Here is a 56,883-nt window from a genome sequence, read left to right on the forward strand (position 1 = left end):
AAAGAACACAAAAGACCAAGCAAGCCGAAGCTCAAGATCTCTCGAAATAAACCCCAGATCAAAACCAGATCAACCAGCCAGACCCAAAGCGGAGGCGCTGATTAATGCGCCGCCAAAATCGTGTCAAGTAGGAAAATTCGAAGTCAGAATTCTCCGTCTCAACTAAAGATCCAGACCAATCCGGTTTCCCGAGATAGAGCCTAGATCCCTTCCAGTAGACCCTCGAAACCGAAGCCATGTTGGCTGCCAGTCTCGAAGCTAAGGAGCCGTCTAAAGATCCTCGAAGCCCCTGTCAACTCGAAAATTCAGCGGACCGAAGTTTTCAGAAGACCGGAAGATCGTAACGTCTCGGTTTCCCAGATAAAGCCACAATCCTTACTGGTAGATCTTCGAAACAAGAGCCTGTCGGCCGCCAATCTCGAAGTGGAGGCGCCGTTTAGAGCGCCTCGAAAACCCTGTCAACTCGAAAATCCGGCGAACCGCATTTTCGGAACCGACATCTCTGCCCCAAAAGATCGACGGATCGCCGCCCGGCGTAAGCCGGGGCAAGCTCTCCGATAATCTCTCGGAAGAAACGGACCGAAGATCCGCATCCAGAGCACGCACTCCACAACCAACAAAACAGAAAGCATCGCCCGGATCGCTCCAAGTTCTGCTTTCAGATCTGATCGAGAAGTCCGTCGGTGCAGCCAGCCTTACGAGGCGCCGCACCGGGAGGAGCCCTATAGAAAGCGTCGATCGGCCTGTCAATCGGAACGCTGCACCGCTTCGTCCGACCTCCGCCGGAGATCGCCCCTCGGCGCAGGACTGCGCGGGTGGCCATTCGGCAGCGGACGGCGACCGATGAATGCCCCCCATGCGTTCGCCGACGGCATCCCCCCGATCTCCGACCGAAGCGGCTCGGTGTCGGCCGCCGTGTTCGAGCGCGTTTCGAGCGGGATCGGGGCCGACTCTAACCCGGCGCGAGTCCGAGGATCGAGCCCAGCGGCACGATCAGCGTGGCGCCGACGTAAAAGCCGTCCTTCGAGCGGTTGGGCGTGTAGGGGTTCCAGAACGAATTGCCGTTCACGAGGTACTGAACCACCGGTTCGAAGAAGATGCCCTTGCCGAGCGCCAGATGCGCGTTCGCCTCGAAGACCAGCTTGTCGCGGGAATAGGCGCCGCCCGGACCGCCGGAGACGAGGTTGGCGTCGCCGAGGAACTGCGCGTAATCGGCCGCGATGCGCTGCCAGTTGACCTTGACGCCGTAGCGATCGAGGGGCCGGGACTGGTCAGGCGATTGCAGGGTGAGGCCGGCGAAGGCGTTCCAGCGGATCGGGATGGTCGGGTCCGGGGCGTAGGCCAGGCTGGTATAGGCCTGGATCGAGGTGGGGTTCAGGTTGGCCGCGTCGGCCCCGTCGTCGGCCCTCCAGACCACCTGGGAGGCGGTGAGGATCACGCCCGAGGTCCCCGAACGCTGCAGCACAGGATCCGCCGGATTGAGGGCCTTCGAGCGGCCGAAGACCGTCTTGAAGTTATCCTCGTGGTCGGCCGTGTTGTAGAAGCCTGTCAGCGCGACGCGGCCGGGATAGGCTTGGCTTGCGAAGGTGGTGGAGCGGCCGATCTCGGCGAGCACCAGGGCGCCGTTCAGCGGCTCGTGGCCGAAATCGTAGCCGGAGGAGAAGTTGGCGCGCCCCGTCACCGCGAAGGCGCCAGCCTGGATGTAGTCCTCGGGCGAGATCTTGTAGGCGGCGTTGGCCCCCCAGACGCCGTAGAGCGGCGAGGTCACGCCGGCATTGATCTGCAGGATGTCCTGGAAGCAGCTGACGCTCGATTGGCAGGGCGGCAGGGCATAGTAGCGGTTCGGATGGGTGCGCCCGACCTCGATGGCGAGCCGGTCGTCGAGCAGGCGCTGCTCGTAGGTCAGGATCGAGAGCCGGGCGAAGTCGCGGTTGAAGGTCGGCTGGTAGCCCACCGTGGTATCGCCCACGTCGCCGTCCATATTGCGGTTGTTCCAGCGCAGGCTGAAGAAGGTCTGCGCGAAGTGGAAGTAGCCGCCCTTGATGCCGGCGATGGTGTTCAGGTCGGCATCGAGGCTGAGCACGTTGTAGGTCGAGTTCGAGAGCTGCCCAGGCCGCAGGCCGGCGCTCGGGTTCGAGAAGAAGTACTCGTAGACGTTGACGTCGAAGCTCAGGCCCGCCGTCGCGAGAGACGCCGCGTAGGGGGCAAGCGGCCCGTGCCACTTCGCCGTGCCGTCCGGCGCGACGCCGATCGCCCCCGCATCGGTGCGCGGGCCGGCCTCTCCGGTGAAGGTCTCGACGGCGCTCGGCGCCTGAGCCTGGGCGGCGTCGATCGCCGGCGGCAGCGTGCAGGCGAGGCAGCTGCCCATCAGCGCGGCCAGCAGGCGGCGCATGCTCGTCCCTGTCGAAGCTTCGGTCGGGGTCGCGGGGTCGATCATGACGTCTGGTCTCGTCTCGGCTGGTCGTTCGGGCATGCGGCGGCGTTCGACCGGCGCGGGCGCATGGTCGTGGAATTTCGAGAACATCATCGGGCGCGCAGGTTGCGACACGCCAGGCAATCAAGTCTGGGGCGTGTACAATTCTGAGATCTAAACGCGATGTCCGCCTCTCTGCGTGAACAGATCAGCTCGGCCGTCTTGTATTTATTCGATCAAAGTCGAACCGCGTCAATGAATTGCAATCCTGTATTTGCCGCGGAATCCGGAAGATGCTTTCGCAAGGTCTACCGGCCGGAGAAGAGCGCCGTCCGGGGCGGTCACGCCGCCGTGAGGGCGGGCGCCGCCCCGAGGCCGAGATAGAACGCCCTGACGTCGTCCCGCGCGCGCAGCTCCGCCGCCGTCCCCTCCAGCACGCTGCGGCCGTTCTCCAGCACCACGGCGCGGTCGGCATGGCGTAGCGCCACGGTGACGTTCTGCTCGGCGAGCAACAGGGTCAGGCGCTCGTCGCGGTTGAGCCGGGCGAGGGTCGAAAAGATCTCGGCCACGATCTTCGGGGCGAGCCCCATCGAGGGCTCGTCGAGGACGAGCAGACGCGGGCGGCCCATCAGCGCGCGGCCGATGGCGACCATCTGTTGCTCGCCTCCCGAGATCAGCCCGGCCAGCGCCCGCCGCTTCTCGACGAGGCGCGGAAAGACCGAAAAGATCCGGTCCAGGTCGGCGCGGATCGCGGCACGGCCCGAGCCTCGCCCGAGGCCGCCGGTGACGAGGTTTTCCTCGACGCTCAGCGCGCGGAAACAGTGCCGCCCCTCCAGCACGCCGACGAGCCCAGCCCGCACCAGGGCGTCGGTGGGCGTGCGGGCGACATCGAGGCCGTCGTAGACGATGCGCCCGGCGGTGACCTGCCCACGCTCGGCGGGCAGGAGGTTCGAGACGGCTTTGAGCACCGTGGTCTTGCCGGCACCGTTGGAGCCGACGAGCGCCACGATCTCCCCCGCGCCGACCGTCAGGTCGACGCCCACGAGCGCGCGCACGGCACCGCCGTAGCGCGCCTCGAGCCCCTCGACGCGCAGAAGCGGTGTCGCGGTCACTGGCCGACGGCCGGAGCCTGGCTCGCAGCCTCCTCCTTGGCGCAGTCGCGCGGGGTGAGGCCGTGCTCCTTGGCGTAGGTCGCCGAGGACGCCTCGATGATCGGGCGCAGGGTCGCCCAGTCGGGCGCGATCCAGTCGGAGACGACGCTCCACTTCGCCCCGTCCCATTGCTGGAAAGTGACGCGGCCCTCGCCCTCGTGGTTGGCGCAGGTGACGTTGATCGAGTGGAACAGCCCCTTGGCGCCGAGCGCGGCGACGCGGGCCTCGTCGAGGCGCAGATGCTCGAAGCCCCAGCGCACCTCGTCGCCGGTGAGCGTGCGCTTGCCGAATTTCTCCTGCGCCGCCCGCACCGCCTCGACGTTGAGAATGCCGTTCACGATGCCGAGGTTGTGATAGACGCTGCCGATGCGTTTCCGGTCGGCGAGGTTACCGGTGCCGGCACCGTAGACGGTCTTCGTCACCTCCTGCAGCACCGGATACTCGGCGCCGGAGGCCTGGGTCGTGATCGCGACGTAGCCTTTGGCGGCCTCGCCCGCCGGAATCACGTCCTCCTCGGAATTCGACCAGACGTTGCCGACGATGCGGTTGGCCGGAAACCCCGTTTTTTGCGCGGTCTTCAGCGCCACCGGGTTCATCACGCCCCAGCCGCGCAGCACGACGTAGTCGGGCTTCAGGCGGCGGATGGTGAGCCACTGCGATTGCTGCTCGTTGCCGGGATGCGGCACCTCGATCTGCTCGACCTTGAAGCCGTACTTCTTGGCGAGCAGCTCGTAGATCGGGATCGTCTCCTTGCCGTAGGGCGAGCCGTGAAAAAGTACCGCGATGGTCTTGCCCTTGAGTTTTTCGAGGCCGCCTTCGCGGGAGGCCAAGTATTCGACGATCCCGGACGTCTCGCTGTAGGGGTTGAGCAGCAGCGGGAAGACGTAGGGAAAGACCCGGCCGTCGGTGGAATCGGTGCGGCCGTGGTTGATCGTGATCAGCGGGACCTTGTCCTTGGTGATCCGGTCGATCATCGCGTAGGCGATGCCCACCGAGAGCGGATTCCAGGCTGCGATCCCGGGCCGGGACTTCAGCCGCTCGTAGACCTCGACGCCGCGCTCGACCTCGTACTGGGTCTCGCCCTCGCTCCAGGTGAGCTTCACGCCGTTCACGCCGCCGTCGCGGGTGTTGATCAGGTTCAGGTAGTCGATGAAGCCGCCGAAGAAGCCGGTGCCGCCGGCCGCGTAGGGCCCGACGCGATAGCTCTGCAGCGGGAAGTGCTGCTCGTCGGCATTCGCCGCGCCAGTGAGGGCGAGGAGCGCCGTGCCTGCGACGAGCGCGGAGCGCAGGCGGATCTTGAGCGTGGGCATGGGGTGTCCTTCGGTTCGTCGTTCGGGAAATACGAAACGGTCAGTCGGCGCGGCGCAGGCAGCGCACGGCGCGGTCGAGGAGCGCGGCTAGGCCGGCGGGCTCGCGGATCAGGAAGGCGACGATCAGGGTGCCGAGCGCGATGCGCTGACACATCTCCAGCGTGCCGGAATCGAAGCCGTCGCCGAGGACAGCCGCGCCGAACCGCGACAGCAGCAGCGGCAGGACGACGATCAGCCCCGCGCCGAGGAAGGCGCCCCGCAGGGTACCGAGGCCGCCGATGATGACGATGAACAGGATCTGGAAGGAGCGATCGAGGTTGAACCCCGCCGGCTCCACCGTGCGCAGGTAGGCGAAGGCCCAGAGCACGCCTGCGACGCCGACCACGAAGGAGGACAGCGCGAAGGCCAGGAGCTTCGTGCGCGCCACCTTCACGCCGATGACGCGGGCGGCGGTCTCGTTGTCGCGCACGGCGACGAAGCTGCGGCCGGTGGGCGAGGTGACGAGGCGCCAGGCCAGGAACGTCAGCAGCGCGACCACGGTGAGCGAGAACAGGTAGCGTCCGCGGGCATCCTCGAAGGAGAGGCCGGCGATGACGAGGGGCGGCGCGGAGATCACGCCGGACGGGCTGTCGTTGGAGATCCAGGCGAAGCGGTTCAGCACCCAGCCGACGAAGAACTGCACCGCCAGCGTCGAGACCGCAAGGTAGAAGCCGCGCAGCCGCAGGGCCGGCAATCCGGCTGCCAGCCCGGCAGTGGCCGCGACGAGGCCGGCCAGCACGATCGTCACCGGCAGCGGCAGGAAGGGCAGCCGCAGCGACAGGTTGAAGGCGGCGTAAGCCCCCAGAGCCATGAAGGCGGAGGATCCGAGGGAGAGTTGGCCGGCATAGCCGGTGAGCAGGTTGAGCCCGAGGGCCGCGAGCGACAGCGCCAGGAACGGCGTGAGGATCGCCTCGTAGAGGTAGCTGGTGCCGACGAGGGGCACGATGCCGTAGGCGAGGACGAGCAGGAGCGCGATGCCGACGGCGTTCGCGGAAGGCCGCAAAACGGTTTTGGCGAGGGGGGCGGAGGTCGCGGCCATGGCGCTCAGACCCGCTCGACGCTGCGCACGCCGAACAGCCCGGACGGCCTCACGAGCAGAAAGCCCAGCGCCGCGACATAGGCGATCCAGCCCTCGATACCGCCGCCGATGAACGGCCCGAGATAGACCTCGGATAGCTTTTCGACCGCGCCGACGATCAGCCCGGCGACGATGGCGCCGAGGATCGAATCGAAGCCGCCGAGCACGAGCACCGGCAGCGCCTTCAGCACCACCAAAGACAGCGAGAACTGCACACCGAGGCGCGCGCCCCAGAGCAGCCCGGCGACCAGGGCGACGATGCCCGAGGCGATCCAGACCGCGGCCCAGATCCGGGGCAGGCGTAGGCCCGTGTTGAGCGCGGCCAGCGGATCGTCGGCCACCGCGCGGAAGGCGAGGCCGGTGCGGGTGTAGCGGAAGAACAGACTGAGCACCGCCACCATCAGGCCGGCGACGGCCGCCGCGAACAGGTCGAAACGGCTGACGAACACCCCGGCGATGTCGATCGGCGTGTCGTCGATGCCGAGATCGAGCCCGTGCACCTGCGTGCCCCAGGCGAGTTGGGCCGCGCCCTCGATGACGTAGGCGACACCCAGCGTCGCCATGAACAGGGTGATCGGCGGCTGGTTGACCAGCGGGCGCAGCACCGCCCGCTCGATGGTGAGCCCGAGCAGCACCATCACGCCGAGGGTCGCCACGAAGGCGCCGGCGAAGGGCACGCCCCGTTCGGTCAGGCTGACGAAGGTCAGCGCTGCGAAGAGCAGCATCGCCCCTTGGGCGAAGTTGAGAACGCCGGAGGTCTTGTAGATCAGCACGAAGCCGATCGCGACGAGGGCGTACATCACCCCCGAGAGCAGGCCGCCGACGAGCACCTCGACGAGAAAGGCGAGATCCGGGCTCACGCGGCCTCCTCATCGAAGGCGAGGCCGAGATAGGCGGCGATGACGGCCGGGTCGGCCTGGATTTCGGCCGGCGTGCCGGAGGCGATGCGGCGGCCGTGGTCGAGCACGGTGATGCGGTCCGACAGGCTCATCACCACGCCGATATCGTGCTCGATCAGCACGATGGTGGCGCCGGAGGCCCGCGCCGCACGGATGGTGCCGCTCATCCGCTGCTTCTCGGTGGCCGTCATCCCGGCCATGGGCTCGTCGAGCAGGAGGAGCCGCGGGCTCGCCACCAGGGCGCGGGCGAGCTCGACCCGCTTCTGCACGCCGTAGGGCAGCGTGCCGGCGAGGCGGTCGCGAACATCCGAGAGATCGAGGAAGCCGATCACCGCCTCCGCCCGCTCCCGTTGCGCACGCGCCTCGCGCCGCGCCGTCGGCAGGCCGAGGATCTGCGCCGCCAGCCCGGCAGATTGGCTGTCGACCAGTCCGGCCGTCACCGTGTCGAGGACGGTCAGCCCCTTGAACAAGGCGAGGTTCTGGAAAGTGCGCGCCACGCCGAGCCGGGCCAGCCGTTTCGTGGGCACACGGGTGAAGCGGTCGTCACCGATCCGGATCGCCCCGGAATCCAGGGTGTAGAGGCCGCTGATCGCATTGATGAGCGAAGACTTGCCCGCCCCGTTCGGCCCGATGACGGCGTGGATCTCACCTACGCCCACCGACAGGTCCACGCGGTCGAGGGCGACCGTGCCGCCGAAGCTGAGCGACAGAGCCTCGACGGCAAGCAACGGAGCCCCTCGCCCGGCGATCCGGGCCTGCGCCTGTCGAGGCGATGCCACGCGAGCGGAGCGAGACCGATCCGACGGGGACGGCCGAACGGCGATATTCATGATCGGAGCGGCACTTCTCAGGCCAAGTCTTCACGATCACGCCGCAGCAGGACGACACGGCAGCTCAAGACTTGGATTCTACTCGGACAAGACGCACAACAAGAACGCGCCAACATCGATAGATTTATAACTGTAAGAACTCGCGTGTCAAAAGAACGCCAAACTATATTTCCAGCAACCGAGCAATTTTCGTTTCCTGGCACGGATGATCGGCAGCGTCATTCTGCCAAGCTTGCATCGGCGCCGAGCGAGGGCGCTTTCCGGAGCCGCGTCGCCCGCAAGCCCGTAAGGCCGGCGCTTGCGGGCCCAGATGCTCGGCAGACCCTCTGGGTCGAGGCCGCATGAACGAAGATCTCTCGAAGGCGACAGGGCTTCGTTCTCGTCGATGCCGACAGGCGGCGCGACGTGCTCGGCAACCTCTCCGGCCCGCCGGCAGCGACAACAGGGATCGGGAGTCGCCGGCATTTGCCGCTGTTCAGGCCGCACGTCTTGGGCAGCCTCGATCAGGAGACCGAACGCATCGCCGAGCGCACGCCGCCCGATACGACAGCAGGACGCAATATCCCGCGGCGGCCCGCGTAACTTCTTGATTTTTCTGGAAAATTGATGGCGGAGACGGAGGGATTCGAACCCTCGATACCCTTATTAGGGGTATGCTCATTTAGCAAACGAGTGCCTTCAGCCTCTCGGCCACGTCTCCGTTGATACCGGCTCTAGAAGCTCGCATTGGGCGGGTCAACCCGCTTCGCGGAGGTCGGAGCGCTGCGGGCGGTCACGCGGCGCTCGTAGTGCTTGGCGACGCGCAGGTGCCGGGAGATCGCGTAGTTCATCGCGGTCAGGAAACCGTAGACGCCGCGGACGCAATGGCGCCGGCCGAAATACGCCTTGAGGAAGTTGCCCGGCAGCTCGACGAAGACCCGCCAGGCCGGGATTTCGATGCCGCGCGCGGCGAGGTCGTCCGCCTGCTGGTCGGAATAGCGGTTGAGCTTGTCGAGCTGGTCGCCGAGGGAGCGCACCGAGAAATGGTGGATCACCCCCGCGAGCCGGCCTTCGGAGGCGCCGGGCTGCATCTCGACGCGGTCGTGCACCGTGGACGGCGAGTAGCGGCCGCGATCCTTGCGGTAGAGCCGGACGGGGGTCAGCGTGTAGGCCCACGGATGCGGCCGGGACTCGCCCGGAAAGATCTCGGCGATGCCGATCCTCCAGGCCGGATGAACGGGTTCGCCGCCGGCAAACAGGGCGCGGATCCTCTCGGCGAGATCCGGCGGCACGACCTCGTCGGCGTCGAGGTTCAACAGCCAGACGTGGCGGCTCTGTTCTTCGGCGAAGCGCTTCTGGGGGCCGTAACCCGGCCAGGCATTGTGGATCACCCGGGCGCCGAGGGATGCGGCGAGTTCCTGCGTGCCGTCGGTGGAGCCGGAATCGACCACGACGAGGTCGTCGGTCAGGTCCCGCACCGCACGGATCGTCGCGCCGATGCGGTCGGCCTCGTTCCGGGCGATGATGAAGACGGAGAGCGGGAGCGCGGACATTCTTCTTCAAGCTGCTGCGCCGCCTGCTCTATCCGCCGGGCGTCCCGCGAACAAGCTGGTGGCCTCCGCCCTGCCGGCAGCCGTGACAGGGGAGTCTTTCAGCGATCGCCCCGGCACGCGCGCATGCGCTTCGCCGCTCGTGCAGCGCACGGCCTTCGGAGCGTCGGCTTCGGAGGCCGGTCACGATTGGGTCTCGGCGAGGCGCTTGCGCTGAACCTTGCCGTTGGCGGTGCGCGGCAGCGCGTCGAGGAAGCGGATTTCGCGCGGGGTCTTGTAGGCGGCGAGCCGCTCGCCGCACCATGCGATCAGCGCGGGGGCGTCCGGTACGGCGCCGGGCCGCGGCACGACGAAGGCCGCGATCACCCTGACGTCGGCGCGCACCGCAAGCTCGGTGACGCCGACCTCGGCGATGTCGGGATGCTCGGCCAGCACCGCCTCGACCTCGTTCGGCGAGACCCGGTAGCCCATGGCGTTCATCAGGTCGTCGTTGCGGCCGTGAAACCAGAGGTAGCCGTCGGCATCGAGGCTGGCGAGATCACCGCCGGTGAACCAGTCGCCGCGTAGAACCGTGGCCTCCTCGTCGGGGCGGTTCCAGTAGCCGAGCATCAGGCCGGGCTCGGAGCGGTGGATGGCGAGCAGGCCTGTCTCGCCCTGCGGCAGCGGCTCGGGATCGCCCTCGGCGGGCAGGATCGCGACGCGGCGGCCGGGCTGCGGCCGGCCCGGCGAGCCGGGGCGCACGGGAATCGTCGGGCCGCTCGACACGTAGGTCGAGATCTCGCTCATCCCGAGCGCCTCGTAGAGCGGTGTCCGGGTGGTTGCCGTCCAGGCTTCGAGCAGGTCCGGCGGCAGGGCCTCCCCGGCGGTGACGCCGTGGCGCAACCGCGAAAGATCATGCTGCGACAGGTCGGCGTATTTGAGGATCTGGCGGTAGACGCTCGGCACGGCGGCGAAGATCGTGGCGCCGTGGGCCGCGATCAGGCCGGGCCAGATCCCCCGCTCGCGCGGACCGTTGTAGATCACGGCGGTCGCACCGCAGGCCCAGGGGTCGGTGATGCCGACGCCGAGCGTGTAGGTCCAGTTCATGGCGCCGGCATGCAGCATCACGTCGCCCTCGTTCAAGCCGAGCCAGTGCGCGTGCATCGGCCGGCGGCCCCAGATCGCGCGATGCGCGTGCAGCACGCCCTTCGGCGAGCCGGAGGTGCCGGAGGTGTAGACCAGCGTCGCGGGATCGTCGGCGGCGGTGTCGGCATACTCGGCCACCGGCTCTCCGGACTTCATCTCGGCGATTTTTTCGGAGTCGAGAACGATGCGGTCGCCGAGGCGGTCACGGTCGAGAGCGGCGTCGCGGCCGGCCACGACGACGGAGGCGCCGGAATCCTCCATCAGGAAGGCCGCCTCCGCGGGCGTCAGCTGGGATGAGGACGGCAGCGCCACGAGCCCGGCGGCGAGCGCCCCGAAATAGACCAGGACGTAATCGGCCTCGTTCCCCATGCGGATCATGACCCGTGCGCCGGGCTCCAGGCCGAGACGAGCGAAGCCGGCGGCGATGCCGCGGATTGCACGGTCGGCCTCGGCGTAGGTGATCCGGGTGACGTCGTCGCCGGCACCAACCATCACCAGCGCGGTCTTGCCGGGCCGGAGCCGGGCGTTGTCCGCAAGGCAGTGGCGGCCGGCATTGAAGCGCCGTGGCGGCGTGCGGTCGTCGGCGGCGGACACGGGGGGCATGGCTCCGTTGGCTCGGGCGGATCGCTGCTGGTGTCAGACGCGTCGCGGCGAGCGTCAAGCCGTCGGCGGCGAGGCTCGGCGTCACGATCGCCGGGCGCGTCTTCGCCGCCGGGGTAGCGCTTGCCTTGCCCGTTGCGCTTGCGGTGATTGCGGCATCGCCCGAGGACGCGTTCGCGCGGATCGAGGCATCGCTCGGCGGCCGTGGAGAGCGCCGGAGCAGCGCAACACGGCTATCCTCGATACGGCTCGGACGATCGCTGGCGCGCTAACAGGATCGCGGACCCCGATTCGCTGAGCCCATCGCCATGCGTCGGGCTCGACCGGGACCGCAACCGTCTCATCGAACAATCTCGAGATCAATGAGACGGTGCAACCTTCGATTTACAGCGTGGTTCTTATCACGGGTTAAATCGCGCGCCGCTGGGCAACGCTATGAGGCGCACCGAGATGAACGGACGGCCGTCAGCATGGACAACCCCCTAGTCCGAAAGCTTCAGCGCTTTGCACGGCTGTCGTCCGAAGACAGGCAGGCTCTCAACGAAGCCGCGCGACTGAACGTCCGCAGGATCGGGTCTCGCGAAGACATCATCCGAGAAGGCGAGAGTCCGGATCAAGTGAACCTGATCCTGTCGGGCTGGGCCTGCCGCTACAAGCAGCTCGAGGATGGCCGCCGGCAGATCATCGCGTTCTTTCTCCCCGGCGACCTTTGCGACACCCATGTCTTCGTCATGCGGGAGATGGATCACTCGATCGGTACGCTCAGCGCCGTGACTGTCGCCGAAATCAATCGGGACGCACTCACGGCGATCACCGAACTGCATCCGCGCATCACACAGGCGCTGTGGTGGGAAATGCTGGTGGCCACCGCCGTCCAGCGGGAATGGACCGTCAATATCGGCCAGCGCACGGCGACGGAGCGGCTCGGCCACCTTTTCTGCGAACTGTTCCTCCGCATGCGGGCCGTCGACCTCACGGACGGTAACTCCTGCGAATTGCCGGTGACGCAGGTCGATCTCGCCGACGCCCTCGGGCTGTCGAACGTCCACGTGAACCGGGTGCTGCAGGAGTTGCGAGCGAACGGCCTCCTCACCCTGCGCGGACGCCAGCTGACGATTCCCGATCTCGCGGCACTTAAGGCTGCATCGCTGTTTAATCCGAATTATCTTCATCTCGATCACGTCGGCCGGCATCTGGACGCCAACGAGGATTAACCGCCGGGTCTGGACGTCGATGTCGAAGTTGGTTCAGGGGGCGCTGAAGGGAATCGTGCTCACCGCTCACCGCGACGACGACAGGCCGGCTTCATGGCCGTTCTGCACCGGAGCGATGGCCGACGGCATTCGCGACCACGACTGGTCCGCGACGCCGCTCGGTACGATCGCCCAGTGGCCTGCGGCCCTGACCTTCGCAGCTGCGGACATCCTCGAATCCCGCTTCGCGAGTCTCGTCGCCTGGGGACCGGAGCGCATCGGTCTCTACAACGATGCCTTCATCCCAATCATCGGCGACCGTCCGAACCCGCTCGGGCTGCCCTTCGATACCGCTTGGGCGGATATCTGGAGTTCCATCGGCGACGTCTACGAAAGCGCCTTCGCGGGGACGTCGAGCTACTTCGAGGACCTGCCGCTCCACGTGCCGCGGCCGGGCCTGCCGGACCTGTCCTGGTGGACCTTTTCCTACGCGCCGATCCGCGACGAGACCGGCCGGATCGGCGGCGTCCGGGCGACCATCCTGGAGACGACGGCGCGGGTGCAGCTCGAACGCCGGCGGGCACTCCTGATCCGGCTCGGCGATGCCCTGCGCGGACTGAACGATGTCGTCGAGATCGCAGCCGCCACCTGCGCGGAACTCGGCCGCCACCTCGGCGCCGACCGGGTCGGCTATGCCGAGATCGACGCGGATGCCGGTATCGCACGGGTCGGCCGCGGCTGGACGTCGGACGAAGTCCCGGGTCGAGCCGGCAGCTATGCGCTCGACGCGTTCGGACCTGCCCTGATCCGCCACCTTTCGTCGGGGAAGACCGGCAGCGTCGCCGACGTCGCCAGGGATCCACTGACCGCCGGCAGCACCATCTATACTCGCCTGGAGATCGGTGCGTTCCTCGTCGTGCCGCTGGTCCGCAACGGACGTTGGGTCACCGCCTTGAGCGTCGCGACGGCGGGGCCGCACGCCTGGGCGCCGGACGAAGCGGCGATCGTCGCCGCCGTCGCCGAGAGAACCTGGGAGGCGCTGGAACGGGCGCGGGTGGAAGCGTCGCTGCGCGAGAGCGGCCGGCGCCTCGACGCCGCGCTGGCGGCCGCACGCATGGTCGCCTGGGACTGGGATCCCGCCGCCGACAAGATCACCCTTTCGGGCACCATCGAGGACCTGTTCGGCTTGGAGCGGGGCGACGAAGTCGGCAGCAGCCTCGACGGCTTCGGCCACATCCATCCGGACGACCGGGACCGCCACCGTGCGACGGTCTCGGCAGCCGGAGCGCGCCGCGAGAGCTACGAGAGCGAATTTCGCATCGTCCGTCCGTGCGACGGCAAGACGGCATGGCTCGAGGAACGCGCCCAGCCGCGAACCGATCCGGTGACCGGCGAGACTCGGCTGACCGGGCTCGTCTGGGACGTCACGGAACGCAAGAGCGCCGAGATCGCCAGCGAAACGGCGCGGCGGGAGGTCGCCGACGAACTCGCAGTGCTGACGCGGCTGCACGACTGGGCCGTGCGCGTCGCGCAGCCATCGGAATGGCAATCCCTCCTCGACGAGATGCTGGCCGCCACGGTGCACCTGCTGCATGCGGATTTCGGGACGATCCGGATCTACGATCCGGGCGAGGAGACCCTGACCATCACCGCGCAGACCGGCTGCGCCGCGGACTATCTCGACCGGTTCGGCGTGGCGTCGGCCCGTGACCGGAGCTCGATCTGGCATCGGCCGATGACGCTCGGCATACGGGTGATCTACGACGAGATGGACAGCGACCCCGCGCAGCGTGACCTGCGCGCGGCGGCGTCCGAGTTCCGCTTCCGGGCGGTCCAGGTCACGCCGCTGTTCGATCGGAACGGCGCGCCCATCGGCGCCCTGTCGACCGGCTTCTTCAGGCTGCACCGGCCGACGGACCGGGAATGGCGTCTCGTCGATCTCTACGGGGCCCAGATCGCCGACGCGCTCGGCGCGAAGCTGGCGCGCGATGCCGTCGCTGCCAGCGAGCAGCGGCAGCGACGGCTGATCGAGAACGTGCCGCAACTCGTCTGGCGCTCGGCCTGGGACGGCCACGCCACGTGGCACAGCCCGCAATGGTTCGCCTATACCGGCCACAGCCGCGAGGACAGCCTCGACCGCGGCTGGCTCAACGCCATGCATCCCGACGACCGCCCGGCGATCTTGAAGGCGTGGGCGCAGGCCAGGAAGCGCGGCGCCTACGAAGTCGAATGCCGGATCTGGAACGCGCAGGAGGGGCGTTACCGCTGGTTCCAGGAGAGGGCCGTCCCGGAGCAGCTCGGGGACACCGCCGACGTCGAGTGGATCGGCACCTCGACCGACATCGATGCGCTACGCACGCTCCACGAGCACCAGCGCACCCTGCTCACCGAGCTGCAGCACCGGGTGCGCCATACCCTGTCGCAGCTGCGCGCCATCGTCCGCCGAACCGCCGAGACCCGGGACGACTTCGACGGATACGTGCTCAGGCTCGACAGCCGGCTCGGCGCCCTCGCCCGAGCCCAGGGTCCGGCGCTCCGCGATCCCAACGCCGGCGTCGAGCTGTCCGAACTCGTCGCCAACGAGCTCACCGCCCACCATGCACGGGAGGGCGACCGGGCATCGGTCTCCGGTCCGCCGCTGCGCCTGCGTCCGGGCGCCGCCGACATCCTGGCGCTGGCGCTGCACGAACTCGCGATCAACGCCGTCGAGCACGGCGCGCTCTCCCGCCAGCGCGGGCGGATCCGGGTATCCTGGCAGATCGAGGACGGCACCGTCGATCCGTGCCTGCACTTCGCCTGGACGGAAACCGGCTGCGCCCTGCCGGAGGATCGAGGACCGGTGCGCGAGGGTTTCGGCTTCTCCTTCCTGAAGCGCACGCTCGCGGACGAGTTCAAGGCAACCACCGTCATCGCCCTCGCGCCGCGCGGCCTCGCCTGCACCATCGTCTTGCCGCTCACCGGGCGGGTCGTGCTGCCCTGACGCCAGCGCAGGGCTCGCAAGCCTCGACGGCCGGCGGGAGCGCCACAGGTTCAGCGCATCCGGCGGCCGCGCTCCGACCATGATGGCCGCTCCCAACCGGAGACCACCATGACCGATGCCAACGGCGTGCCCCGCCTCTCGCTGAACGACGGCCATACGATCCCGCAGCTCGGCTTCGGCGTCTACCAACTGCCGGATGCCGAGGCGCCGAGGATCGTCGGGGCGGCGCTCGACGCCGGCTACCGCTCGATCGATACGGCGGCGATCTACGGCAACGAGGCCGGCGTCGGCCGGGCGCTACGCGAAACCGCCATCCCCCGCGACGCGGTCTTCGTGACGACGAAACTCTGGAACGACCGCCAGGGCTACGAAAGCACGCTGACTGCCTTCGACGAGAGCCTCGAACGGCTCGGCCTGGAGAGCGTCGACCTCTACCTGATCCACTGGCCATGCCCGCAGAAGGATCTCTACATCGACACCTGGCGGGCGCTGGCACGGCTGAAGCAGGAAGGCCGCGCCCGTTCGGTCGGCGTTTCGAACTTCACTGCCGCGCATCTGGAGCGTGCCATCGGCGAGACCGGCGTGACGCCGGCCGTGAACCAGATCGAGTTGCACCCGCATTTCCAGCAACGGGCGCTCCGTGAAGTCCATGCGCGCCTCGGCATCGTCACCGAGTCCTGGAGCCCGCTCGGGCAGGCCAAGGCCCTGAACGACCCGGTGCTCACCGGGATCGCCGAGCGTCACGGGCGCAGCCCCGCCCAGATCGTGTTGCGCTGGCACGTCGAGAACGGCCTCGTGGCCATTCCGAAATCGGCGACGCCCTCCCGCATCGCGGAGAACCTGTCCGTGTTCGACTTTTCGTTGAGCGCAGAGGACCGGGCGGCGATCGACGCACTCGACCGGCAGGATGGACGGATCGGCCCCGATCCGGCGAGCTTCAGCTGACGCCGGATCCCGGTGACGGCAGCGCCTCGGGCGGGCGCGGCAGGGCCGTGCCGCCCTTGCGTTCGAGCAGGCCGGGGGGCGGCACCGGCGCATCGATGGTGCAGACCACGCCGCCGGGCTCGTAGAGCAGCGCGACCTCGCCCTCCAGTTCGCGGGCGAGGCTGCGCTCGATCAGGCGCGAACCGAAGCCGGTGCGGGTCGGACGCTTCACCGGAGGACCGCCGCTCTCGCTCCAGCGCAGGCCGAGGCGCAGCTCGGCGCCCCGCGTCACGGTCCAGGAGATGCGGACCCTGCCGCCTTCGTTGGACAGGGCGCCGTACTTCACGGCGTTGGTGCCGAGTTCGTGAAGAGCCATGGCGATCGAGAGAGCGAGGCGCGGCGGCAGCCGCAGGGGCGGACCCGAGACGGAGAAGCGCGAGGTCTTCGCCCCGCCGTCCAGGGGCCGGATCGCGTCGGCGACCACGGCTCCCATCTCGGCGCCCTCCCAGTTCTCGCGGGTGAGGACGTCGTGGACGCGGGCGAGGGCCAGCAGGCGATTCTCGAACCCGGCGCGGGCGGCTTCCGCCTCCTCGCCTTCGAGGCCGCGCAGGGATTGCAACGCGATCGACTGGACCGTGGCGAGCGTGTTCTTCACGCGGTGGTTCAGCTCGTTGATGAGCAGCATGAGATGCTCCTCGGCGCGCTTGGCATCGGTGATGTCGATGTTGCAGCCCGTGAACCCGAGGAAGCCGCCGGTCTCGTCGAGACGCGGCACCCCCTCGCAGCGCAGCCAGCGCACGCCACCGCCGCGGTCGATCACGCGCATCTCGGCCTTGAACGGCTGGCGGTGCTCGACGGCCTCCTCGAACAGCGCGGAGAAGCCGGGCAGATCCGGCGGGTGGATGATCTTGTGCCAGCCGTCGCCCGACATTTCCGCATAGGGCCGCCCGAAGAGCTGGTCGAAATGCATGTTGGCGAAGACGATCTCGCCGTTCTCGTCGGTCATCCAGATCAGCGCCGGCGCGGAATCAGCGACGAGCCGGAAGCGCGCCTCGCTCTCGCGCAGGGCCGAGAGGCCGCGCTGGGTGTCGGCGAGCGCCCGGTCGCGCTCGTCGCTGCGCGTACGCAGGCGCAGGGAGGCGTCGGCCAGCACGTCGCCGAGGCGGCGGATCTCATGGATCGGCGAGGAGATGCGCGGGATCGCCTGGCCTCGCGACAGGGCCGGCCCCGTCGCGGCGAGCTGGCGCAGCGGCCGCGAGACCCGCGACCAGAGATGCACCGCCAGTGCCGACGAGGTCGCCAGGACGAGCAGCCCGAACCCGCCGAAGGCCCAGATCCAGCGGCGCAGGCGCGCTTCGACGAGATGCTGGGGGATGCTGGCCGCCACCGTCCAGCCGCTGAAGCGCGAGCGTTCCTCGACCACGGTGACCGGCTTGAAGGCCCGGTCCTTGCCCTCCCAGACGCCACCGGTCTCGGTGGTGCGCTGGCGCAGGGTCGCGAGCCGTGGGCGGCCGACGACGCCCGCGAGCTCCGGCACCCGCGACATCACGATGCCGTCGCGGTCGGACACGCCGGTCGCCCAGCCGTGGACGTGGTCGCGACTGAGGATCGCGTCGAGCCGGCTCACCGGCACCGAATAGCTCAGGATGAACTTCACCCCGGTGTCGAGCTTGACCGCCACGGCGATGGCGTAGTTCGCGGCCGAGGGGTCCGCGGCTCCGAGATAGCCGGTGACGACGGAGCGCTGCACGCCGCCGGCGATCTCCTCGTCGAAGGGCATCGGGGTGACCGGCAGGGGCGAGCCGGGCTTCAGGGCCGTGTTGACGACCTGCTGGCCGTCGGGCCGGCGCAGGACGATATCGAGGCCGATCGTATCCCGCACGAGGCGCGCCTGCGCGTCGAAGCTGTCGAACTCGCCGTTGCGCAGCCGCGGCGACGTCGCGAGCGTCTGGAGCCCGGCGACGAGTCCGGCGGTGTCGCGCTCGATCGCGAGGGAGATGCCGCGCACGTTCTCGCGGGCATCCTGTTCGAAGCGCGCGCGCTCGGTCGCGGCGTAGCGGGCCAGGAGGATCGCTGTGAAGATCAGGCCCGGCCCGATCAGCGCGATCACGAACATGATCAGGTAGAACTGCGTGGAGAAGCCGCGCTCGTCGAGGCGGGCGAGAACGCGCCTGACCACCGACCGCCGCCTGTCGCGGGACCGCTGGCCGCTCGCCGGTGCCCCGGTTTCAGGTCGCATGCCGTGCATCACCGCCGACTCTCATCGCCGAGCGCGCCTTCACGCCCGATCCTGCCCGTCGCTTGCCGCCCCGGCCGCGCTCGCGCCGTCGACATGACCGAGGTCGCGGCCCGGATCGATGCGGTCGCGCACACGCTGCTTGAGTGCCTTGACGTCCGGAAAGCCGCCATCGCGCACCCGCTCCCAGACCGTCTCGCCGTCCACAACGATGGCGAAGGCGCCCCCTCGCCCCGGGACGAGGGCCACCTCGCCGAGGCTGTCGCCGAAGGTCGACAACAGCTCCTGCGCCATCCAGCCTGCCCGCAGGAGCCAGCGGCACTGCGTACAGTAGGTGATCGCGACCCGAGGCTTCGCGATGCCGGAGGAAGGCTCTTCCATGCCGGCACAGCGCTACCAACCGGCCCGGCTTGTCAACCGGGACGGAAGGCGAAGGAACCGCATCCGCGCCCTTTCCCCGGAAGGGGTGCGTTCCCATGTCATGCTTGACTATTCGATCGTCGTGCCGGTTCGGCCGGCGGCGTCCGTGACCAGCCTTCAGGGAGATCGTCGATGCATCAGGGTTCGGTGTTCGCAAGCCCGCCGCGGTCCACCGTGGCCGCGCGCGTCGTCGGTGCGCTGCTGGCGATGCTCTTCGCCACCTGCCTTTCGGGTTGCGGCGCGATCAACCGGGTGCCGACCCTGGAGGAGCAGGCCAAGTCCTCCTGGAGCCAGGTCCAGAACCAGTACCAGCGCCGGGCCGACCTGATCCCGAACCTCGTCGAGACGGTGAAGGGCTACGCCAAGCAGGAACAGGACACCCTGACCAAGGTCGTCGAGGCGCGGGCCAAGGCGACGAGCGTTCAGGTCGACGCCTCCACCGTCAGCGACCCCGAGAAGTTCAAGCAGTTCCAGGACTCGCAGAACCAGCTTTCGGGCGCGCTCGGCCGCCTGCTCGCCACCGTCGAGGCCTATCCCGATCTGAAGTCGAACCAGAACTTCCTGGCGCTTCAATCGCAGCTCGAAGGCACCGAGAACCGCATCACCGTGGCGCGGCAGGACTATATCGGCGCGGTCCGAGCCTACAACACCGAGATCCGCACCATTCCGGGCCGCTGGATCGCGTCGTTCTTCTATCCCGATGCGAAGCCGATGGAGACCTTCACTGCGACGCCGAATTCCGAAAAGCCGCCGAACGTGAAGTTCTAGGCCGGCCCGGTTCGTGCGCATGCGCCGGATCGCGGTCCAGGGGTTGCGGCGCGTCCTCATCGCTCCGCTCGCCCTACTGCTGTTCGTCCTCTGCGCCGGCCTCGTCCAGGCGGCCGAGCCGGAGTTTCCGCCGCTCGACGGGCGGGTGACGGACGCGGCGGGCGTGCTCCCGCCTGAAATCCGCGAGCGGATCACCGGAAAGCTCAAGGCGCACGAGGATAAGAGCGGCGACCAGCTCGTCGTGGCCACCGTGCCGAGCCTGCAGGGGCTCACCGTCGAGGAGTACGCCAACCGGCTGTTCCGGGCGTGGAAGCTCGGCGAGACCAAGCGCAACAACGGCGCGCTGCTCCTCGTCGCCCCGACCAACCGCAAGGTCCGCATCGAGGTCGGCTACGGATTGGAAGGCGCGATCACCGACGCGGTCTCCAAGGCCATCATCACGACAGCGATCATCCCGAAGTTCAAGCAGGGCGACATCCCCGGCGGCATTGAGGCCGGAGCCGATGCGATCCTCTCGATCATGGCGGGCGATGCCGAGCAGTGGCAGCGGCGCGCGCCCGTACGAAGCGACTCGGTGAACGGCATCGAGGTCGTGTTCTGGATCGTGCTGATCCTGTTCCTCATCGTCATCGTCTGGCGCATGAACGGCGGCGGCGGCCCAGGCGGGCGCAGGCGGGGACGCGGAGGCATGGTCGTTTTTCCGATGCCCTCCTCCGGTGGCTGGAGCGGCGGATTCTCGGGCGGCGGAGGCGGGTTCTCGGATGGCGGGTTCTCGGGCGGCGGCGGGTCGTCCGGCGGTGGAGGTGCTTCCGGTGACTGGTAGCCCCTGCCCTCCCCTTACCCGCGACGAGCGCGCTGCCATCGCGGTCGCCATCGCGCGGGCGGAATCCGCCACGAGCGGCGAGATCGTGGTCATCGTCGCCGCCCGCTCCGGTCTCTACCGCTCGGCGGCGCCCGTCCTCGCGCTGTTCGCCGGGCTCGCTGCGCCCTGGCCGCTGATCGGGTTCACGACGCTGTCCGCCGCGACGATCGCCGCGATCCAGGCGGCGGTGGCGCTGGCGGCGCTGCTCGTCGGGCTCGACCCGCGCCTGCGCATCCGACTGGTGCCGCCCGCGATCCGCCGGGACCGTGTGCGGGAGGCCGCCTGCCGCGAGTTCGGCGCCCGCGGCCTCATCGGAACGCAGGCACGCACCGGCGTGCTGATCTATCTGGCTCTCGCCGAACACCACGCCGAGATCGTCGCCGACGCGGCCGTTCGCGCGCGCGTCTCGGACGCGACCTGGACCGCCATCCTCAGCGATCTCGCGACGGCGGCGGGGCGGGGCGAGCTCGGCCCCGGCCTCGTCGCCGCCGTCGCGCGCGTCGGCGCCGTGCTGGCCGTAGAACTGCCCGCCGGGCCGAACCGGAACGAGCTGCCAAACCGCGTCATCGTGCTGGATTGAATCGGCTGTTCGCATCTGTGCCCGTGAGGCGCACGGGCAACTGGAATTCTTTTGCAGACCGGTTAGAACGACAGTGGAGGCCGACTGAATCAAGAATTCGGCCCAACTGGGAGAGGCGTCGATGGACGCGGTACGGAAGCACGGGCCCTGGGCCCTGGTCGGAGCCTTGGGCGCCGCAGCGCTCGCCATCGTGGCCACGCAGAGGGGCGAGTCGATCAACGCCCTCTGGATCGTGGTCGCCGCGGTCTGCGTCTATCTGATCGCCTACCGCTACTATTCGCTGTTCATCGCCGAGAAGGTGATGCAGCTCGATCCGAGCCGCCGGACGCCCGCGCACGTCCACAACGACGGGCTCGATTACGTCCCCACCAACAAGACCGTGCTGTTCGGCCACCACTTCGCGGCCATCGCCGGCGCGGGTCCCCTGGTCGGCCCGGTGCTCGCGGCGCAGATGGGCTACCTGCCGGGCATGCTCTGGATCCTGGCCGGCGTGGTCCTCGCCGGCGCGGTGCAGGACTTCATGATCCTGTTCATCTCGATGCGTCGCGACGGGCGCTCGCTCGGCGAGCTGATCCGGGCCGAACTCGGGGTGATCCCCGGCGTGATCGCGCTGTTCGGCACCTTCATGATCATGATCATCCTGCTCGCCGTTCTGGCACTGATCGTGGTCAAGGCACTCGCCGACAGCCCCTGGGGCTTTTTCACAGTCGCCTCCACCATCCCGATCGCCATGCTGATGGGCGTCTACGCGCGCTATATCCGGCCCGGTAAGGTCGGCGAGGTCTCGATCGTCGGCTTCGTGCTGCTGATGGCAGCCATCGTCTATGGCGGCCACATCGCAGAGGATCCGTACTGGCAGCCGTTCTTCACCTTCACCGGCACGCAGCTGACCTGGATGCTGATCGGCTACGGCTTCGTCGCCTCGATCCTGCCGGTCTGGCTGCTGCTCGCCCCGCGCGACTACCTCTCGACCTTCCTCAAGATCGGCACCATCGTCGGCCTTGCACTCGGCATCGCCGTGGTCGCGCCGCACATGAAGATGCCGGCGGTGACGAAGTTCGTCGACGGCACCGGCCCGGTCTGGGCGGGGACGCTGTTCCCGTTCCTGTTCATCACCATTGCCTGCGGCGCGGTCTCGGGCTTCCACGCCCTTATCTCGTCGGGCACGACGCCGAAGCTGATCGACAACGAGAGCCACGCCCGCTTCATCGGCTACGGCGGCATGCTCATGGAGAGCTTCGTCGCGATCATGGCCCTCGTCGCGGCGACCGTCATCGAGCCCGGCATCTACTTCACCATGAACTCCCCCGCCGCCCTCGTCGGCACCACGGCCGAGAGCGCGGCCGCCGCCGTGACCAAGTTCGATCCGGCCTTCGCGATCACGCCGGAGGCCATCACGCAGACCGCCAAGGACGTCGGCGAGACCACGATCATCTCGCGGGCCGGCGGCGCGCCGACCCTGGCCGTCGGCATGGCGCACATCATCTCCTCCGCCATCGGCGGCAAGGCGATGATGGCGTTCTGGTACCACTTCGCGATCCTATTCGAGGCGCTGTTCATCCTCACCGCGGTCGATGCCGGCACGCGGGCCGGGCGGTTCATGCTGCAGGATCTGCTCGGGCTGGTCGCACCCAGCTTCAAGAACACCAGCGCCTGGGCGCCGAGCATCCTGGCGACCGCACTCTGCGTCTCGGCCTGGGGCTACTTCCTCTACCAGGGCGTCACCGACCCGCTCGGCGGCATCAACACGCTTTGGCCGCTCTTCGGCATCTCGAACCAGATGCTCGCGGCGGTGGCGCTGACGCTCGCCACCGTGGTGATCTTCAAGATGAAGCGCCAGCGCTACGCCTTCGTCACGGTCATCCCGACCGTCTGGCTCTGCATCTGCACCCTGACGGCCGGCTGGCAGAAGATCTTCTCCGCCGACCCGAAGATCGGCTTCCTCGCCCAGGCGGACCGGTTCTCGAACGCCATCGCCGAGGGGAAGGTGCTGGGGCCGGCCAAGACCATCGACCAGATGCACCAGATCGTATTGAACAACCGCATCGACGCGGCGCTCGCCGTCCTGTTCGTCGGCCTCGTCGTCGCCATCGCCGTGTTCGGCATCATGGCTTGCGTCAAGGCCTACCGCGCCGACCGCTGGACGGCTCTCGAATCCGATCCGACGCTCGTCCCGGCGGAGTGAGAGGACGACCATGACGCCGTCGCAGGACCTCCGCACCCGGCTCAAGACCTTCGGGAAATGCGTCTGCGACGGCGCGCGCCTCATGGTGGGACAGGGCGATTACGGCGCCTACGTCGCCCACATCGCCAAGACCCATCCCGACCTGCCGCCGATGACCGAGCGCGAGTTTTTTCGCAACCGCGAGAACGCCCGCTTCGGCGTCGGCAACAAGAGCGGGTTTCGCTGCTGCTGACGGCTGCGGTCATGCAACCCCGAACGGCCCTCATGCCGGGGCTCGAGCGCCGCGAGCCTCCAAGCGCTGCCGGCCTTCTTCGGAAGGCGGCGTCACGCAGGGCGCCGATGTCTTATACCGTTTCCGCTTGAATCATTCGGCATGGCTCGCGCGTCTGCTCCACCTTTGGGGGAGGTGGCCGCGAAGCGGACGGAGAGGGCGGCGGTGTCGTTGCCGGCATGGAACCGGTGCAGCCCAAGCCACCACGCTCGGCGCGTTCCACCTCGCCCAGCGGGCCAGGAGACGCGAAAAGATCGCTTCGATCAACCGTAAGCGGTGTTAGTCGGCTCTTCATCGATCCCGCTACGCCGATCGACAGGAACGGAGCGACGCGACATTGACTTTATGCGTGCATCCCGGCCCGCTCCGTCTGTCGTGACGGCAGAAACCGGGGGCTTCGGGATATGGATTCAGTGAGTGCGGTGCCGGCACGGCCGGGCGCGATCGTGTTCGACCGGCAGGCCAAGGGCCTGACCAGCATCGCGGTGAAGGGCTTCCTGCTCTCGCTCGTGACCTTCGGCATCTATCGCTTCTGGTACATCACCAACCTGCGACGCTACTTCTGGAGCCGCACGATCGTGGCGGGCTCGCCGGGCGAATATACCGGCCGCGGCAAGGAGCTGTTCCTCGGCTTCTTGGTGGCGCTCGCGATCCTGGTGCCGGTCTACATCGTGCTGTTCGCGCTCGGCTTCGCCTATCCGCCGCTCGCGCCCTTCGCTGGCCCGATCACCTTCGTGTTCCTGTTCCTGCTCGGCCAGTACGCGATCTTTCGCGGGCGCCGCTACCGGGCCTCGCGGACCCTCTGGCGCGGCATCCGCCTCGGGCAGGACGGCTCGGCGCTGACCTATGTCGGCCTCGCGACGGGCTGGTGGTTCCTCACGCTCGTCACCCTCGGCATCGCCTTCCCCTGGATGCGCGCGAGCCTGGAGCGCTACCGCATCGGCCACACCCTCGTCGGCGAGAGCCGGATGACCTCGACGGCGCGGGGCAGCATGATCCTGAAGCCGTGGCTGCTGTTCTACCTGGTCGCCCTGGGGCCGCTCTTCGTCAGCATCCTCGCCCTGCTCGTCGCCAACGATTTCTCGTTTCCCGCGGACCTGATGATCGCCGACCCGGACAAGCCGGGGAAGTTCGTCTTCAACCCGATCTATGCCGGCACCCCGCTCGCCACCTACGGTGGCGCCGTCGCCATCGTCGCCTCGATTTTCATCCCGCTCGCCCTGTTCCTGATCCCCTATTACCGGGCCCGCGAGACCCGCGCCTTCATGAACGCCGCAGCCCTCGGCGCGGCGCGGCTGAACTCGACGCTGAAGGCGCGCCAGTTCTACTGGCCCTACATCGTCTACATGCTGTCGATCCTCGGCTACCTCGCCGCGATCGGCATCGTGATCGGCGGCAGCGCATTCCTTCTCCAGACGAGCGGGCTGGGGAGCGGCGCACAGGTGCTGCTCGTGATCGGGATGACCGTCGCCTATCTCGGGAGCCTGCTGCTCTTCGCAGTGCTCTATGTCCGGGTGATCACCGTGCGCCTGTGGCGGGCGGTCGCCGACAGCACCACGATCGAGAACGTCGAGGCCCTCGACGCGGTGCTAGCTTCCTCCCGCCGCACCGCCAGCGGGCTCAACGAAGGCTTGGCCGACGCCCTCGACGTCGGCGGCGCCCTCGAAATCGGGTTCTAGGCGATTGCTCGGCCGCACATGCCCGACCGAGATTGTACGTTGCCGATGACCGTGCCGGCCGAGACCGTCACCGCGACGGGCACGCTCTTCGACGGGCGCAGTGCCCGGCCGAATCCGGTCACGCTGCGCCTCGGCGAGCGGCTGGAGATCACGGGCGCCGGCCTCCGCGAGGACTGGAACCCGTTCGACATCCGTGCCGGCGAGACCGAGCCGCCGACGATGCGGATCGGTCTCGCCGGCAATCCGGTCCGGGTCGAGTTCACCGATCGGGCGCTCGCGGAGGCGCTCGTGGCGCGCTGCCCCGACCTTCGCCTCGACGACGAGGCGCGCGGCGGGGTGCTGCGCCTCGTGCTCTGGTCGATCGCCGCGGGCGTGTCGGTGCTGCTCGTCGCGATCTACGGCGTGCCGGTCGCCGCCGGAATCCTCGCACCCCTGGTGCCGCAGCCGGTCGAGTCGCGCTTCGGCCTCGCCGTCGACGGACAGGTGGTAAGCCTGCTCGGCGATCCGCCGCTCTGCGCCGAGCCCGCCGCGAAGGCGGTGCTCGACCGCCTCGTCGCGCGCATGACCGAGGGCGCCGGTCTGCCGGGCGATCCCGTCGTCAGCGTGCGCCGGCACAAGGTCGCCAACGCGCTGACCCTACCGGGCGCGCGGGTGATCGTGCTGTCGGACATCCTCGCCAAGGCCGAGACGCCGGACGAATTCGGCGGCATCCTGGCGCACGAATTCGGCCACGTGGCGGCGCGCGATCCGACCCGCGCGGTGATCACGGCAGGCGGGGTCTCGTTCCTGCTGAGCCTCGTCCTCGGCGACCTCACCGGGTCGACGGTGATCGTCAGCGTCGGCCAGGCGGCAATCTCGGCGGGCTATTCGCGCGATGCCGAGCGCGCGGCCGACGCCTACGGCGTCGCGATGCTGATCCGGGCAGGCGGCGACGGCGCAGCCCTCGCCTCCATCCTGGAGCGGATCGATGCCGAGGCGGATGCGGAAGGCTCGCTCACCGGCTTCCTGCACAGCCACCCCTACACCAAGGAGCGTGCCGCGAAGATCCGGAGCCTTGCCGGAGGGACCAGACCGGACAAGCCGCTCCTCTCGAAGGAGGACTGGCAAACCCTGCGCGGCATCTGCCCGGCCGAGCCAAGGACACCCGCAAAACCCGCCACGACGCCGCTTTGAGGTCGCATCCGACCCAATGGCATCGTGCCGGCGGCTTGCCGAGGCTTCCATCGCGGGGCGTCGTCTCCCGGGGAAGCGGTGGCCACGTCGTCGGACGGCACCCGGCCATATCCCGCGGAGCTCTCGCTGCGCCGGCGCAGTCGAAGGATTGATCCCGACGACCGGATGGTTGGTGACGTACGCTTGCGACACCGTCGAACGAAACGGGCGCCAATTTCTTCCAAACAAAATCCGTTCAATCAAAAGTCTACATACACAAGCCCAATTCAATCAGGCCGGATGCAACTCTAGATCCGCAGAAGCTACGCTCATCGTCCAAAAAGGATCGAAGCTCTTGTGCCGGCCCACGATCTCGCACCAGATCAGCTCATGTCGACGGAGGACATTTTAGTGATCGCTCTAGAAGCGCGACAATCGGGCACGACTCTAAGATCATGTCCCGCCGCACTTTCTGACGACGAACCGGACGCCACTTAATCGACGGCCGTCCTATTCGGAACGGCGCCGGATCATAAATCAGCTTTAACCTGTCGCGGCGTACGATCCGATCGGAAGAGCAGTGATCCCGGCCCATCGATGATGCAGGCGACAGAACCGACACGGCCGATCGCGACCGAAACCCGGCGCAGCGCCCACGCATGGTGGAAACGGATCGGCATGCCGATCGCGCTTGCCGCTGCGTGTCTCGGCCTCGTCCTGCTCGTCGGACACGCGGTTGGCCGTCTGCGCGAGGCGGAACGGCTCGTCGCCCGAAACTACGCGGAGTCGCTGACGGCGCTCGATGGGATCCGCAACGCGGCATCCGAACTGAGCCACCTGCGCGTCGACCACATCCGGGCGCGGATCACGGCCGACCCGGTCGAGCGCGCGAAGCTCTCGGACAGGATCGCCGAGCGGTATCAATCCCTTTCCGCCAATGTCGGCGCCATCGCCGCACGCTCCCGGCCTGCGCTCATCAGTCAGGCGGCGGTCTCAGCGCGGGATTCGATGAGCATCTGGCACGAGGCCATGCGGACGGCATCCGGCCGGCAGGAGGAAGCTGCCGACCTGGACGAGCTCGCGGACGGGGCACAGACGCAGATCACGCATCTCGCCGCTGCGACGGAAAGATATGGCTTCAGCGTGCACAAGACGGCAGAGGCCGCCATCGCCGACCGGATCCTGGTGATCGAGGGCATCGTCGGCGCCATGGTGGCGTTGGTGCCGCTCGTCGCGTGGCTGCTCATCCTTCGCATCCAGCGCGCCGCTGCGGCAGACGCCGTCGCGCCCCCTTCCTCACGCGCCGGCATGGAGGCGAGGGCGGAGGCCACGGACCAAACCTCCCACGGCCCCGTCGCGCGGGCAGACGACCCTGAATGGACCCCATCGCCGCCCGATATGACGGAACTCGTCGACGCGGCACAGGAGGGACTCATCTTTACCGACGGGGATCGCCGCATCGTCTACGCCAACGCGTCCGCCGCCGCGCTGACCGGCATCGGTCCCGATGCTCTCCGGCCGGGCGAACCGGCATCCGCGACTCTGGCGGATCTCCTGCCCGGCGGCCCCATGGAGAGCAAAGACAAGGTCCGCCTCACGGACGGGCGCTGGCTGCGCGTCGGCCGCCGCCCGGCGCCGGACGGCGGAACCCTGCTCGTCCTCGCAGACGTCACGGATCGCAAACGCAGTGACGACCGTGCGGAGGCGACCGCCGTCAGCCTGCGCACCGCCCTCGATTCGATGTCGCAGGGCCTCTGTCTGTATGATGCCGCCCATCGCCTCGTGGTGGCCAACCGGCGCTACGAGGAGATCTATGGCCAGGAAGCCGGTTCGCTGACGACCGGCATGACCTCCACGGAAGTGCTCGAACGCAGCATGAGCGCCGGCAACCATCCGGGCAGCACGCTCTCGGAACTGCTCGGCGAGGCCACGCGCATCCTCACCAAAAGCGACAGGGACCACAACTTCCAGGAGCTTGCCGGAGGCCGGATCATCCAGATCGATGTCAGCCCGACGGCGGAGGGCGGCTTCGTCGCCACCTACGACGACGTGACCGAACGTTGGCACGCCGAGTCGCGCATCGCCTACATGGCGCGCCACGACGCGCTGACCGACCTGCCGAACCGGCTGCTGCTGGCCGAGCGGATCGAGGGCGCGATCACCCAGGCGAGCCGCGAGGCGGGCTTCGCCGTCCACTGCCTCGACCTCGACAACTTCAAGCAGATCAACGACACCCTCGGCCACGCCGTCGGCGACGAGTTGCTGTGCGCCGTCGCCCACCGCCTCACCGCCTGCCTGCGGGAGGTCGACACCGTGGCCCGGCTCGGCGGCGACGAATTCGCGATCGTGCAGGCCGGCGTCGAAACGGCCGAGGATGCGGCGGTGCTCGCCCAGCGCATCGTCGAAGTCGTCAGCACCCCCTACGAACTGGCCGAGCATTCCGTCACGATCGGGGTGAGCATCGGCATCGCGCTGGCCCCTGCCGACGGCATGGCGCCCGACCGGCTGCTCAAGAGCGCCGACGTCGCGCTCTACAAGTCCAAGGGCGACGGACGCGGGGTCTTCCGTTTCTTCGAGGCGGAGATGGACGACCGGCTGCAGGCTCGCCGGCTGCTCGAGATCGACCTGCGCGCCGCCTTCGCGGCCGAGGTCTTCGAACTCTACTACCAGCCGATCTACGACCTGTCGCAGGACCGGATCAGCGGCTTCGAGGCCCTGCTGCGCTGGACGCATCCGACGCGCGGCCGGGTCTCGCCGGCCGAGTTCGTGCCGCTCGCCGAGGAGATCGGGCTGATCGTGCCGCTCGGCGAATGGGTCCTGCGCAAGGCCTGCGCCGAGGCCGCCCGCTGGCCCGGTACTCTCAAGGTCGCGGTCAACGTCTCGGCCGCCCAGTTCCGCTCGGCGCAACTGATCAGCACCGTGCGCGAGGCTCTGGCGGAGACCGGGCTCGCCGCCCAGAGGCTCGAACTGGAAATCACGGAGACGGTGCTTCTCGCCGACCGCGGATCGACGGTCGCCATCCTGCACGCCCTGCGCGCCATGGGCCCGCGCATCTCGATGGACGATTTCGGAACCGGCTACTCGTCCCTGAGCTACCTGCGCAGCTTCCCCTTCGACAAGATGAAGATCGACCAGTCCTTCATCCGCGACCTCACCGTGGAGAACGGTTCCGGCTTCATCGTGCAGGCGGTGATCAGCCTCGGCACGAATCTCGGCATGACCATGACCGCCGAGGGCGTCGAGACGGAAGCCCAGCTCGCCCGGCTGCGCGAGGAGGGCTGCGACGAAGTCCAGGGCTACCTGTTCAGCCCACCGGTCCCGGTCTCGCAGATCGCAGGGCTTCTCGAAAAGTGGAACGGCGCCGAAGAGGCCGCGCAAGCCGCCTGATCCGGATCGCCCGGACGAAACTCAGGAACGAAGGCTCGCGCCAGGTCAGCGCCGGCGGACCCGGCGCGGACCTCTGAAAAGATCCGCGCCGAAAACCCCAAAAAACTATTCGGCGGCGTCGAGGTGCGGCCGTTCGATCTCGGCGCGCTCGCGCTTGACCAGTTCGGCCGTGAGGAAGGCCACTTCCAGCGCCTGCTCCGCGTTGAGGCGCGGGTCGCAATAGGTGTGGTAGCGGTCCTGCAGGTCGTCGGCCGTGAGCGCGCGGGCGCCGCCCGTGCATTCGGTGACGTCCTTGCCGGTCATCTCCAGGTGGATGCCGCCGGCGATGGTGCCCTCGGCGCGGTGGACGCCGAAGAAGCCCTCGATCTCCTGCATCACCCGCTCGAACGGCCGCGTCTTGTAGCGGCCGGCGGAGATGGTGTTGCCGTGCATCGGATCGCAGACCCAGACCACGTTGCGGCCCTCACGCTCCACCGTCCGGATCAGGCCGGGGAGATGGTCGCCGACCTTGTCCGCGCCGAAGCGGCAGATCAGGCTGAGGCGGCCGGGCTCGTTCTCGGGATTGAGCTGGTCGATCAGGCCGATCAGGCCCTCGGAGGTCATCGACGGCCCGCATTTCAAGCCGATCGGGTTCTTGATGCCGCGGGCGTACTCGATATGCGCGTGGTCCGGCTGGCGGGTGCGGTCGCCGATCCAGAGCATGTGGCCGGAGGTGGCGTACCAGTCGCCGCTCGTCGAATCGACGCGGGTCAGCGCCTCCTCGTAGCCGAGCAGCAGAGCCTCGTGGCTGGTGTAGAAGTCCGTGGTGCGGACCTCCTGGTGCGTCTCCGGATTGATGCCGATCGCCCGCATGAAGTCGAGGGCGTCGGACATGCGGCCGGCGACGTCGGCATAGCGCGAGGATTGCGGGCTGTCCTTGACGAAGCCGAGCATCCAGCGCTGGGCGTTGTCGAGGTTGGCGTAGCCGCCGGTGGCGAAGGCGCGCAGCAGGTTCAGCGTCGCCGCCGACTGCCGGTAGGCCTCGAGCTGGCGGCGCGGGTCGGGGATCCGCGCCTCGTCGGTGAAGCCGATGCCGTTGACGATGTCGCCGCGGTAGCTCGGCAGCGACACGCCGTCGAGCGTCTCCGTCGGCGAGGAGCGCGGCTTGGCGAACTGCCCGGCGATGCGCCCGACCTTCACCACCGGCGATCCGCCAGCGAAGGTGAGCACCATCGCCATCTGCAGGAAGACGCGGAAGAAATCGCGGATGTTGTCGGCGGAGTGCTCGTCGAAGCTCTCGGCGCAGTCGCCGCCTTGCAGCAGGAAAGCCTGGCCCGCGGCGACCCGCGCGAGCGACGCCTTCAGCTTGCGGGCCTCGCCTGCGAAAACCAGCGGCGGAAAGCTCGCGATCTGGGTCTCGACGGCCTGGAGCGCGCCGGCATCCTGATAGGACGGCGCCTGCTGGATCGGCAGGTTGCGCCAGCTCTTCGGGGTCCAACGCTCGGCCATGACGGAACTCCGCACACCTCTCGTGCAAGCGCGCGAAGATCAGTCTCCGCGCGAGAAGCGGGGCTTATAGAGAGCTTTTCCGGAGGTGGCGAGACTTACCCCTCGTCGACCTCGATCCCATACTCCGCCAGCACCCAGAAGATCGCTTCCAGATCCTCAGCCGTCACGTCGCGGGGCGGCAGAGCCTCTTCGAGGTCGTCGTAGGTCAGCGCGGTCCGGCGCTCGGCATCGGCCTTGGCGAGCAGGCGGTCGACGGTCCGGCGGATGTCGGCCGGCAGGGCGTCGTGGCTCGGCAGCGCATGACGGCCCGCGCCCTTGAGGGCGTCGCGCAGCATGCGGTCGATCACCGCCTGTCGCCGCGCGTGGGCGGCGTCGTCCGGGTCCGTGTCCTTTCGGTCCATCCCATCGAATATGGACCGGTGACGCCCCGCGTCGAGGGCTGCGCAGCCCTGCGCCGGATCAGCCGGTGCGGGCGACGCGCACCGGGATCGCCTTCGCCGCCGGCGTCTTGGCCTGCTCGTCGTGGTGCCAGAGGGGGATCAGTACGTTCAACTCGGGATAGTATCCCGCGCAATTGCCTTCCGGAATATTGTATTTCACGATCCTGAGGCCCCTCACGGCACGCACGTGCTGGTCGGTGGATTCCGTCACCACGTCGACCGTCGCGCCGTCCGCGAGGTCGAGCCGCGCGATGTCGGCTGCGTTCATGAACAGCACCGAGCGCGTGCCTTTCACGCCGCGGAAGCGGTCGTGATAGCCGTAGACGGTGGTGTTGAACTGGTCGTTCGAGCGCAGCGTGATCAGGTCGAGCACGTCGGCGTGCCGGGCGGGCATGTCGGGATCCTCGTCGAGTCCCTCCGGGACCACGAAATTCGCCTTGCCGGTCTCCGTCTCCCATTTGCGCTCGCGCGCGGCCAGCGGCTTGTGGTTGCCGCCGGGCTCGAACAGGCGCGCGTTGAAGTCCTTGAACACCTCCGGATAGGTCGCCTGGATGGCCTCGCGCACCTTGGCATAGTCGCCGACCCAGGCGTCCCAGTCGATCTTGGGGTTGGGGTCCAGCGTCGCCTTGGCGATGCCGGCGACGATCCAGGGCTCGGACCGGACATGGTCGCTCACCGGCTTGGTGACGCCGACGGAGCCGTGGAAGCAGGAGGTCGAATCCTCCATCGAGACCGCCTGGGGGCCACTGGCCTGCGCGTCGATCTCGATGCGGCCGAGGCAGGGCAGCAGGTAGGCGACCGTGCCGTTGACGAGATGCGAGCGATTGAGCTTCGTCGCGATCTGCACGGTGAGGCGCATGCCCCGCCAGGCCTGCTCCATCCGCTCCGTATCGGGGATGGCGCGCACGAAATTCCCGCCGAGCCCAATGAAGGCCTTCACCGTGCCGGCGACGATGCCCTCGCAGGCCTCGATCGTGTTCAGGCCCTTTTCGCGGGGCGGCGTGAAGGCGTACATCTCGGCGAGCTTGTCGAGGGGCACCTGTTCGGGCTTCTCGGAGATGCCGACGGTACGCTGGCCCTGCACGTTCGAATGGCCGCGTACCGGGCAGAGGCCGGCACCCGCCCGGCCGATATTCCCGCGCAGCAGCATGAGGTTGACGAGCATCTGCACCGTCTCGGTGCCCTTGCGGTGCTGCGTCAGCCCCATGCCGTAGATGCCGATCACCCGTTTCGCACGGGCGTAGACGGAAGCGGCATCTTCGAGGGCGGCGCGCGTCAGGCCGGACCGCGTCTCCAGCACGGACCAGTCCTGCCCGTCGCAGAAGGCGGTGAAGGCGTCGAAGCCGTGGGTGTGCTCGGCGATGAAGGCGACGTCCAGAACGCGGGGCCGTCCCTGGGCCTGGGCCGCGCGATCCGCCGCGAACAGCGCCTTGCACATCCCGGTGATCGCCGCGATGTCGCCGCCCGCCTTCACCTGAAGGTACTGCGTCGAGATCTGCGTCGAGGACTTCGTCAGCATCTCCACCGGCGATTGCGGGTTGGTGAAGCGCTCGAGCCCACGCTCGCGGAGCGGATTGAAAGTGATGATCGGGACGTTGCGACGGCGCGCGTCCTGCAGCGGATGCAGCATCCGCGGCGCATTCGAGCCGACGTTCTGGCCGAAGAATAGAATGCAATCGGTGGTCTCGAAGTCCTCCAGCACCGTGGTGCCCACCGGCACGCCGATGGAGGCCTTCAGGCCGATCGAGGTCGGTTCGTGGCACATGTTGGAGGAGTCGGGCAGGTTGTTGTTGCCGTAAAGCCGCGCGAACAGACCGTACATGTACGAGGTCTCGAGCGAGGCCCGGCCGGACGAGTAGTAGACGACGGACTTCGGATCGAAGCCGCGCAGTTCACGGCCGATCTCCGCGAAGGCCTCCTCCCACGAGACCGGCGCGTAACGGTCGCTTGCGGGATCGTAGCGCAGGGGATGGGTGAGCCGGCCCTGCGTCTCCAAGTCGAAATCCGTCCAGGTCAGCAGTTCGGCGACCGTGTGCTTGGCGAAGAATTCGGGGCCGATGCGTTTGCGCGTCTGCTCCCAGGCGGTCGCCTTGGCGCCGTTCTCGCAATATTCGAAGGTCGCGGGCTTGGCGGGCTTCGGCCAGGCGCAGGACACGCACATGAAGCCGCCGGGCTTGTTCTGCTTCAGCAGCATCGCCGAACCGGAGATCGGGACTTCCTCGCGGGTCAGGATCTCGACAAGCGATTTCGCCGACCCCCAGCCGCCGGCCGGATCCGTGTAGGGTTCGATTTCGATATCGCTCACAGGCCGACTCCACGCTGACCTGCGGCAACCTCACCTTGATTCCGGAGTTCCAGCGACCGCGAAGACGCCGCAGGCGCCGGGCCCCCTCCCCTACCAGTGCCCGTCCGGCGCCCGGCCCTCGCGGATCTCGTCGAGCCGCGCCCGCGTGCCGCGCGTCGTATCCGCCGGCAGCGCATCGAGCGGAAAGAACCGGCATTCCGCGATCTCGCGATCCGGGGCCTTGGCGCGCGCCAGGGTGAAGGCCGACACGACATAGACCGCGATGTGGTCGCGGCCCCATTGCCTCGCGTTCAGGAAGAAACCGTGCAGGCGCATCGGCTTCGTCAGGTCGACGCTCAGCTCGGCCTCCTCGCGGAACTCGCGCACCATCGACTCGGCCGCGGTCTCCCCGGGCTCGATGCCGCCGCCCGGCAGGTACCAGCCCCGCACGTAGGTGTGGCGCACGAGGCAGACCCGGTTGTCGCCGTCGATCGCGATGCCGCGTACGCCGAGCGTCATGCCGCGGGTTAGCAGGGCGGCACCGTGCGCGAGCTGGCGGAGAATCGGGCGGTCGAGGTTGATAGCCATGTCGGGTGGTCCGAGCGGTCGGATGCGAAGGCTTGCGGGTCAGGCTGCTGCAAGATCAAGCCGATCGCCCCGCTTGGCAGATTCATCCCGTCATCGCGAGCGCAGCGAAGCAATGACGGCGGAACGGTCAGGTGCTTCGTTCGCTGACCGTCTCACACAACCCGCAGGGTGATCGCCCCCAACCCCGCGATCGACGCCGTCATCGTCTCGCCGCGCGACACCGCTCCCACCCCGGCCGGGGTCCCCGTGAAGATCAAGTCGCCCGGCTGCAGCTCGAAATAGGTGGAGAGCAGCGCGACCTGCTCCGGCACCGAGCGGATCATCTCGGACAGGTCGCCGCTCTGGCGCGCGCGGCCGTCGACCGTAAGGCCGATCGCGCCTCTGGTCGGGTGGCCGATGGCGGCGGCCGGGTGCAATGGGCCGATCGGGCCGGAGGCATCCGCCGCCTTGCCGAGGTCCCAGGGCCGCGACTGGCGCTTGGCCTCGTCCTGCAGGTCGCGCCGGGTCATGTCGAGGCCGACCGCATAGCCGTAGACATGGGCGAGCGCATCGGCCTCCGGGATGTCGCGGCCGCCATGCGCCAGCGCGGCGACCAACTCGACCTCGAAATGGTAGTTTTGGGTGCGCGGCGGATACGGGTGGTCCGTCACCGTGTCGTAGGGCACGGCCTGCAGCGCGTCGGCGGGCTTGAGGAAGAAGAACGGCTCCTCGCGGTCCGGGTCGGCGCCCATCTCGCGGGCATGCGCTCCGTAATTGCGGCCGACGCAGTAGACGCGACGGACCGGAAACAGGTCCTCGCTGCCGACGATGGGCAGCACGATCCGGGGCGGGTTGGGGATGACGGAGAGCATGGTAGCGTCCCTCGCATGGCCGCACGTCCTGCAAAGGGCCGGGCCTCAGGCTATGTAGAGCCCCATTCCCGACCGGCCAATCCGCTCCGCCTCATGACCCCTTCCTCTGAAACCACCCAGATCCTGCTGGCGGCCCTGCGTGACAAACTCGGCGACAGACACGTCCTGACGGCGGCCGAGGACGTGGCGCCCGCGCTCGTCGAATCGCGCGGGCTCTACCGCGGCACGGCGCTCGCCGTGGTGCGGCCCGGCAGCACCGAGGAGGTCGCGGCCACGGTCCGCGCCTGCGCCGAGGCCGGCGTGCCGATCGTCGCGCAGGGCGGCAATACCGGGCTCGTCGGCGGCGGCGTGCCCTATGGCGGCATCGTGCTCTCGCTGGCGCGCCTCGATCGCGTGCGTGCGGTGAACCCCGGCGACGCGGCCATCACCGTCGAGGCCGGAATGATCCTGGCCGACGTGCAGGCGGCGGCGGATGCGGCCGGGATGCTGTTTCCGCTCTCCTACGCTGCCGAGGGCTCGGCCCGGATCGGCGGAAACCTCGGCACCAATGCCGGCGGCACCGCCGTGCTCGCCTACGGCAACGCCCGCGACCTCGTCCTCGGGCTCGAAGTCGTGCTCGCCGACGGCCGGATCTGGAACGGGCTCAAGGCGCTGCGAAAGAACAATGCCGGCTACGACCTGAAACACCTGTTCATCGGCTCGGAGGGGACGCTCGGCATCATCACCGCCGCCGTGCTGAAGCTTTTCCCGAAGCCGGTGTCGCGCAGCGTCGGCTTCGTCGGACTCGGCTCGTTCCGATCGGCCGTCGAACTCTTCGCCCGCATGCACCGGGCCGCCGACCGCGACCTCACGGCCTTCGAGGTGATCCCGCGCTTCGGCCTCGACATCGTGCTCAAGCATGCGCCCGACATGGTCCGGCCGCTCCGTGGCGATCACGCCGCCTATGCGCTGGTCGAGCTGTCCTCGACGCGGCCCGGAGCGGACACCGCAGCCGAACTGGAAACGCTGCTCGCCCAGGCCATCGAGACCGGCCTCGTCGCGGATGCGACCATCGGTGCAAGCGAGGCACAGAACGCCGCGCTCTGGCACCTACGCGAGCGGCTGCCGGAGACGCAGAAGGCGGAGGGCGGCTCGATCAAGCACGACGTCTCGGTGCCGCTCTCGCGCCTCGCCGACTTCGTGGAACGGGCGACGGCGGCCTGCGAGGCGGCGATGCCGGGCCTGCGCGTCTGCGCCTTCGGCCATGCCGGCGACGGCAACATCCACTTCAACCTCAGCCAGCCGGTCGGGATGGACAAGGCGGTCTTCCTCGCCGCTTGGGGCCGCTTCAATCGCATCGTGCACGACATCGTCTCCAGCCTCGACGGCTCGATCGCCGCCGAACACGGCATCGGCCTGATCAAGCGCGACGAATTGGCCCTCTACGGCGACCCGGTGGGCCTTGACCTGATGCGGCGACTGAAGACGGCGCTCGACCCGCGCGACCTGATGAACCCGGGCAAGATCGTCGCGTTGGGAGAGCATCCCCCCGCAGCCCTGCCCGTCTGAGACGTGCACCTGCGCACGATCTGAGCGTTTTGCCACGCGGATCGCTGTTGTGCACTGCAATAACTCGGAGCATAATCCCGTATCGCACTGCGTCATCGGGCTGCGGCCCTGGGCGTTCGTGCAAGCACATGAGTTGGCACGTTCGCAGCCTTCCCCGGACCCCGAGGTCGAGGCGATGGATGACAGAAGCTTAACGGTTTCGGCACCGCCTTCGGTAACGATGGGGTGCGACCGCTCTCGCCGCCGAGATCTGGCGAGTGCCGGAAACGTGATCGGTCGCCGATCCACAATCTTCGCTGCGCGCCTCAGGGTGCGCCGCAATGTCGCCCGGCTCGACTGACATGCCGGACACTGCGTTCCGTACCCATATCCGCTCCGAACATTGAACCGCACCACGCGAAGAAGGAACCATTTCGATGCCGACCTCACAGGCACGAGTGCCGACCTCCGAAGCGAGCCGCTACCTCACGCAGCTCTGCCGGCACTGGAGCCACAAGTTCCCCGTCGAGACGACCAGCGACCACGGTGTGGTGCCCTTCGGTGAAGACCGCATCTGCACCTTCGAGGCGAGCGCCGACGCCCTCGTGATGAAGGTCGCCACGCCCGACGCGTCCGGCCTGACCCGGCTCGAGAACGTCGTCTCCGACCACCTGCTGCGCTTCGCCTTCCGCGAGAACCTCGGCGACATCACTTGGTCGCGCGCGGCTTGAACCGCGCCGCCCTCGCCCGATCTTGAGGCCCTCGACCGGGTGAAGGATACGACATGACCGTGGCCGTTCACGGGGCGCAGGGTGCCGCCCCGAGCTTCTCCGAGCGCCTCGACAGACTAGCCGAGGTTGCCGTCAAGGTCGGGCTCGGATTGCGGCCGGGGCAGGAGCTGATCCTCACCGCGCCGCTCGAATCGGTCGGGCTGGCCAGGGCGATCACCGCGCAGGCCTACAAGGCCGGCGCTTCGCTGGTCACCACGCTCTACACGGACGACGTCGCGACGCTCGCCAGGTTCAGCCACGCCAACACCGAGGCCTTCGACACGGCCGCCGGCTGGCTCTTCAACGGCATGGCCGACGCCTACCGCAATGGCGCCGCCCGCCTTGCCATCTCCGGCGACGACCCCTCCCTCCTCACCGGCCAGGATCCCGACAAGGTTTCGCGCGCCAACCGGGCGCGCTCGAAGGCCTACCTCCCGGCCCTGGAGCTGATCGCGGGTTTTTCCACCAACTGGACCATCGTCTCGGCCGCCACGCTCCCCTGGGCGCGCACGGTTTTTTCGGATTTGCCCGAGGACGAGGCGCTCGTGAAACTCTGGGACGCGATTTTTTCGGCGTCTCGTGTCGACGGACCCGACGCGGTCGCCGCATGGGAAGCCCATAACGCCCATCTCCGCAGCCGCACCGAATGGCTCAACGGCCACCGCTTCGCGGCACTCCGCTTCCGTGGCCCCGGCACCGACCTGACGGTGGGCCTCGCCGACGATCACGAATGGTGCGGCGGCGCGACGACGGCCAAGAACGGCATCGTCTGCAACGCCAACATCCCGACGGAAGAGGTCTTCACCACGCCGCACAAAGCGCGGGTCGAGGGCCACGTCACGAGCACCAAGCCCTTGTCCTATCAAGGGACTCTGATCGACGGGATCCGCGTGACCTTCAAGGAAGGCCGCATCGTCGAGGCGAGCGCGCGGACCGGCAACGACGTTCTGGCGCGCGTGCTCGATACGGACGAAGGCGCCGCGCGCCTCGGTGAGGTCGCGCTGGTGCCGGCCTCCTCGGCGATCTCGGCCTCGGGCCTGCTGTTCTACAACACGCTCTACGACGAGAACGCCGCGAGCCACATCGCCCTCGGTCAGGCCTACTCGAAGTGTTTTCGCAACGGCGGCGAGGGCTTGAGCGAGGACGACCTCGCGGCACGCGGGGCCAACCGCAGCCTGATCCACATCGACTGGATGATCGGCTCTGCCGAGATCGACGTCGACGGCCTCGCAGCCGACGGGACGGCGATCCCGGTGATGCGCAAGGGTGAATGGGCCTGAGACGCGCCCAAGCCACCTTCAGGAGCCGATCGCATGAGCTACGTCGCCGTCGCCGAAGTCCATGTGAAGCCGGAGCACATGGACGCGGCATGCGCTGCCGTCCTCGGGATCGTCCCGCAGACGCTGGCGGAGCCCGGATGCGAGACCTTCCTGGTTCATAGGGCGGCCGACGGCTCGCCGCGCCTGTTCCTCTACGAGCGTTGGCGGGACGCGGCGGCCTTCGAGACACACCATGCGCAGGACTACACCCGCGCGGTCTATCGCCTTTACGAGACGTGGCTGGCGGAACCGCCGATCATCACGTTCCTCGATGACCTGACGGATCAGGGTTCGGCCTGAGCCACCTGTACGGCTGCGGCCGGAGCGATGCCCGGAGCTGCCGGCTTCGGCTTCGGCAGCATGTTCGGCCGCCAGCGCCGGTGCATCCAGAGCCATTGGCCTGGGTTCTCGCGCACCCAAGCCTCGACGACACGTGTCATCGCCTGCATCGCGCCCTGGACGTCGATCTGTCCCGAGGCGTCGCGCGGCAGGTCGAGGGCCGGGGTGAGTTCGAGGGTGAACTTGCCGCCGGGCCGGCGCACCACGCGGGCGCCGTGAACCGGGCATTCGTGGTGGCGCACGAGCTTGCCGAGCAGCGGGTTCGCCAGCACGGGGCGCCCGAAGAACTCCACCACCACGCCGCGGGTGAAATGCTGGTCGATGAGCTGGCCGAGATGGCCGCCGCGCTCGATCACCCCCTGCATCGCGAAGACGGCGCCGGGCTGCGAGGCCGCGAGGCCGCCCATGGTCTTGCGGCGGACTTCGCCGACGAGTTGCGCTGCAGCTGCGTTGTTCGGCGGCCGGAACACGGCGGTGGTTTCGAGGTCGAATTTCGCCGCGCAGATCGCGGGCAGCTCCCAGTTGGCGAGATGGGCCGAGAACAGCAGGCCCGGCTTGCCGTCGTCGCGCACGGCGATGAACTGGTCGATGCCCTGCACCGCCACCCGCTTCTCCGGTCCGTCCGGATCGAAGTCGAACAGCGTGTCGAGATGGGCGTATTCGGCCCCCGTGCGGCCGAGATTGTCCCAGGCCTCGCGGGCGATGCGCTGCACACCGGCCTCATCGAGATCGGGGAAGGCGGCGCGGATGTTGGCCACCGCGATCTTGTGCGAGGGCAGCCAGGGGCCGACTTTTCGCGTGATCCAGGCGCCGGTGTTGCTCGCGCGATCGGGACCGAGCGCCCGCGCGATCAGGAAAAGGCCACGGATCAGCGGAATCGTCGCGAGCCCGGCCATGCGGGGCAGATGGCGCTGCAGGATCAGCGCAAGGCGCAGCACGGGCGGCTCATGGGTTTCACGGAGGTTGGGAACGCGGTCAGGCCTTACACCTGAGGTGCCGGCCCAAGCAATCTTTCACAACGTGACGATGATCTTCCCGAACACCTTTCGCGATTCCAGGCGTTCGAGGCCCTGCGCGAAGTCTGCGAGCGGCAGCACCGTGTCGACGACCGGCGTCAGCCCGTCCGCCATCTTGGCAAGCGAGTCGCGGATATTCTCGATGCGGCAGCCGAACGAGCCGGTGATGCGGTATTGCTGCTGGAAGAGCTGCATCAGGTTGATCGTCGCCGACGGGCCGGAGGTCGAGCCACAGGTCACGAGCCGCCCGCCGCGCTTGAGGCAGAGCAGCGAGCCGTTCCAGGTCTCGGCCCCGACATGCTCGAACACGACGTCGACGCCCTTGCGCTTCGTCAGCCGCCGGACTTCGCCCTCGAAGCGTTCCTCGCGGTAGTTGACGACGAAGTCGGCACCGAGCGCCTTGGCCTTCTCGCCCTTCGCGTCGTCGCCCACCGTCGTGTAGACGGTGCAGCCGATGGCCTTGGCCATCTTGATCGCCGTCGTGCCGATCCCGGAGCCGCCGGCATGGACCAGGATGCTTTCGCCGGGTTCGAGCTTGGCATTGTCGAACAGCATATGCTGCACGGTGCCGAAGGCGATGCCGGCGCAGGCCGCCTGAACGTGGTCGACGCCGGCCGGCACCTTCACGCAGAGCCGGGCGGGCATGTTGATCAGTTCGCGCGAAAACCCGTCGATGTGAAATCCGAAAACCCCGCCGACATCCTCGCAGAGGTTGTCGCGGCCTTGTTGGCAGGCCTTGCACTTTCCGCAGGTCACCGCGCCGTAGAGCGCCACCGGATCGCCGATGCTCAAGCCCTCGACGCCCTCGCCGATGGCGGCCACCTCGCCGGCGCCCTCCGCGCCGACGGTCAGCGGCAGCTTGCGCTTGGCGAAGGCCATGCCGCGAAAGCCCCAGACGTCGATGAAGTTCAGGCCGACGGCGCGCACGCGCACTTGGACCTCGCCGGGGCCTGGCGCGGGCGGCGCTTCGACGTCGATCAGGCGCAGGTCACGGTCGCCGAAGAGTTGGAGGGCTTGCATCGGGTGTCCTTGGCACGTGCGCGTCAGCGGATCGAGAGCTTTCCGCCGTGATTCCAGGGCTCGCCAAAGGCGAGAACCCGGAACCCACGCGACACGCTGTGGCCAGTCGTGGGTTCCGGGTTCCGCTGCGCGGCCCCGGAATGATGGGGGAGGTTTCCAGAGCTGCACGATTCAACACGGCAGAGTATGCGATCAATCCGGCGTCAGATACCGCCGCCGCGCCCAGCCGACGCTGCGGCCGAATTTCACGCGGCACCAGGTGTTGCCACTCGGCGTCTCGTTGGTGCAGCCGAAGCCGAGGAGCCGGCGGCCGACGGGGACGGTCTCGACCGCTGCCGAATCCGCATCGGGCGCCTCGCGAATCGTCAGGAAGCCACCGCGCGGCAGCCCCTCGACCCGGAACGGTTCGGGCGCGGCCAGGGCCGGGAACGCGCCCGCGAGGAGAGCCGCGGCGGCGAGGAGGTAACGGCGATGCATGGGTCGGGTCCGACTTCGCTCGGCAGGACGGGGTGGCCGCTGCAGTCACAGACGCGGCGCAGGATTCTGCGGAGCGGATTCCGTCGGAGCGGGAGCCGGCGTTTGCGCAGCGGGGTTCTGCGGCGTGGGGGCCGGCTGCTGAGGCGCCGGAGACTGCGCGGTCTTGTCGTCCGACAACGTCTGGTTCGCCTGGTTCTGGACCTGGTCCGCGGTCTGCTGGCTGATGAGGCCGTAGGACACCGCGATGGCGAGACCCACGGCGACGAGGGCTCCGATCACCGTCTTCACGAGCTTGTCCGACATTGCTGCGCCCCTCTGCGTGCGGCCCCGGTCTCAAGCGAGTTGTGTGCCGTGTCTTGCGATCGCTGTCCTGGGCAATGCAACTCGCCGGGGAGCGGTTGCAGGATCGGCAGGCCGACCCGTTAGCCCTTCAAGGACAAGATCGCGAAAAGACGATCAGCGGTGCACGCCCATCATCGCCGTCAGACCGCCGTCGACGGGCAGCACCGCACCGGTGATGTAGGCGGCGGGTTCGCTCATCAGGAAGGCCGCCAACGCCGCGACCTCGTCGGGCTTCGCGAAGCGGCCGGCCGGGATCTGCTTCTCCATCGTGTCGCGATAGGCGGCGTAGGAGGCCATCATGCCGGTGTCGATGAAGCCGGGGGCGAGCACGTTGACCGTGACGCCGCGCTTGGCCGATTCGACGGCAAGCGTGCGGCAATAGGCGATCATCGCCCCCTTGGTGGCGGCATAGGCCGCGTTGCCGGTGTTTCCCCGGAGCGCCGCCACCGAGCCCACCGCGACGATGCGGCCGGAGCGGGCGCGGATCATGCCGCGCACCAGCACCTTGGCGATCCGGGTCAGCGACCAGAAGTTCACCTGCATGGCGAGATCGGACCGGTCGCGGTCGAGCATCACGGCGAGGGCGTCGGCGGACTGGCCGGCATTGTGGACGTAGCCGTAGAAGCCTTCGTCCTCTATCGACTCGCAGAAGGCCTCGACTGCGTCACGGTCGGCGAGGTCGAGGCGGTGGGCCGCGAAGCTGGCATCAGGATGGGCCGCGCCGAGTTCGGTGGCGAGCGCCTCCGCCTCTTCCGGCTTCGAGCGATAGGTGAAGCTCACACTGTGCCCCGCCGCCGCGAGCATGCGCACCATCGCCGTACCGAGCCCGCCGGACCCGCCGACGACGAGAACCTGTTTCGGTTCGGTCATGCCGGCTCGTCCCCGAGCACGAGGCAGGTGTTCTGCCCGCCGAACCCGAACGAGTTCGAGAGCACCCGCGATACCTTGGCGTCCCGCGCCGTGGAGACCACATCGAGCGTCAGGGACGGGTCGGGCACGCGGTGGTTGATCGTCGGCGGGATCCGCCCGTGCTGGATGGTCAGCAGCGAGACCACCGCCTCGATGGCGCCGGCCGCCGTCAGGGTGTGGCCGATCATCGACTTGTTGGAGGAGATCGGAAGCGATGCGATGCGCTCGCCGAACACGGCGGCGCAGCCGAACGCCTCCATCTTGTCGTTCTCCGGCGTCGAGGTGCCGTGGGCGTTGATGGTGTCGATGCTGTCGGGGCCGACGCCGGCATCGTCGAGGGCCGCGCGGATCGCCGCGATCACGGGTTCGCCGTTGGGGCTCGAGCGGGTGCGGTGGAAGCCGTCGCCTTTCTCGCCGCAGCCGAGCACGTAGCCGAGAATTTTGGCGCCGCGGGCGCGGGCAGCCTCGGCGTCTTCGAGCACGAGGGCGGCAGCGCCCTCCCCCATCACGAAGCCGTCGCGGTTCTTGGAGAACGGCTTCGAGGCCGTCTCCGGGTTCTCGTTCTGGGTCGAGAGGGCCGAGAGCAGCGAGAACCGGATCAGCGATTCCGGGTTCACCGAGCCATCCGTGCCGATGCAGAGCGCGGCCGTCATCTCGCCGCGCCGGATCGCCTCGACGCCGAGCTGGATTGCGGTGGCGCCGGACGAGCAGGCGGTGGAGAGCGAGATCGGCGAGCCCTTGGTGCCGAAGCGGTCGGCGATGCGGTCGGCAACAGTGCCGAAGATGAAGAGGTCGTGCCAGGCGTCGAAGCGCCGGCCGGCGGCGGCCTTGAGCAGGCTGCGATAGGTGATGTCGCCGTTCTCGCCGGAGGCCTGGGCCAGCGCCTGCCGCTGCGGCCATTCGAGCTCGACCGGCGGCACCGCGATGAACAGGGCGCCGGGAAAACTCGCGCCGATGCCGGCCTGGGTCACGGCCTCCTCGGCGGCAACTTCGGCGAAGCGCTCCGAGAGCAGCGGCGCGCAGAGCGGATCGGTCTCGAAGGCGTCGACCGTACCGGCGATGGAGGTGCGCAGGCCGTCGATGGGGAAGCGCGAGATCGTGCGGATGCCGGAGCGCCCCGCCGTCAGGGCCTCCCAGGTGTCGGTCGCGCCGTGCCCAAGCGAGGTCACGATCCCGAGCCCGGTCACGGCGACGAGCGGGCGGCCTCTGGCGTCGCGGGTGGAAGATGCACTCATGCCATCGCCTTAACGCAAGTTTTTCCAGCGTGCACGATCAGGCGGCGACGATCCGGATGACGCCCTCGCCGCTGCGGTGGCCGACGGAGGTGATCGCAACCTCGCGCGCCTTGCCGGCCGCGCAGAGCGCGGCGGCGATGGCCGCGCCGAAAGGCGGCACCGCCTCGATGGGATGGCCGACCACGTCGCCGGTAGCGCGGATGCGGGTGCCGGGCAGCGCGGATTTCAAGGCCTGCGCCTCCTCCTCGGCGAGGCTAGCGACGCCGGTGGCGCCGGACAGGATCACGTCGGGGTTCTCGATTCCCGCCTCGCGCAGCAGGCGCGGCAGGGTCTCGGCGACGGCGCCGGGCTTGCGGCGCACGCGATCGTTGGCGACGGCGTCGATCACGGCGAAGGGTTTTGCGCCACGGGTCGCCGCATGCTCGGCCGATTCCAGCAGAAGGAAGGCCGCGCCGCTGCCGAGGATGAAGCCGCCGTTCTCCGCACCGCCGCGCGAGAACACCGGACGATAGTCGGGCTTGTGGAGGAAGCCGCCCATCTCGTGGACGAGGAGCACGTCGGCCCGCTCGGCGTTGTAGGAGCCGCCGACTAGCATCGCGTCGAGTTGGCCCGAGGCGATCCGCGCCTGCGCGATCCGCAGGGCGTCGACCCCGGCCGATTCCTCGCCCATGAAGGTGCGCGAGGCGCCGGTGACGCCGTGCACGATGGCGATGTTGCCGGCGAGCAGGTTCGAGAGCTGCGCCAGGAAGAGCGTCGGCCGCAGGTCGTTCTGCAAGTGCTCGTTGAGATAGGCGCCGGGATCGGCGGCATCGCGCAGCCCGGTGAGGATCGCGCCGTCGACGGCATAGTCGCGTTCGCCGCCACCGGAGGCGACGATGAGGTGGAGCGCGGCCTTGCGGGCGGCGTCCTCCTTGAGGCCGGCGGAATCGAGGGCGAGGCCGGCGGCGTAGACGCCGAGGCGCTGCCACGGCTCCATCTGGCGCTGGTCGGATTTTTTGGGAATTTGCGTGTCGAGGGTCAGCGGCACCACCGGATGGACCGGATAGGGCGCGAAGGTCTCGGAATCGGTCCGCGGCGCCTCGCCGGCCTCATAGGCGGCGAGATGCGCCGCGATGCCCTCGCCGGCGCAGGAGACGACGCCGATGCCGGTGACGACGACCTTGCGCGCGCTCACGCTCCGGCTCCGACGATCAGCCCGATCTTCTGGGCCCGCTCGCGCATCGGCGCGTCGAGGCCGTCCGGGAACGGCATGGTGCGGAAGCGCAGTTCGGCGTCGCAGAGCGCCTTGCCTTCGTGGCGGATGGCGGCCTTGGTCACCGCGTAGCCCGAACCGTCATGCTCCAGGCTGGCCGTGATCTCGAGCCGCGCGCCGGGGCCGACGAAGGAGCGGAAGCGCGCCTTGTCGACGCCCATCAGGAACGGCATCTGCGCGAAGTCGAGATGGGCGAGGACGAGATAACCCGAGGCCTGCGCCATGGTCTCGGTGAGCAACACGCCGGGCACCAGCGGGTGGCCGGGAAAGTGCCCCTCGAAGACGGGGCTCGCCTCCGGCACGTGGGCGACGCATTCGATGCGTCCAACGGCGCGGTCGAGCCGCACCACTTGATCGATCATCTCGAAATATTCGAGCCGCATGGGTTCCGGGCTCTATCGGTTCAGACTTTGGCGGCCTTCTCGGCGACGAGCGCATCGATGCGCGCGCAAAGGTTCTTCAGCACGAAGTATTCCTCGGCCGGCACCTTGCCCTCGTTGACCTCCTGGGTCCAACGCTCGAGCGGCAGCTTGATGCCGAACGCCTTGTCGACCGCGAAGGCAATATCGAGGAAGGCGAGGGAATCGATGCCGAGATCGTCGATCGCGTGGCTCTCGGGCGTGATCTTCTCGCGCGGGATGTCGGCGGTGTCGGCGATGATGTCGGCGACGCGGTCGAAGGTGGCGGTCGTGCCGGTGGCGGACTCGGTGGACATGCGTGGCTCGCCGCTTTCTCGTGTCTCGACCCGTCTCGACGGGATCTTCGCCGGTTCCCGGTGGCCCTGGCAAGGAAGGCGACCCCTTACACGAAGCAGTAGAGCCCGGGCAACCTTGCCGAAGGCGCGGGGCGCGGGCATGCGTGAAGACACCCGGCTCCGAACCCCGCGCACACGTTTCCTGCCGGCGCTTATTCCGTCGCGGTCGTACCGGGCATAGATGCGGCTGGGCTCCCGGCTGAACGGGGCGCGGAACGGAGCGGACGATGCCGGCGATCAACGACTCCGAAAAACGGCCCTTCACCGCCGACCCGTCGCGCGGGCGGGCGCAGGGCGTCGCGCGTCTGGCGCTGGCGGCGGCCCTGCTCGCCCTCGGGCTCTACATCCTGTCCGACTTCCTGCGCGCGCTGGTCTGGGCCGTGGTGCTCGCCATCGCGCTCTGGCCGCTCTTCGGCAAGGCCGAGCGCCGGTTCCCGCCGGGCCGGCACAACATCCTCTGGCCGGGCCTGTTCACCGCGCTGGTGGCGCTGGCCTTCCTGGCGCCGGTGGTGCTGCTGGCCGTCGAGGCCGCGCGGGAGGCGCACGACCTTCTCGATTACGCCAAGACGGCCGAGCAATCCGGCCTGCCGGTCCCCGCCATCGTCGCCCGGCTGCCCTTCGGCGTACAGGCGGTCACAGATTGGTGGAACGCCAACCTCGCCCATGCCGGCTGGGCCAAGGAGGCGCTGGAACACGTCAACACCGCCTCCAACCGCGATCTCACCAAGACCGTCGGCGCCAACGTCGTGCACCGGATCGTGCTGTTCGGATTCGCCCTGCTGACGCTGTTCTTCCTGTTCCGCGACGGCAAGACCGTGGTCGGGCAATGTCTCACGGCGAGCCAGCGCCTGTTCGGCCCGCGCGGCGAGCGGGTGGCGCGGCAGATGGTGGCCTCGGTGCATGGCACCGTCGACGGACTCGTCCTCGTCGGCATCGGCGAGGGCATCCTGCTCGGCATCGTCTACTGGTTCGCGGGCGTGCCGCATCCGGTGCTGTTCGGCGCGGCGACGGCAGTCGCCGCGATGATCCCCTTCGGCGCACCGCTGGCCTTCGGCCTCGCCGCGCTGCTGCTCGTCGGCGACGGCAACGTCGTTCCGGCGGTCGTCGTCGTCGCCTCGGGCTTCGTCGTCACCTTCATCGCCGACCATTTCGTGCGGCCGGCGCTGATCGGCGGCACCACGCGGCTGCCCTTCCTCTGGGTGCTGCTCGGCATCCTCGGTGGCGTCGAGACCTTCGGGCTGCTCGGCTTGTTCGTCGGGCCGGCGGTGATGGCGGCGCTGATCTTGTTGTGGCGGGAGTTCACGGAAGGCGAAGCCGCCTGATTACGCGGCCGCTCTGACCAGCGGCGCAATGCGTTCCACATCTTCGCCGATCGCGTTGCGGGCGGTCAGGATATCGTAGCGCCCCTGGAGATTGATCCAGACCTGGGCATCCATGCCGAAATAGCGGCCGAGCCGGAGCGCCGTGTCGGCCGTGATGCCCATCTCCTCGCGGGCGATGCGCTCGATCCGGGTGCGCGGAACGCCACAGGCCTTGGCGACTGCGTAGGCGCTGAGCCCGAGCGGCACCATGAAGTCTTCGCGAAGGACTTCGCCGGGGTGCATCGGCGGCAGGATCGCAGTCGTTTCTAGTTCGATAGCCATCACCGGGTCTCCATGAGAGTCGGGCGCTGCCCTAGTGGTAATCGATAATCTCCACCTCTTCAGGTCCGTTTGCCGTCCATGGGAAACAGAGCCGAAACTGATCGTTGATCCAGACCGCATGCTGGCCAGCACGGTCCCCAGTCAACGGGTGCAATCTGTTCCCCGGCGGCGCCCTGAGAGCGTCAAGGGAGGTCGCCGCATCGAGATATTCGAGCTTGCGGCGCGCAACCTTGAGAATGACAGCCGGAAACCCTTTCGGATGCTGGGCCCTCAAACACGGCCCGCGTCCTATGGTCTGCGAAGCTGAGGATCACGAAGCCCCGTTGTCACGCTATCGTATCGCTCAAAGATACGTTCGTGTCAAGAATAACGTACCGCCAACCGATACGTTCGTGTTGGTCAGTGCCTCAGCGCCCGCCCCAACTTCCGCGCCAAGATCCGCTGCGGGCTCTTCTCCGGGTCGGCCTGGTCGGCGACCGCGAGGTAGGCGGTCTGTTCCAGCATGTACTTGCCGCCCATGGCGCCGTGCATGACGAGGTCCGAAAACGTCACCCAGGTCTCGCCGGGTTTGAACTGCACGTCCGCCTGCGGAGCCTTGGCCTGGTAGTCGAGGTCCTGCTTGAGGGCGTCGTGCAGCTGCAGCATCAGGTGGTCGTACTCGGTGCGCTTGGCCTTGGTGATCTTGAGCGCGGCCAAGGCGCTGGCCTTGAAGCCGGAATAGCCCGGCAGCTTCGGCAGGAATTTCTCGGCCATCGCGCCGAAATCCTCGCCCACCCGCCAGAGCCGCGGCTCGCCGTTGGCGTTGATGTTGCGGAAGATCCGGAGGATGCGCTTCTCGCCCAGCGGATTGGACGGGAAGGCGTCGACATGCATGCGGGTGTCGTCGCGGCGCCAGCTCAGCTTGCGCTTGTCGACGTCGAACGGCCGGTACGAGGTTCCGGCGAGCGAGACGGTCGCGCTGTAGGCCGGGAGATGCTCGTCGATCAGCGCCTTGGCGAAGGCGCGGTAGCGAACCAGAAGCTGGCGGAGCGCGTCCTGCTCCTCCTCCGTCCCGGCCCCGCCCTTCAACGCGGCGTCGGCGCCGCGGATGCTGACGTTCTTGGCCTTGCCGTCGGCGAAGGGGCGCTCGAGGAAGCGCTGCTCGAAAGGGCTGAACGGGAACTCGCGATCGCGGAAGACGAGGACCGAACCGCTCTCCAGCGCATCGACGAGGCTACCGCCGGGCGCCGCGCCGCCGCTGGCGACGGGGAGGATCGGGCTGATCATGACGGGAGACCTCGCGCGGGAAAGCCAGGGTGTGTAGCCGAGGCGGCGATCGGGTGCCAAGCCGGCGTCGTTTGCGCGCAGGCGACCCGAAACCCGGTGGATGACGCGATCGCGGCGTTGCGCGGGGCGTCACGCGAGTTTCAGACTTGCCCGTTGCGGCATCGCGACGGGCAACCCGTGGGGGTGCCGGACCGTTTGTCGGAAGGCGTCGGGTCTTAACGGCGCAAGGAGCCATCCATGGCGACCCTGAAGGAATTCGAGGACGCCCTGCGCGAGCAGGGCATGAACATGGCGCTCGCCATCCTGCAGCGCCTGCGCGACCGCGACCGTGCCACCCGCACCGTCCGCCCGGCGCGGCGCCTGACGGGTCAGAAGATGACGCCGGAACTCGCCCGCGCGATCCTCGAACTGCACGGCTCGACGGGCATGACCCAGCAGGAGATCGCCTTCAAGGTCGGCGTGAACCAGGGCCGGGTCAACGAGGTGATCAAGCACGGCAAATGGCTGAGCGACGATCCGGCGGCGCCGGAGGCCGTCGCCCGCGACAAGGCCAAGGCCCGGCTGCGCGGAGAGCCGAAGCCGCGCGCGAAGCGGGTCGGCGCCGTGGCGCAGAAGCAGCCTACGCGGCCGAAAAAGCCGGAGCGGCAGGGCCAGCTCTCTCTCGGCGATCTCTGACGCGGGACGACCTCAGGCCGTCACCAGGCACTTCGCGATCTTGGCCAGCAGCCGCGGCATGTCGACAGGCTTGGTGTCGAAATCGCAGCAGCCGACCTCGATGCTGCGGGCTCGGTCGCTCGACAGCGCATGCGCCGTCAGCGCGATCACCGGGATATGCGCGCTGCGCCGATCGGCCCGGATCGCGGTTGTGGCTTCCCAGCCGTCCATGTCGCCGAGGGCCACGTCCATCAGGATCAGGTCGGGCGCCTCGGAGACGGCCATCGCGACGCCCATCGGCCCATCCTCCGCGATCACCGCGACGAAGCCCTGCCGCACGAGGCGCCGGGACAGCATGTCGCTGTTCATCGGGTTGTCTTCGACGATCAGGATTTTCTTCATGGTCCTTGGTCTCGGATCTCAGGCCGCGACCGCCTGCGGGTAGCCCAGATCCTGCGTCGGCCCCGGCAGCGCCGAGAGCACGGACGGGGTCGCAACAGCCCCGGCCGGCGGCTTCGCGGGAAAGGTCAGGATGAAGCGGCTGCCGCGGCCGAGTTCGGTCTCCACGGCGATGTCGCCCTGCATCAGCCGGCAGAGCTTGCGCGCCAGCGCCAGCCCGAGGCCGGTGCCGCCGTACTTCGTCGCGGTCTGCTCGTCGTTGACGGCGAATTGTTCGAACAGGCTCGGCAGGTGTTCGGCTGCGATGCCGATGCCGGTATCCTCGACCGTGATCCGGAAGGCCTCGCCGTGCAGGCCGGTGACGCGCGCGCCGGTGACCGTGATGGTCCCGTTCTCCGTGTACTTGATCGCGTTGTGCAGGATCTGGGAGAGCGCGCTCTCGATCTTCATGCGGTCGCCGGTGATCGCGCCGATCTCCGGATCGAGGGAGACCGTCAGCAGGTTGCCGCGCTCCGCCGCGCCGGCGCGCAGGTCGCGGGCGAGGTCCTCGACGATCTCGGCGATGGACAAGGTCTCGTTGAAGACCTCCATGCGGCCGGCATCGATCTTGGCGAGTTCGAGGATCTGGTTGACGAGCTTGAGCAGGTGCTGGCCGGCGCTCTGGATGCGCTGCAGGTCGACGAAATCCTCGTCCTCTTCACACCCCTCGGCCTCTTCCAGAAGCATCTGGGAATAGCCGATGATGGCGTTGAGCGGCGTGCGCAGCTCGTGGCTCATCTTGGCGACGAACTCGACCTTGGCGGCGCTGGCGCGCTCGGACTGGAGCGCGGCCTGCTTCAGGGCGGAGGCCGTGGCCTTGTGGCTGCGCATCACCGTTTCGAGTTCGGCTTGGGAGGCGAGCGCCTTGGCGTAGTAGAGCGCCATCATCGTCACGTAGGCCGCGATCGCCGCCGTCGAGAGCAGACCGAGGCGCTGCATGGCGACCGCCGAGAGGCCGTGCGCCGGCGCCTCGAACAGGTGGTAGAGCGCATAGAAGCCGGCGGCGTTGACGGCGAGCAGCACCACGATGGCGAGCCGCATCGAGCGGGAATCGCCGACATAGAAGAAGGCCAGCAGCGGGATCGTGATCATCCAGGCCAGGAACGGCGAGGTGGCGCCGCCGTAGAAATACGTCGTCCAGAGCACCGCGAAGGTCAGGTTCTGGATCGAGATCAGCGCCAGCAGTTCGAGCCGTCCGCAGCAGCGCAGCAGGAAGGGGAACGCCCAGAAACCGCTGATCGCGAGAAACATCACGCCGATCTCGAAGCCCGGCGCGGGATCGGCGAGAAGAAGGACGAGGGCGACGCCGTTGCCGAGGAACGGGCCGAGGATGTGGCTCAAGAGGAAGAGCCGCGCCTGCTTCCGCGTCGACTTGTCGTCGACCATGCTCGGATGGAGGAACCAGTCGACGAACCGGTCGAAGGTCTCGAGCTTCAGGTTCCGCGGCATGGATGTCTTCCCGAGCCTCCGACAGACCTGCTGCCGGACCGAACGACGATCCGCACAACCGCAGCCGGAGGATTCATGCAACACACAATATCTTCGAATGCTTAACGTCTCGGATATGTTTGATCTATGTTTTACCGCAAATTAACCGCTCGATTTATCTGCACAAGAGCGGCGATATACTGAAAATTAACGTCTGAACTCATACTTGAGCGGCCACGAAAGCCGGACCGCGACGATGCGACACAGCCTTGAGCATATCGTCGATTGGTTCATTCCCCAGTCCGCCCATCTCGAACGCTCCGACCTGTCCGTCGCGCGCAATTTCGTGCTGACGCACGTGTTGGGGCCGCTGATGTCGCAGTCGATGTGCGTGTTCCTGTATCGCACCGACCCCGACCCCGGATTCCCCTGCTACACCGTCATCGCCTGCGTGTGCCTGTTCTGGACGCTGCCCTTCGTCCTCAAGTACACGCAGAACATCAAGCTCGCGGCGTTTCTGTCCGTCGAGCTCCTGGCCTTCACGGCACTGTTCGGAACCTACTATTACGGCGGCGCGACTTCGCCTTGCCTGCCGTGGCTGATCATCGCCCTGCTGCTCGGGTTCTTCTACTTCTCCGAACAGCAGTTGCTGATCGTCGGGCTGTTCGCGCTCAACGTGACTGTGTTCTTCGTCGCCTATCTCAGCAACGGCTTCCCGCAGATCGTGCCGGTGGCCGATCTGGCGATCGTGAGTTGGGTCTCGATCGTCTCGGCGACGCTCTACATGTCCTGGATGGCGATCTACTACTCGCATGTCATGTCGATGCGCTCGCAGATCGAGCAGGAGACCGAGCGCTATCTTGCGGCGAACGAGCAGCTCCAAGTCGTCAAGGAACTCGCCGAGGCGGCCAACCGGGCGAAGTCGGTGTTCCTCGCCAAGATGAGCCACGAGCTGCGCACCCCGCTCAACGCCGTGATCGGCTACAGCGAGCTGATCCTGGAGAACATCCCGCCGGGCAGCGACGCGACCAAGCAGAAGGACGTGCGCAGCATCAACGCCGCCGGCCGACACCTGCTCTCGCTGGTGGTCGACGTGCTCGACCTCTCGAAGATCGAGGCGGAGACGATCGAGCTGAACGTCGAGACCTTCGATCTCGCCCGCCTGCTGGACCAGGTCGTGGCCACGGTGAAGCCGCTCGCCGACGGCAACGGCAACGCCCTCACCGTCCAGCACCTCACCGCCCTCGGAACGATGCGGACCGACCAGACCAAGCTGCGCCAGATCCTGGTCAACCTGCTCAGCAACGCCGCCAAGTTCACGAAGAACGGCAACGTCACGCTCTCGGTGCGGATGGACCGCAAGCCGACCGGCACCTGGCTCGACGTGCGGGTGCGCGACACCGGCATCGGCATCTCGCAGGGCGATATCGGCCGGCTCTTCCAGAACTTCCGCCAGGTCTCGGCGGCGACGGCCCAGCACTATGGCGGAACCGGCCTCGGCCTCGCGCTCAGCCAGAAGCTCTGCACCCTGATGGGCGGCAGCATCGGCGTCACCAGCGAGATCGATCGCGGCTCGGTGTTCAGCTTCTGCATTCCGGCCGAAGTCGCCGAGCCGTTGGCCGACGCAACCTCACGACCCGACCACACCTTCTCGCGTGCCGACCTGCCTGCCGATTTCGGGGTCCAGTTCTCATGAACTTTCGCGACAACCTGGCGATCGACCGGACGGCTCCGGCGCAGGCAGACGCCCCGGTCGCCGAGCGGCAGAAGGCGGCGCGCCTGCTCATCGTCGACGACATCGCCGACAACCGCACGATCCTGCTGCGCCGGTTCAGCCGCCGTGGCTTCGAGGTCGCAGAGGCCGACGGCGGCGCCCGCGCCCTCGAGATGATCGAGCGGCACAGCTACGACGTCATCCTGCTCGACGTGATGATGCCGGACATCGACGGCATCGCCGTGCTGAAGGCGATCCGGGCGCGCTACACCCCGCTGCAGCTCCCCGTCATCATGGTGACGGCCAAGGCCGAGTCCGAGAACGTCGTCGAGGCGCTGAACCTCGAGGCCAACGACTACGTCACGAAGCCGGTCGACTTCGAGGTGGCGCTGGCCCGGGTGAACGCCCAGGTCGACCGCAAGCGCGCGGAGGAGAAGATCGCCTCGGCCGCCAGGGAACTCCGCCAGGTCAACGACCAGCTCGAACAGCGCGTCGAGGAGCGGACCCGCGAACTCGTCGAGATCAACCAGCAGCTCCAGGGCGAGATCGTCCAGCGCCAGCAATCGGAAGCCCGCTCGCGCTTCCTCGCCTTCCACGATCCGCTGACCGGGCTGCCCAACCGCCGCCAGTTCCGCGACGAGCTGGTGAGCGGCATCGCGGAGACCGGCAACGAGCCCGGCCAGTGCGTCGCGATCCTGTTCGTCGACCTCGACGGCTTCAAGGGCGTCAACGATACCCTCGGCCACTCGATCGGCGACATGCTGCTGCAGGCGGTGGGCGAGGATTTCCGGGCCGTCATGGAGCGCTCGGACCGGATCGCCCGGCTCGGCGGCGACGAGTTCGCCATCCTGCAGGTCGGCAACAAGCAGCCGGAGGGCGCCATCGCGCTCGCCACCCGGCTGATCGAGATCGCGAGCCGCGAGCGACAGGTGCACGGCCACCTCACCACCATCGGCGCCAGCGTCGGCATCGTGATCGGCTCCGGCACAGGCGACGACCCGGAAGAGCTGCTGAAGGCGGCCGACCTCGCGATGTACCGCGCCAAGATCGAGGGCCGCGGCACTTTCCGGATCTTCGACCCGGCCATGGATGCCCATGTCCAAGCCCGGCGCTCGCTGGAGCTCGACCTGCGCAACGCTCAGGGGCTCGGCCAGTTCGAGGTCTTCTACCAGCCGCAGATCTCGCTCAGTTCCCGCAAGGTCTGCGGCTTCGAGGCGCTGATCCGCTGGCGCCACCCGACCCGCGGCATGGTCTCGCCGGCCGAGTTCATCCCGCTCGCGGAGGAGATCGGCCTGATCGTTCCGATCGGCGAATGGGTGCTGCGCGAGGCCTGCCGCGAGGCGGTGGGCTGGCCGGCGGCGCTCACGATCGCGGTCAACGTCTCGTCGGTGCAGTTCATGCGCGGCAGCCTCGTGCCGTCCGTGATCAGCGCGCTGGCGTATTCGGGCCTGCCGGCGGAGCGCCTCGAGATCGAGATCACGGAATCGGTCCTCCTGCAGAAGACCGACAAGAACATCGACACGCTGAACCAGCTTCGTGCCCTGGGCGTCCGCATCTCGATGGACGATTTCGGCACGGGCTATTCGAGCCTGAGCTATCTACGGATGTTCCAGTTCGACAAGCTCAAGATCGACCGCTCCTTCATCGAGGACGTCACCAGCAACCGCGACTGCAGCGCCATCGTCAGCGCGATCCTGGGGCTCGGCACGAGCTTCGGCATCCCGACCATCGCCGAAGGCGTCGAGACCGAGGATCAGCTCGCCCACCTGACCGGCGAAGGCTGCACCGAGGTCCAGGGGCGCATCTTCAGTATGCCGATCAGCGCGACCGAGGCCCGGAAGATCATCGAGCGGATCGGATTCTGACGACGGCGCCTGCCGTCGGCGGCAAGTTGCCGCCGTTCGGCCCAAGCTGCACAATGAATACGCTTTGAGCGTCGGCAGCGCTTGGTTATGATCCCGACACTTCTTCCCAGGAAGTGTCCCACCGATCGAAACTCAAGCGCGCCCCTCGGGCGCGCTTTTTCGTGGGCGCCTACGACCGGCCCGGCGTTAACGCCTCCTCAACCATAACGTCCCCTGATGGGCGCCAGCGATGGCAGCCCTCCCCTCCCCCTCGGACGATCCCGCCGACGACCGCGACCGTGTGTCGTTTGCCGGCGACGCGTTGCTCCGCGCCACGGCCGAGGCCTGGATCGACGGCCTCGCCCGCGAGCGGCGGATGGCCGCCAACACCTGCGAGGCCTATGCCCGCGACCTGCACCAGTTCCTGAGCCATCTCGACCGCCGCACCGGCACGCCGACGATTCCGAGACTCGTCGCCCTGAAACCCCGCGACGTGCGCGGCTTCATGGCAGCGCGGCGTGCCGACGGCCTGACCGGGCGCTCGCTGATGCGGGTGCTGGCCGGCATCCGCTCCTTCGCCCGCCATCTCGAACGCGAGGGCCATGGCGGCGTCGCGGCGCTCGGCGCGGTGCGCTCGCCCAAGGTCGAGCGCCGCCTGCCGCGGCCGCTCTCGATGGAGTCCGCCATCGCCGTCACCCGCTCCGAGAGCCGCCCCGACGGCGACCGCGCGCCCTGGGTGCTCGCCCGCGACGCGGCGGTGATCGCTCTGCTCTACGGCTCGGGCCTGCGCATCTCGGAAGCGCTGGGCATCGCCCGCAAGGACGCGCCGGAACCGGGAATCGACGAGGTCCGCGTCCTCGGCAAGGGCGGCAAGACCCGCGCCGTGCCGGTGCTGCCGGCGGTCTCCCAGGCCGTCGCCGCCTATCTCGGCGCCTGCCCGCATCCCCTCGCTCCCGACGGGCCGCTCTTCGTCGGCGTGAAGGGCGGGCCGCTCTCGCCGCGCGTCGTGCAATACGCCATGGCGGCCCTGCGCGGCGCCCTCGGCCTGCCCGACAGCGCGACACCGCATGCTCTGCGCCACTCCTTCGCGACGCATCTGCTTGCCCGCCAGGGCGAGTTGCGGGCGATCCAGGAACTGCTCGGCCACGCGTCGCTCTCGACCACCCAGCTCTACACCCGCGTCGATGCCGACCGCCTGATGAACGCCTTCGACGCAGCTCATCCGCGCGCCGGCCGGATCGCCGCAGCCGGGCCGGGAGCCGGATCGGATTTCCCGGCTCGGTAGAATTCCGCAGGAATGCGGAAGCCGTCCTTCGTATTGCCGCGATTGCGTCGCGGTATGTCACCCCCAGGCAACGCCACGGCGTCGCCGCGAAAAAATGGAGCTTGCGATGCCCGTGATCGGAATCTGCGTAGCGATCCTGCCGGTTCTCGCCGTCCTGGCCGTCACCGCCGTGGTGAAGGCCCTCCTGCTCCCGTTCTCCGCCGTCCGGGGCCTCTATCGCCACCACGCCGCAGCACGCGCCGCCTGACGCTCACTTCGCGAGCGCCTGCGCGGCGGCAACCCTCCGCCGCGTCGTAAGACTGACGACCATCGCCACGGCGACGTTCAGCGCCAGCGCGACGATGCCGATGTTGAGATCCTGAACCGGCCCCGGCAGGCCTGGAAACAGC

The 56,883-nt window shown here is 68.3% G+C and carries 50 protein-coding genes, 1 tRNA gene and 1 pseudogene (1 of these 52 only partly in view); 21 read left to right on the top strand and 31 right to left on the bottom strand.

Annotated features, from left to right (window positions below; genetic code table 11):
• Positions 1-952 precede the first annotated feature (952 nt).
• From FV217_RS06715 to FV217_RS06755, 9 genes are all read right to left on the bottom strand, one after another.
• Positions 953-2,392: a carbohydrate porin gene (locus FV217_RS06715; protein WP_147816346.1), complete on the bottom strand. Its 1,440-nt coding sequence runs from the start codon at positions 2,390-2,392 to the stop codon at positions 953-955.
• 362 nt (positions 2,393-2,754) lie between these two features.
• Complete coding sequence (locus FV217_RS06720; RefSeq protein WP_147816267.1) at positions 2,755-3,525, bottom strand: ABC transporter ATP-binding protein; 771 nt, start codon at positions 3,523-3,525, stop codon at positions 2,755-2,757.
• Complete coding sequence (locus tag FV217_RS06725) at positions 3,522-4,874, bottom strand: ABC transporter substrate-binding protein (protein ID WP_147816269.1); 1,353 nt, start codon at positions 4,872-4,874, stop codon at positions 3,522-3,524. Before FV217_RS06725 ends, FV217_RS06720 begins: the two co-directional genes overlap by 4 nt.
• Before the next feature lie 40 nt (positions 4,875-4,914).
• On the bottom strand, positions 4,915-5,952 hold the full coding sequence (locus FV217_RS06730) for a branched-chain amino acid ABC transporter permease (protein ID WP_147816271.1): 1,038 nt from the start codon (positions 5,950-5,952) through the stop codon (positions 4,915-4,917).
• 5 nt (positions 5,953-5,957) lie between these two features.
• Positions 5,958-6,851 carry a branched-chain amino acid ABC transporter permease gene (locus tag FV217_RS06735; protein ID WP_147816273.1) on the bottom strand — a complete coding sequence of 298 codons (894 nt, stop codon included), beginning with the start codon at positions 6,849-6,851 and terminating at the stop codon, positions 5,958-5,960.
• The gene (locus FV217_RS06740; RefSeq protein ID WP_147816274.1) at positions 6,848-7,720 is read right to left on the bottom strand and encodes an ABC transporter ATP-binding protein; all 873 of its coding nucleotides are present in this window, start codon (positions 7,718-7,720) and stop codon (positions 6,848-6,850) included. The genes FV217_RS06735 and FV217_RS06740 overlap by 4 nt, the downstream gene beginning before the upstream one ends.
• Positions 7,721-8,327: 607 nt before the next feature.
• A tRNA-Ser gene (locus FV217_RS06745) sits at positions 8,328-8,420 on the bottom strand.
• Between the two features lie 13 nt (positions 8,421-8,433).
• Positions 8,434-9,252 carry a glycosyltransferase family 2 protein gene (locus tag FV217_RS06750; RefSeq protein WP_147816276.1) on the bottom strand — a complete coding sequence of 273 codons (819 nt, stop codon included), beginning with the start codon at positions 9,250-9,252 and terminating at the stop codon, positions 8,434-8,436.
• A 180-nt stretch (positions 9,253-9,432) separates the two neighbouring features.
• Positions 9,433-10,977: an AMP-binding protein gene (locus tag FV217_RS06755; RefSeq protein WP_238232616.1), complete on the bottom strand. Its 1,545-nt coding sequence runs from the start codon at positions 10,975-10,977 to the stop codon at positions 9,433-9,435.
• Between the two features lie 467 nt (positions 10,978-11,444).
• Between FV217_RS06755 and FV217_RS06760 the strand changes: the two genes are divergently transcribed.
• The 3 genes from FV217_RS06760 to FV217_RS06770 all read left to right on the top strand — a co-directional run bounded on the left by FV217_RS06760 (position 11,445) and on the right by FV217_RS06770 (position 16,092).
• On the top strand, positions 11,445-12,188 hold the full coding sequence (locus tag FV217_RS06760) for a Crp/Fnr family transcriptional regulator (RefSeq protein ID WP_147816348.1): 744 nt from the start codon (positions 11,445-11,447) through the stop codon (positions 12,186-12,188).
• 19 nt (positions 12,189-12,207) lie between these two features.
• A complete protein-coding gene (locus tag FV217_RS06765) occupies positions 12,208-15,147 on the top strand; it encodes a PAS domain-containing protein (RefSeq protein WP_147816278.1) in 2,940 nt (979 codons plus the stop codon).
• Positions 15,148-15,255: 108 nt separating this feature from the next.
• Complete coding sequence (locus tag FV217_RS06770) at positions 15,256-16,092, top strand: aldo/keto reductase (RefSeq protein WP_147816280.1); 837 nt, start codon at positions 15,256-15,258, stop codon at positions 16,090-16,092.
• Here the strand turns inward: FV217_RS06770 and FV217_RS06775 are convergent.
• Together FV217_RS06775 and FV217_RS06780 are read right to left on the bottom strand one after the other, a co-directional pair.
• The gene (locus tag FV217_RS06775; RefSeq protein WP_238232619.1) at positions 16,085-18,187 is read right to left on the bottom strand and encodes an HWE histidine kinase domain-containing protein; all 2,103 of its coding nucleotides are present in this window, start codon (positions 18,185-18,187) and stop codon (positions 16,085-16,087) included. The genes FV217_RS06770 and FV217_RS06775 overlap by 8 nt on opposite strands.
• Positions 18,188-18,349: 162 nt before the next feature.
• Positions 18,350-18,688, bottom strand: coding sequence for a SelT/SelW/SelH family protein (locus FV217_RS06780; protein WP_147816284.1), 339 nt, complete (start codon positions 18,686-18,688; stop codon positions 18,350-18,352).
• Positions 18,689-18,859: 171 nt separating this feature from the next.
• Here FV217_RS06780 and FV217_RS06785 point away from each other — a divergent pair, with 171 nt between their 5' ends.
• The 8 genes from FV217_RS06785 to FV217_RS06820 all read left to right on the top strand — a co-directional run bounded on the left by FV217_RS06785 (position 18,860) and on the right by FV217_RS06820 (position 29,611).
• Positions 18,860-19,495: a LemA family protein gene (locus FV217_RS06785; RefSeq protein ID WP_147816286.1), complete on the top strand. Its 636-nt coding sequence runs from the start codon at positions 18,860-18,862 to the stop codon at positions 19,493-19,495.
• Positions 19,496-19,514: 19 nt separating this feature from the next.
• Entirely contained in the window at positions 19,515-20,318 is an 804-nt protein-coding gene (locus tag FV217_RS06790) for a TPM domain-containing protein (RefSeq protein ID WP_147816288.1), read from the top strand.
• The gene (locus tag FV217_RS06795; RefSeq protein ID WP_147816290.1) at positions 20,308-20,937 is read left to right on the top strand and encodes a hypothetical protein; all 630 of its coding nucleotides are present in this window, start codon (positions 20,308-20,310) and stop codon (positions 20,935-20,937) included. The genes FV217_RS06790 and FV217_RS06795 overlap by 11 nt, the downstream gene beginning before the upstream one ends.
• Positions 20,938-21,058: 121 nt before the next feature.
• Positions 21,059-23,122 (top strand): carbon starvation CstA family protein, encoded by a 2,064-nt coding sequence (locus tag FV217_RS06800; RefSeq protein ID WP_147816292.1) that lies wholly within the window; start codon positions 21,059-21,061, stop codon positions 23,120-23,122.
• 10 nt (positions 23,123-23,132) lie between these two features.
• Positions 23,133-23,354, top strand: a complete 222-nt coding sequence (locus tag FV217_RS06805; RefSeq protein ID WP_147816294.1) for a YbdD/YjiX family protein — start codon at positions 23,133-23,135, stop codon at positions 23,352-23,354.
• Positions 23,355-23,797: 443 nt separating this feature from the next.
• Entirely contained in the window at positions 23,798-25,072 is a 1,275-nt protein-coding gene (locus FV217_RS06810) for a YjgN family protein (protein WP_147816296.1), read from the top strand.
• Between the two features lie 45 nt (positions 25,073-25,117).
• Complete coding sequence (locus tag FV217_RS06815; protein ID WP_147816349.1) at positions 25,118-26,245, top strand: M48 family metallopeptidase; 1,128 nt, start codon at positions 25,118-25,120, stop codon at positions 26,243-26,245.
• 657 nt (positions 26,246-26,902) lie between these two features.
• Positions 26,903-29,611, top strand: a complete 2,709-nt coding sequence (locus FV217_RS06820) for an EAL domain-containing protein (RefSeq protein ID WP_187272458.1) — start codon at positions 26,903-26,905, stop codon at positions 29,609-29,611.
• A gap of 105 nt (positions 29,612-29,716) precedes the next feature.
• On the opposite strand, the gene FV217_RS06825 is transcribed toward FV217_RS06820, so the two are convergent.
• The 5 genes from FV217_RS06825 to FV217_RS06845 form a co-directional block, all read right to left on the bottom strand.
• The gene (locus FV217_RS06825) at positions 29,717-31,099 is read right to left on the bottom strand and encodes a 3-deoxy-7-phosphoheptulonate synthase class II (protein ID WP_147816300.1); all 1,383 of its coding nucleotides are present in this window, start codon (positions 31,097-31,099) and stop codon (positions 29,717-29,719) included.
• 95 nt (positions 31,100-31,194) lie between these two features.
• Entirely contained in the window at positions 31,195-31,500 is a 306-nt protein-coding gene (locus tag FV217_RS06830) for an RNA polymerase sigma factor region1.1 domain-containing protein (RefSeq protein WP_147816302.1), read from the bottom strand.
• Between the two features lie 58 nt (positions 31,501-31,558).
• Positions 31,559-33,844, bottom strand: a complete 2,286-nt coding sequence (locus FV217_RS06835) for an FdhF/YdeP family oxidoreductase (protein ID WP_147816304.1) — start codon at positions 33,842-33,844, stop codon at positions 31,559-31,561.
• A 90-nt stretch (positions 33,845-33,934) separates the two neighbouring features.
• Complete coding sequence (locus tag FV217_RS06840; RefSeq protein WP_147816306.1) at positions 33,935-34,411, bottom strand: NUDIX domain-containing protein; 477 nt, start codon at positions 34,409-34,411, stop codon at positions 33,935-33,937.
• 152 nt (positions 34,412-34,563) lie between these two features.
• Positions 34,564-35,262: a fumarylacetoacetate hydrolase family protein gene (locus FV217_RS06845; RefSeq protein ID WP_147816308.1), complete on the bottom strand. Its 699-nt coding sequence runs from the start codon at positions 35,260-35,262 to the stop codon at positions 34,564-34,566.
• Positions 35,263-35,355: 93 nt separating this feature from the next.
• On the opposite strand from FV217_RS06845, the gene FV217_RS06850 reads away from it, so the two are divergent.
• The 4 genes from FV217_RS06850 (at position 35,356) to FV217_RS06865 (ending at position 39,178) form a co-directional block, all read left to right on the top strand.
• On the top strand, positions 35,356-36,810 hold the full coding sequence (locus FV217_RS06850) for an FAD-binding oxidoreductase (protein ID WP_147816310.1): 1,455 nt from the start codon (positions 35,356-35,358) through the stop codon (positions 36,808-36,810).
• 416 nt (positions 36,811-37,226) lie between these two features.
• Positions 37,227-37,520 (top strand): DUF2218 domain-containing protein, encoded by a 294-nt coding sequence (locus FV217_RS06855; protein WP_147816312.1) that lies wholly within the window; start codon positions 37,227-37,229, stop codon positions 37,518-37,520.
• A 53-nt stretch (positions 37,521-37,573) separates the two neighbouring features.
• Positions 37,574-38,839 (top strand): aminopeptidase, encoded by a 1,266-nt coding sequence (locus tag FV217_RS06860; protein ID WP_147816314.1) that lies wholly within the window; start codon positions 37,574-37,576, stop codon positions 38,837-38,839.
• Positions 38,840-38,872: 33 nt separating this feature from the next.
• On the top strand, positions 38,873-39,178 hold the full coding sequence (locus FV217_RS06865; RefSeq protein ID WP_147816316.1) for a putative quinol monooxygenase: 306 nt from the start codon (positions 38,873-38,875) through the stop codon (positions 39,176-39,178).
• Here FV217_RS06865 and FV217_RS06870 read toward each other — a convergent pair.
• The 9 genes from FV217_RS06870 to FV217_RS06910 all read right to left on the bottom strand — a co-directional run bounded on the left by FV217_RS06870 (position 39,163) and on the right by FV217_RS06910 (position 46,183).
• Positions 39,163-40,155, bottom strand: a complete 993-nt coding sequence (locus FV217_RS06870; protein ID WP_147816318.1) for a lipid A biosynthesis lauroyl acyltransferase — start codon at positions 40,153-40,155, stop codon at positions 39,163-39,165. The two genes, FV217_RS06865 and FV217_RS06870, sit on opposite strands and share 16 nt — an antisense overlap.
• A 75-nt stretch (positions 40,156-40,230) precedes the next feature.
• Positions 40,231-41,253, bottom strand: coding sequence for a zinc-binding dehydrogenase (locus tag FV217_RS06875; RefSeq protein WP_147816320.1), 1,023 nt, complete (start codon positions 41,251-41,253; stop codon positions 40,231-40,233).
• A gap of 192 nt (positions 41,254-41,445) precedes the next feature.
• Positions 41,446-41,730: an SH3 domain-containing protein gene (locus FV217_RS06880; RefSeq protein ID WP_147816322.1), complete on the bottom strand. Its 285-nt coding sequence runs from the start codon at positions 41,728-41,730 to the stop codon at positions 41,446-41,448.
• A 45-nt stretch (positions 41,731-41,775) separates the two neighbouring features.
• Positions 41,776-42,033, bottom strand: a complete 258-nt coding sequence (locus FV217_RS06885; protein WP_147816324.1) for a hypothetical protein — start codon at positions 42,031-42,033, stop codon at positions 41,776-41,778.
• A 153-nt stretch (positions 42,034-42,186) separates the two neighbouring features.
• A complete protein-coding gene (locus FV217_RS06890; protein ID WP_147816326.1) occupies positions 42,187-42,942 on the bottom strand; it encodes an SDR family NAD(P)-dependent oxidoreductase in 756 nt (251 codons plus the stop codon).
• Positions 42,939-44,216: a beta-ketoacyl-ACP synthase gene (locus tag FV217_RS06895; RefSeq protein ID WP_147816327.1), complete on the bottom strand. Its 1,278-nt coding sequence runs from the start codon at positions 44,214-44,216 to the stop codon at positions 42,939-42,941. The genes FV217_RS06890 and FV217_RS06895 overlap by 4 nt, the downstream gene beginning before the upstream one ends.
• A 37-nt stretch (positions 44,217-44,253) precedes the next feature.
• A complete protein-coding gene (locus FV217_RS06900; protein ID WP_147816328.1) occupies positions 44,254-45,390 on the bottom strand; it encodes a beta-ketoacyl-ACP synthase in 1,137 nt (378 codons plus the stop codon).
• Positions 45,387-45,851: a 3-hydroxyacyl-ACP dehydratase FabZ family protein gene (locus tag FV217_RS06905; protein ID WP_147816329.1), complete on the bottom strand. Its 465-nt coding sequence runs from the start codon at positions 45,849-45,851 to the stop codon at positions 45,387-45,389. The genes FV217_RS06900 and FV217_RS06905 overlap by 4 nt, the downstream gene beginning before the upstream one ends.
• A 20-nt stretch (positions 45,852-45,871) precedes the next feature.
• Positions 45,872-46,183, bottom strand: coding sequence for an acyl carrier protein (locus FV217_RS06910; RefSeq protein ID WP_147076720.1), 312 nt, complete (start codon positions 46,181-46,183; stop codon positions 45,872-45,874).
• Positions 46,184-46,449: 266 nt separating this feature from the next.
• Here FV217_RS06910 and FV217_RS06915 point away from each other — a divergent pair, with 266 nt between their 5' ends.
• A complete protein-coding gene (locus tag FV217_RS06915) occupies positions 46,450-47,544 on the top strand; it encodes an AI-2E family transporter (protein ID WP_147816330.1) in 1,095 nt (364 codons plus the stop codon).
• Here the strand turns inward: FV217_RS06915 and FV217_RS06920 are convergent, their stop codons facing one another.
• The 3 genes and pseudogenes from FV217_RS06920 to FV217_RS06930 form a co-directional block, all read right to left on the bottom strand.
• Complete coding sequence (locus tag FV217_RS06920) at positions 47,545-47,865, bottom strand: HigA family addiction module antitoxin (RefSeq protein WP_147816331.1); 321 nt, start codon at positions 47,863-47,865, stop codon at positions 47,545-47,547.
• Between the two features lie 31 nt (positions 47,866-47,896).
• Positions 47,897-48,179 (bottom strand): annotated as a pseudogene (locus FV217_RS06925) (type II toxin-antitoxin system RelE/ParE family toxin).
• 85 nt (positions 48,180-48,264) lie between these two features.
• Entirely contained in the window at positions 48,265-49,131 is an 867-nt protein-coding gene (locus FV217_RS06930) for a Kdo hydroxylase family protein (RefSeq protein ID WP_147816332.1), read from the bottom strand.
• A 237-nt stretch (positions 49,132-49,368) separates the two neighbouring features.
• On the opposite strand from FV217_RS06930, the gene FV217_RS06935 reads away from it, so the two are divergent.
• Positions 49,369-49,806, top strand: a complete 438-nt coding sequence (locus tag FV217_RS06935; RefSeq protein ID WP_147816333.1) for an RNA polymerase subunit sigma-70 — start codon at positions 49,369-49,371, stop codon at positions 49,804-49,806.
• 12 nt (positions 49,807-49,818) lie between these two features.
• Here the strand turns inward: FV217_RS06935 and FV217_RS06940 are convergent, their stop codons facing one another.
• Positions 49,819-50,187 (bottom strand): response regulator, encoded by a 369-nt coding sequence (locus FV217_RS06940; protein ID WP_147816334.1) that lies wholly within the window; start codon positions 50,185-50,187, stop codon positions 49,819-49,821.
• Between the two features lie 18 nt (positions 50,188-50,205).
• Positions 50,206-51,672 (bottom strand): HAMP domain-containing sensor histidine kinase, encoded by a 1,467-nt coding sequence (locus FV217_RS06945; protein WP_147816335.1) that lies wholly within the window; start codon positions 51,670-51,672, stop codon positions 50,206-50,208.
• Positions 51,673-51,907: 235 nt separating this feature from the next.
• Here FV217_RS06945 and FV217_RS06950 point away from each other — a divergent pair, with 235 nt between their 5' ends.
• The 4 genes from FV217_RS06950 (at position 51,908) to FV217_RS22745 (ending at position 56,741) form a co-directional block, all read left to right on the top strand.
• Positions 51,908-53,347, top strand: a complete 1,440-nt coding sequence (locus tag FV217_RS06950) for an ATP-binding protein (protein WP_147816336.1) — start codon at positions 51,908-51,910, stop codon at positions 53,345-53,347.
• Positions 53,344-55,230: an EAL domain-containing protein gene (locus FV217_RS06955; RefSeq protein ID WP_147816337.1), complete on the top strand. Its 1,887-nt coding sequence runs from the start codon at positions 53,344-53,346 to the stop codon at positions 55,228-55,230. Before FV217_RS06950 ends, FV217_RS06955 begins: the two co-directional genes overlap by 4 nt.
• Before the next feature lie 229 nt (positions 55,231-55,459).
• Positions 55,460-56,494 (top strand): tyrosine recombinase XerC, encoded by a 1,035-nt coding sequence (locus FV217_RS06960; protein WP_147816338.1) that lies wholly within the window; start codon positions 55,460-55,462, stop codon positions 56,492-56,494.
• 106 nt (positions 56,495-56,600) lie between these two features.
• Positions 56,601-56,741 carry a hypothetical protein gene (locus FV217_RS22745; protein ID WP_187272459.1) on the top strand — a complete coding sequence of 47 codons (141 nt, stop codon included), beginning with the start codon at positions 56,601-56,603 and terminating at the stop codon, positions 56,739-56,741.
• Between the two features lie 3 nt (positions 56,742-56,744).
• Here FV217_RS22745 and FV217_RS06965 read toward each other — a convergent pair whose 3' ends face one another.
• Positions 56,745-56,883, bottom strand: the final stretch of a protein-coding gene (locus tag FV217_RS06965; RefSeq protein WP_147816339.1) for a sodium:solute symporter. Its footprint extends 1,331 nt past the window's final position; 139 of the gene's 1,470 nt are visible here — the last part of the coding sequence; the start codon falls outside the window, past its right edge — the gene reads right to left on this strand; its stop codon occupies positions 56,745-56,747.

The organism is Methylobacterium sp. WL9 (assembly GCF_008040035.1).
GTDB classification, from domain to species: domain Bacteria; phylum Pseudomonadota; class Alphaproteobacteria; order Rhizobiales; family Beijerinckiaceae; genus Methylobacterium; species Methylobacterium thuringiense.

Bases quoted from the DNA above. Each gene is read 5' to 3' on its own strand.
- FV217_RS06850 (WP_147816310.1), top strand. From the start codon at position 35,356: ATGACCCCTTCCTCTGAAACCACCCAGATCCTGCTGGCGGCCCTGCGT.
- FV217_RS06880 (WP_147816322.1), bottom strand. From the start codon at position 41,730: ATGCATCGCCGTTACCTCCTCGCCGCCGCGGCTCTCCTCGCGGGCGCG.
- FV217_RS06895 (WP_147816327.1), bottom strand. From the start codon at position 44,216: ATGAGTGCATCTTCCACCCGCGACGCCAGAGGCCGCCCGCTCGTCGCC.
- FV217_RS06890 (WP_147816326.1), bottom strand. From the start codon at position 42,942: ATGACCGAACCGAAACAGGTTCTCGTCGTCGGCGGGTCCGGCGGGCTC.
- FV217_RS06790 (WP_147816288.1), top strand. From the start codon at position 19,515: ATGCGCCGGATCGCGGTCCAGGGGTTGCGGCGCGTCCTCATCGCTCCG.
- FV217_RS06935 (WP_147816333.1), top strand. From the start codon at position 49,369: ATGGCGACCCTGAAGGAATTCGAGGACGCCCTGCGCGAGCAGGGCATG.
- FV217_RS06740 (WP_147816274.1), bottom strand. From the start codon at position 7,720: ATGAATATCGCCGTTCGGCCGTCCCCGTCGGATCGGTCTCGCTCCGCT.
- FV217_RS06955 (WP_147816337.1), top strand. From the start codon at position 53,344: ATGAACTTTCGCGACAACCTGGCGATCGACCGGACGGCTCCGGCGCAG.
- FV217_RS06915 (WP_147816330.1), top strand. From the start codon at position 46,450: ATGCCGGCGATCAACGACTCCGAAAAACGGCCCTTCACCGCCGACCCG.
- FV217_RS22745 (WP_187272459.1), top strand. From the start codon at position 56,601: ATGCCCGTGATCGGAATCTGCGTAGCGATCCTGCCGGTTCTCGCCGTC.
- FV217_RS06760 (WP_147816348.1), top strand. From the start codon at position 11,445: ATGGACAACCCCCTAGTCCGAAAGCTTCAGCGCTTTGCACGGCTGTCG.
- FV217_RS06775 (WP_238232619.1), bottom strand. From the start codon at position 18,187: ATGTTCGTGATCGCGCTGATCGGGCCGGGCCTGATCTTCACAGCGATC.
- FV217_RS06770 (WP_147816280.1), top strand. From the start codon at position 15,256: ATGACCGATGCCAACGGCGTGCCCCGCCTCTCGCTGAACGACGGCCAT.
- FV217_RS06725 (WP_147816269.1), bottom strand. From the start codon at position 4,874: ATGCCCACGCTCAAGATCCGCCTGCGCTCCGCGCTCGTCGCAGGCACG.
- FV217_RS06865 (WP_147816316.1), top strand. From the start codon at position 38,873: ATGAGCTACGTCGCCGTCGCCGAAGTCCATGTGAAGCCGGAGCACATG.
- FV217_RS06960 (WP_147816338.1), top strand. From the start codon at position 55,460: ATGGCAGCCCTCCCCTCCCCCTCGGACGATCCCGCCGACGACCGCGAC.
- FV217_RS06845 (WP_147816308.1), bottom strand. From the start codon at position 35,262: ATGCTCTCCGTCATCCCCAACCCGCCCCGGATCGTGCTGCCCATCGTC.
- FV217_RS06920 (WP_147816331.1), bottom strand. From the start codon at position 47,865: ATGGCTATCGAACTAGAAACGACTGCGATCCTGCCGCCGATGCACCCC.
- FV217_RS06820 (WP_187272458.1), top strand. From the start codon at position 26,903: ATGCCGATCGCGCTTGCCGCTGCGTGTCTCGGCCTCGTCCTGCTCGTC.
- FV217_RS06755 (WP_238232616.1), bottom strand. From the start codon at position 10,977: ATGCCCCCCGTGTCCGCCGCCGACGACCGCACGCCGCCACGGCGCTTC.
- FV217_RS06785 (WP_147816286.1), top strand. From the start codon at position 18,860: ATGCATCAGGGTTCGGTGTTCGCAAGCCCGCCGCGGTCCACCGTGGCC.
- FV217_RS06750 (WP_147816276.1), bottom strand. From the start codon at position 9,252: ATGTCCGCGCTCCCGCTCTCCGTCTTCATCATCGCCCGGAACGAGGCC.
- FV217_RS06885 (WP_147816324.1), bottom strand. From the start codon at position 42,033: ATGTCGGACAAGCTCGTGAAGACGGTGATCGGAGCCCTCGTCGCCGTG.
- FV217_RS06945 (WP_147816335.1), bottom strand. From the start codon at position 51,672: ATGCCGCGGAACCTGAAGCTCGAGACCTTCGACCGGTTCGTCGACTGG.
- FV217_RS06825 (WP_147816300.1), bottom strand. From the start codon at position 31,099: ATGGCCGAGCGTTGGACCCCGAAGAGCTGGCGCAACCTGCCGATCCAG.
- FV217_RS06805 (WP_147816294.1), top strand. From the start codon at position 23,133: ATGACGCCGTCGCAGGACCTCCGCACCCGGCTCAAGACCTTCGGGAAA.
- FV217_RS06765 (WP_147816278.1), top strand. From the start codon at position 12,208: ATGTCGAAGTTGGTTCAGGGGGCGCTGAAGGGAATCGTGCTCACCGCT.
- FV217_RS06855 (WP_147816312.1), top strand. From the start codon at position 37,227: ATGCCGACCTCACAGGCACGAGTGCCGACCTCCGAAGCGAGCCGCTAC.
- FV217_RS06815 (WP_147816349.1), top strand. From the start codon at position 25,118: ATGACCGTGCCGGCCGAGACCGTCACCGCGACGGGCACGCTCTTCGAC.
- FV217_RS06780 (WP_147816284.1), bottom strand. From the start codon at position 18,688: ATGGAAGAGCCTTCCTCCGGCATCGCGAAGCCTCGGGTCGCGATCACC.
- FV217_RS06715 (WP_147816346.1), bottom strand. From the start codon at position 2,392: ATGCGCCGCCTGCTGGCCGCGCTGATGGGCAGCTGCCTCGCCTGCACG.
- FV217_RS06860 (WP_147816314.1), top strand. From the start codon at position 37,574: ATGACCGTGGCCGTTCACGGGGCGCAGGGTGCCGCCCCGAGCTTCTCC.
- FV217_RS06800 (WP_147816292.1), top strand. From the start codon at position 21,059: ATGGACGCGGTACGGAAGCACGGGCCCTGGGCCCTGGTCGGAGCCTTG.
- FV217_RS06950 (WP_147816336.1), top strand. From the start codon at position 51,908: ATGCGACACAGCCTTGAGCATATCGTCGATTGGTTCATTCCCCAGTCC.
- FV217_RS06905 (WP_147816329.1), bottom strand. From the start codon at position 45,851: ATGCGGCTCGAATATTTCGAGATGATCGATCAAGTGGTGCGGCTCGAC.
- FV217_RS06840 (WP_147816306.1), bottom strand. From the start codon at position 34,411: ATGGCTATCAACCTCGACCGCCCGATTCTCCGCCAGCTCGCGCACGGT.
- FV217_RS06910 (WP_147076720.1), bottom strand. From the start codon at position 46,183: ATGTCCACCGAGTCCGCCACCGGCACGACCGCCACCTTCGACCGCGTC.
- FV217_RS06875 (WP_147816320.1), bottom strand. From the start codon at position 41,253: ATGCAAGCCCTCCAACTCTTCGGCGACCGTGACCTGCGCCTGATCGAC.
- FV217_RS06830 (WP_147816302.1), bottom strand. From the start codon at position 31,500: ATGGACCGAAAGGACACGGACCCGGACGACGCCGCCCACGCGCGGCGA.
- FV217_RS06810 (WP_147816296.1), top strand. From the start codon at position 23,798: ATGGATTCAGTGAGTGCGGTGCCGGCACGGCCGGGCGCGATCGTGTTC.
- FV217_RS06940 (WP_147816334.1), bottom strand. From the start codon at position 50,187: ATGAAGAAAATCCTGATCGTCGAAGACAACCCGATGAACAGCGACATG.
- FV217_RS06730 (WP_147816271.1), bottom strand. From the start codon at position 5,952: ATGGCCGCGACCTCCGCCCCCCTCGCCAAAACCGTTTTGCGGCCTTCC.
- FV217_RS06930 (WP_147816332.1), bottom strand. From the start codon at position 49,131: ATGATCAGCCCGATCCTCCCCGTCGCCAGCGGCGGCGCGGCGCCCGGC.